42 protein-coding genes, 2 tRNA genes and 3 rRNA genes (2 of these 47 cut by a window edge) are annotated in these 57,671 nt (G+C 62.5%); 24 read left to right on the plus strand and 23 right to left on the minus strand.

What is annotated here, in order from left to right:
- Nucleotides 1–1,171: the 3' portion of an MFS transporter gene (locus tag AAGT95_RS18075; RefSeq protein WP_110599113.1), read on the plus strand. Its footprint begins 200 nt before the window's first position; 1,171 of the gene's 1,371 nt are visible here — the last part of the coding sequence; its start codon lies off the left edge, out of view; the stop codon is at nt 1,169–1,171.
- A gap of 24 nt (nt 1,172–1,195) precedes the next feature.
- Here the strand turns inward: AAGT95_RS18075 and AAGT95_RS18080 are convergent, their stop codons facing one another.
- The gene (locus AAGT95_RS18080) at nt 1,196–2,560 is read right to left on the minus strand and encodes a hypothetical protein (protein ID WP_342594698.1); all 1,365 of its coding nucleotides are present in this window, start codon (nt 2,558–2,560) and stop codon (nt 1,196–1,198) included.
- A gap of 111 nt (nt 2,561–2,671) precedes the next feature.
- Nucleotides 2,672–3,223, minus strand: coding sequence for a zinc ribbon-containing protein (locus AAGT95_RS18085; RefSeq protein ID WP_110599108.1), 552 nt, complete (start codon nt 3,221–3,223; stop codon nt 2,672–2,674).
- A gap of 238 nt (nt 3,224–3,461) precedes the next feature.
- On the opposite strand from AAGT95_RS18085, the gene leuS reads away from it, so the two are divergent.
- From leuS to holA, 3 genes are all read left to right on the plus strand, one after another.
- Complete coding sequence (leuS, locus tag AAGT95_RS18090; protein ID WP_342594699.1) at nt 3,462–6,032, plus strand: leucine--tRNA ligase; 2,571 nt, start codon at nt 3,462–3,464, stop codon at nt 6,030–6,032.
- Between the two features lie 105 nt (nt 6,033–6,137).
- Entirely contained in the window at nt 6,138–6,626 is a 489-nt protein-coding gene (gene lptE, locus AAGT95_RS18095; protein WP_342594700.1) for an LPS assembly lipoprotein LptE, read from the plus strand.
- The gene (gene holA, locus AAGT95_RS18100; RefSeq protein WP_342594701.1) at nt 6,623–7,681 is read left to right on the plus strand and encodes a DNA polymerase III subunit delta; all 1,059 of its coding nucleotides are present in this window, start codon (nt 6,623–6,625) and stop codon (nt 7,679–7,681) included. Before lptE ends, holA begins: the two co-directional genes overlap by 4 nt.
- Before the next feature lie 51 nt (nt 7,682–7,732).
- Here holA and AAGT95_RS18105 read toward each other — a convergent pair whose 3' ends face one another.
- Nucleotides 7,733–15,199 carry a carbohydrate-binding protein gene (locus AAGT95_RS18105; protein ID WP_342594702.1) on the minus strand — a complete coding sequence of 2,489 codons (7,467 nt, stop codon included), beginning with the start codon at nt 15,197–15,199 and terminating at the stop codon, nt 7,733–7,735.
- A 243-nt stretch (nt 15,200–15,442) separates the two neighbouring features.
- Here AAGT95_RS18105 and AAGT95_RS18110 point away from each other — a divergent pair, with 243 nt between their 5' ends.
- The 7 genes from AAGT95_RS18110 (at nt 15,443) to AAGT95_RS18140 (ending at nt 23,452) form a co-directional block, all read left to right on the plus strand.
- A complete protein-coding gene (locus AAGT95_RS18110; protein ID WP_342594703.1) occupies nt 15,443–15,694 on the plus strand; it encodes a hypothetical protein in 252 nt (83 codons plus the stop codon).
- 161 nt (nt 15,695–15,855) lie between these two features.
- Nucleotides 15,856–17,640, plus strand: coding sequence for a type I secretion system permease/ATPase (locus AAGT95_RS18115; protein ID WP_342594704.1), 1,785 nt, complete (start codon nt 15,856–15,858; stop codon nt 17,638–17,640).
- Nucleotides 17,637–18,974 carry an HlyD family type I secretion periplasmic adaptor subunit gene (locus AAGT95_RS18120; protein WP_342594705.1) on the plus strand — a complete coding sequence of 446 codons (1,338 nt, stop codon included), beginning with the start codon at nt 17,637–17,639 and terminating at the stop codon, nt 18,972–18,974. Before AAGT95_RS18115 ends, AAGT95_RS18120 begins: the two co-directional genes overlap by 4 nt.
- Nucleotides 18,974–20,422 carry a TolC family protein gene (locus AAGT95_RS18125; protein ID WP_342594706.1) on the plus strand — a complete coding sequence of 483 codons (1,449 nt, stop codon included), beginning with the start codon at nt 18,974–18,976 and terminating at the stop codon, nt 20,420–20,422. Before AAGT95_RS18120 ends, AAGT95_RS18125 begins: the two co-directional genes overlap by 1 nt.
- Before the next feature lies 1 nt (nt 20,423).
- Nucleotides 20,424–20,681: a hypothetical protein gene (locus AAGT95_RS18130; protein WP_342594707.1), complete on the plus strand. Its 258-nt coding sequence runs from the start codon at nt 20,424–20,426 to the stop codon at nt 20,679–20,681.
- Nucleotides 20,682–20,773: 92 nt separating this feature from the next.
- Nucleotides 20,774–21,163 (plus strand): MAPEG family protein, encoded by a 390-nt coding sequence (locus tag AAGT95_RS18135; protein ID WP_342594708.1) that lies wholly within the window; start codon nt 20,774–20,776, stop codon nt 21,161–21,163.
- Between the two features lie 252 nt (nt 21,164–21,415).
- Nucleotides 21,416–23,452: a putative bifunctional diguanylate cyclase/phosphodiesterase gene (locus tag AAGT95_RS18140; protein ID WP_342594709.1), complete on the plus strand. Its 2,037-nt coding sequence runs from the start codon at nt 21,416–21,418 to the stop codon at nt 23,450–23,452.
- 40 nt (nt 23,453–23,492) lie between these two features.
- Here the strand turns inward: AAGT95_RS18140 and AAGT95_RS18145 are convergent, their stop codons facing one another.
- Nucleotides 23,493–23,948 carry a hypothetical protein gene (locus AAGT95_RS18145; protein ID WP_342594710.1) on the minus strand — a complete coding sequence of 152 codons (456 nt, stop codon included), beginning with the start codon at nt 23,946–23,948 and terminating at the stop codon, nt 23,493–23,495.
- Between the two features lie 128 nt (nt 23,949–24,076).
- Here AAGT95_RS18145 and AAGT95_RS18150 point away from each other — a divergent pair, with 128 nt between their 5' ends.
- Complete coding sequence (locus AAGT95_RS18150) at nt 24,077–24,961, plus strand: LD-carboxypeptidase (RefSeq protein WP_342594711.1); 885 nt, start codon at nt 24,077–24,079, stop codon at nt 24,959–24,961.
- Between the two features lie 84 nt (nt 24,962–25,045).
- Here the strand turns inward: AAGT95_RS18150 and fadA are convergent, their stop codons facing one another.
- Nucleotides 25,046–26,221 carry an acetyl-CoA C-acyltransferase FadA gene (gene fadA, locus AAGT95_RS18155; protein ID WP_110599064.1) on the minus strand — a complete coding sequence of 392 codons (1,176 nt, stop codon included), beginning with the start codon at nt 26,219–26,221 and terminating at the stop codon, nt 25,046–25,048.
- Between the two features lie 26 nt (nt 26,222–26,247).
- The gene (gene fadB, locus AAGT95_RS18160; RefSeq protein WP_342594712.1) at nt 26,248–28,413 is read right to left on the minus strand and encodes a fatty acid oxidation complex subunit alpha FadB; all 2,166 of its coding nucleotides are present in this window, start codon (nt 28,411–28,413) and stop codon (nt 26,248–26,250) included.
- 309 nt (nt 28,414–28,722) lie between these two features.
- Here fadB and AAGT95_RS18165 point away from each other — a divergent pair, with 309 nt between their 5' ends.
- Together AAGT95_RS18165 and slyA are read left to right on the plus strand one after the other, a co-directional pair.
- Nucleotides 28,723–29,859, plus strand: a complete 1,137-nt coding sequence (locus AAGT95_RS18165; RefSeq protein ID WP_342588715.1) for a DUF5924 family protein — start codon at nt 28,723–28,725, stop codon at nt 29,857–29,859.
- Between the two features lie 77 nt (nt 29,860–29,936).
- Nucleotides 29,937–30,389, plus strand: a complete 453-nt coding sequence (gene slyA, locus AAGT95_RS18170) for a transcriptional regulator SlyA (protein WP_110599060.1) — start codon at nt 29,937–29,939, stop codon at nt 30,387–30,389.
- Nucleotides 30,390–30,463: 74 nt separating this feature from the next.
- Here the strand turns inward: slyA and AAGT95_RS18175 are convergent, their stop codons facing one another.
- Nucleotides 30,464–30,985, minus strand: a complete 522-nt coding sequence (locus AAGT95_RS18175) for a preprotein translocase subunit YajC (RefSeq protein WP_110599058.1) — start codon at nt 30,983–30,985, stop codon at nt 30,464–30,466.
- 225 nt (nt 30,986–31,210) lie between these two features.
- Here AAGT95_RS18175 and AAGT95_RS18180 point away from each other — a divergent pair, with 225 nt between their 5' ends.
- A complete protein-coding gene (locus AAGT95_RS18180; RefSeq protein ID WP_110599056.1) occupies nt 31,211–31,666 on the plus strand; it encodes a universal stress protein in 456 nt (151 codons plus the stop codon).
- A 63-nt stretch (nt 31,667–31,729) separates the two neighbouring features.
- On the opposite strand, the gene AAGT95_RS18185 is transcribed toward AAGT95_RS18180, so the two are convergent.
- On the minus strand, nt 31,730–33,658 hold the full coding sequence (locus AAGT95_RS18185; protein ID WP_342594713.1) for an ATP-binding cassette domain-containing protein: 1,929 nt from the start codon (nt 33,656–33,658) through the stop codon (nt 31,730–31,732).
- A gap of 199 nt (nt 33,659–33,857) precedes the next feature.
- Here AAGT95_RS18185 and AAGT95_RS18190 point away from each other — a divergent pair, with 199 nt between their 5' ends.
- Nucleotides 33,858–34,733 (plus strand): TatD family hydrolase, encoded by an 876-nt coding sequence (locus AAGT95_RS18190; protein WP_342594714.1) that lies wholly within the window; start codon nt 33,858–33,860, stop codon nt 34,731–34,733.
- A complete protein-coding gene (locus AAGT95_RS18195) occupies nt 34,730–35,212 on the plus strand; it encodes a hypothetical protein (RefSeq protein ID WP_110599050.1) in 483 nt (160 codons plus the stop codon). Before AAGT95_RS18190 ends, AAGT95_RS18195 begins: the two co-directional genes overlap by 4 nt.
- Here the strand turns inward: AAGT95_RS18195 and AAGT95_RS18200 are convergent.
- Complete coding sequence (locus tag AAGT95_RS18200; RefSeq protein ID WP_342594715.1) at nt 35,169–35,762, minus strand: elongation factor P hydroxylase; 594 nt, start codon at nt 35,760–35,762, stop codon at nt 35,169–35,171. The genes AAGT95_RS18195 and AAGT95_RS18200 overlap by 44 nt on opposite strands.
- A 112-nt stretch (nt 35,763–35,874) precedes the next feature.
- Between AAGT95_RS18200 and AAGT95_RS18205 the strand changes: the two genes are divergently transcribed.
- Together AAGT95_RS18205 and AAGT95_RS18210 are read left to right on the plus strand one after the other, a co-directional pair.
- A complete protein-coding gene (locus AAGT95_RS18205) occupies nt 35,875–37,299 on the plus strand; it encodes an MATE family efflux transporter (protein ID WP_342594716.1) in 1,425 nt (474 codons plus the stop codon).
- Nucleotides 37,300–37,404: 105 nt separating this feature from the next.
- The gene (locus AAGT95_RS18210; RefSeq protein WP_342594717.1) at nt 37,405–38,100 is read left to right on the plus strand and encodes a hypothetical protein; all 696 of its coding nucleotides are present in this window, start codon (nt 37,405–37,407) and stop codon (nt 38,098–38,100) included.
- Nucleotides 38,101–38,144: 44 nt separating this feature from the next.
- On the opposite strand, the gene tusA is transcribed toward AAGT95_RS18210, so the two are convergent.
- The 11 genes from tusA to AAGT95_RS18265 all read right to left on the minus strand — a co-directional run bounded on the left by tusA (nt 38,145) and on the right by AAGT95_RS18265 (nt 49,726).
- Entirely contained in the window at nt 38,145–38,387 is a 243-nt protein-coding gene (gene tusA / locus AAGT95_RS18215) for a sulfurtransferase TusA (protein ID WP_110600366.1), read from the minus strand.
- Between the two features lie 26 nt (nt 38,388–38,413).
- On the minus strand, nt 38,414–39,493 hold the full coding sequence (rlmM, locus tag AAGT95_RS18220) for a 23S rRNA (cytidine(2498)-2'-O)-methyltransferase RlmM (protein ID WP_425356033.1): 1,080 nt from the start codon (nt 39,491–39,493) through the stop codon (nt 38,414–38,416).
- Between the two features lie 79 nt (nt 39,494–39,572).
- A 5S ribosomal RNA gene (gene rrf, locus AAGT95_RS18225) occupies nt 39,573–39,687 on the minus strand.
- Nucleotides 39,688–39,871: 184 nt separating this feature from the next.
- Nucleotides 39,872–42,763 (minus strand): 23S ribosomal RNA (locus AAGT95_RS18230).
- A gap of 231 nt (nt 42,764–42,994) precedes the next feature.
- Nucleotides 42,995–43,070: transfer RNA gene (locus AAGT95_RS18235), tRNA-Ala, on the minus strand.
- 91 nt (nt 43,071–43,161) lie between these two features.
- Nucleotides 43,162–43,238, minus strand: a tRNA-Ile gene (locus tag AAGT95_RS18240).
- 93 nt (nt 43,239–43,331) lie between these two features.
- Nucleotides 43,332–44,871, minus strand: a 16S ribosomal RNA gene (locus tag AAGT95_RS18245).
- The 16S, 23S and 5S rRNA genes sit together here with 2 tRNA genes alongside, the layout of an rRNA operon.
- Before the next feature lie 540 nt (nt 44,872–45,411).
- Nucleotides 45,412–46,896 carry a 2-methylcitrate dehydratase gene (gene prpD / locus AAGT95_RS18250; RefSeq protein ID WP_342594719.1) on the minus strand — a complete coding sequence of 495 codons (1,485 nt, stop codon included), beginning with the start codon at nt 46,894–46,896 and terminating at the stop codon, nt 45,412–45,414.
- Nucleotides 46,897–46,947: 51 nt separating this feature from the next.
- Entirely contained in the window at nt 46,948–48,072 is a 1,125-nt protein-coding gene (prpC, locus tag AAGT95_RS18255) for a bifunctional 2-methylcitrate synthase/citrate synthase (RefSeq protein WP_342594720.1), read from the minus strand.
- Nucleotides 48,073–48,089: 17 nt separating this feature from the next.
- Nucleotides 48,090–48,983, minus strand: a complete 894-nt coding sequence (gene prpB, locus AAGT95_RS18260) for a methylisocitrate lyase (RefSeq protein WP_342594721.1) — start codon at nt 48,981–48,983, stop codon at nt 48,090–48,092.
- Nucleotides 48,980–49,726 (minus strand): GntR family transcriptional regulator, encoded by a 747-nt coding sequence (locus AAGT95_RS18265; RefSeq protein ID WP_342594722.1) that lies wholly within the window; start codon nt 49,724–49,726, stop codon nt 48,980–48,982. Before AAGT95_RS18265 ends, prpB begins: the two co-directional genes overlap by 4 nt.
- A gap of 337 nt (nt 49,727–50,063) precedes the next feature.
- On the opposite strand from AAGT95_RS18265, the gene pabB reads away from it, so the two are divergent.
- The 4 genes from pabB to AAGT95_RS18285 all read left to right on the plus strand — a co-directional run bounded on the left by pabB (nt 50,064) and on the right by AAGT95_RS18285 (nt 54,189).
- Nucleotides 50,064–51,491 (plus strand): aminodeoxychorismate synthase component I, encoded by a 1,428-nt coding sequence (gene pabB / locus AAGT95_RS18270; protein ID WP_342594723.1) that lies wholly within the window; start codon nt 50,064–50,066, stop codon nt 51,489–51,491.
- Between the two features lie 51 nt (nt 51,492–51,542).
- Nucleotides 51,543–52,622, plus strand: coding sequence for an iron ABC transporter permease (locus AAGT95_RS18275; protein WP_342594724.1), 1,080 nt, complete (start codon nt 51,543–51,545; stop codon nt 52,620–52,622).
- Nucleotides 52,619–53,401 (plus strand): ABC transporter ATP-binding protein, encoded by a 783-nt coding sequence (locus AAGT95_RS18280; RefSeq protein WP_342594725.1) that lies wholly within the window; start codon nt 52,619–52,621, stop codon nt 53,399–53,401. The genes AAGT95_RS18275 and AAGT95_RS18280 overlap by 4 nt, the downstream gene beginning before the upstream one ends.
- A 167-nt stretch (nt 53,402–53,568) precedes the next feature.
- Nucleotides 53,569–54,189 (plus strand): phosphoadenosine phosphosulfate reductase family protein, encoded by a 621-nt coding sequence (locus AAGT95_RS18285; protein ID WP_110602435.1) that lies wholly within the window; start codon nt 53,569–53,571, stop codon nt 54,187–54,189.
- Nucleotides 54,190–54,272: 83 nt separating this feature from the next.
- Here AAGT95_RS18285 and cysB read toward each other — a convergent pair whose 3' ends face one another.
- On the minus strand, nt 54,273–55,241 hold the full coding sequence (gene cysB, locus AAGT95_RS18290) for an HTH-type transcriptional regulator CysB (protein WP_342594726.1): 969 nt from the start codon (nt 55,239–55,241) through the stop codon (nt 54,273–54,275).
- Nucleotides 55,242–55,483: 242 nt separating this feature from the next.
- Here cysB and trxA point away from each other — a divergent pair, with 242 nt between their 5' ends.
- A complete protein-coding gene (gene trxA / locus AAGT95_RS18295; RefSeq protein ID WP_110602432.1) occupies nt 55,484–55,807 on the plus strand; it encodes a thioredoxin in 324 nt (107 codons plus the stop codon).
- Nucleotides 55,808–55,901: 94 nt separating this feature from the next.
- Here trxA and AAGT95_RS18300 read toward each other — a convergent pair whose 3' ends face one another.
- Nucleotides 55,902–57,008 (minus strand): AI-2E family transporter, encoded by a 1,107-nt coding sequence (locus tag AAGT95_RS18300; RefSeq protein ID WP_110602431.1) that lies wholly within the window; start codon nt 57,006–57,008, stop codon nt 55,902–55,904.
- A 186-nt stretch (nt 57,009–57,194) separates the two neighbouring features.
- A protein-coding gene (gene pstB / locus AAGT95_RS18305; RefSeq protein WP_110602429.1) for a phosphate ABC transporter ATP-binding protein PstB crosses the window boundary here: on the minus strand, nt 57,195–57,671 show its 3' portion. Its footprint extends 348 nt past the window's final position; 477 of the gene's 825 nt are visible here — the last part of the coding sequence; the start codon falls outside the window, past its right edge; the stop codon is at nt 57,195–57,197.

Consider the following 57,671-nt stretch of genomic DNA (forward strand, 5'->3'; position numbering starts at 1 on the left):
ATTCGCGGTATTCGCGGTATCCTTTGCGCTCCGTCCGCTGGGCGGCATCTTCTTCGGCATGCTCGGCGACAGGATCGGACGCAAGCGTATCCTCTCCGTCACCGTGCTGCTGATGGCCGGCGCCACCACCCTGATCGGGGTGTTGCCGACCTACGCCAGCGTCGGGCTGTTCGCTCCGCTGGCGCTGGCGCTGGCCCGCTGCGTTCAGGGCTTCTCCGCCGGCGGCGAATATGCCGGCGCCTGCGCCTTCGTGATGGAGCACGCGCCGCGCACCCGCAAGGCCCGCTACGGCAGCTTCGTGCCGGTCTCGACCTTTCTCGCTTTCGCTACCGCGGCGGCGCTCACCTACGCCATCAGTGCCCTGCTGTCCGAGCAGGCCCTCAACGCCTGGGGCTGGCGCGTCCCCTTTCTGATCGCGGCGCCGCTGGGGCTGGTGGGACTCTACATGCGCCTGCGCCTGGATGAATCCCCCGCCTTCCAGGCCCTGAAAGCCCATCATGCCGTGCCGCAGGCACCGCTGAAGGAGACCGTCCGCACCCACGGCGCCACCATCGTCAGCCTCAGCGCCTTCATCTCGGTGACGGCGCTGTCGTTCTACATGTTCACGACCTACTTCACGACCTACATGCAGGTGGTCGGTGACGCCTCCCGCACCGTCGCACTGCTGGCCAGCCTCGTCGCGCTGCTGTTTGCCGCGGCGCTGTGTCCGTTCGTCGGGCGCTACGCCGATCGGGTCGGACGCCGCAGGACGATCCTGACCGCCGGGGCGTGCCTTATTGGCGCGGTCTTCCCCGCCTACACCCTGGCCGGCAGTGGCGAATGGTGGGCGTCGCTGATCGGGGCGATGCTGATGGCGGTGGGCGCGGTGATCTGCGGCGTGGTCACGGCGGTGCTGCTGTCGGAGCAGTTCCCGACGCGCGTTCGATATACCGCCTCGGCGCTCTGCTACAACGTCTCCTACACGATCTTCGGCGGTACCGCGCCGCTGGTGGCAACCTGGTTGATCGAGCGCACCGGCAACAACCTGTCGCCCGCGTTCTATCTCATCGCGATTACGCTACTGGCGATGTGGGGCGGGCTGCGCCTGCCGGAATCCTCGCACCGGGCGCTGGACGCCGACGAGGCCGAGTGGCAGCGAACCTCCAAGCCGGACGCGCAACCCGCCCTCTAGACCTCTCGCTCGCAAAGCGCGCGCTCACGGCTGGCGGGCATAGACTCTTGCCCGCCAGTCGGCCACTTCGTAATCCGTGTCGAAGTGGCAGCCTCCATCGTAGACACTGGCTTCCCGCGTCTCGCAATAGCGGGCGATCGCCTCCGGGGTGGGCTTGCGGTCGCGCTCTACCCAGCGGTCCAGCGCCTCTAGTGCGGCGGCGTACTGCGGCGTCGAGAGCTTGCTATGCACCGCTTCGTCGGTGTAGATCTGGACCAGGCTGTCGGCGGTCCCGCTAGCCTCGCGTGCCCGCCGATAGAGCCACTCGTTCTCCACGAAGATGATCGGATCGTCGATCGCGTGCATGGTCACCGTGGGAATATCGGTCATCCCGGTGAGCCCGGCATCCTCGCCCAGCTTCTCGACCGCCCGGGCATCCTCGTCGAACCGTGAGATTCCCGCGTTGAGCGCATCGTCGTTGCTGGAGCCGCGGTAGCGCACGCCGCGGTTCGAAAACGGGCTTGCCCCGTCGAGCCGCTGCTCGACCATGTCCTGGAACAGGAACGTCGACCAGCGCATGTGCGCCTTCAGCGTGCTCGGCGGGATCCGCACGACATCGACGATATTGTTCAGCGTCTGCTGCTGGACGAGGGTACGCTGCTCGGCCGGCAACCCGGCGCCGGTGCATGCGTCGACTCGGGCATTGAGCGCCTCCGGGGTCATGTCGCTGCCTTCCGGCAACCCCTCCCACAGGGGATATTGGCGTTCTCCGGGATAGGGATGATTGGCGCAGTAGTACTGGTAGACCGCCCGCAGGTCGGCGCGGAACTGGTAGGCCTGGGTGCCGCCGCCCAGCACGCCGCTGGTCAGCAACGCCCCATCGTAACGGTGCCGGCCCGTCTCATCCGTACCGTAGAGCTCCATCGCCTTGGCGGCGACGTTGCCTCCCCAGGACTGCCCATGGAGGTAGATGCGATCGGGCTGACCGAAGCGCTCGACGAAAAGCTGGCGCAGGTAATCGGTATCCTCGGCCGCCATTCGAACGCCGTAGCCACCCCGCCGGTAGCTGGAGCCGGCCCAGGCGTAACCCTCCCTGACCATCACGTCGTACTGGCGTAGATCGATATCGAGCGGATCGTCGGGTCGAGGCGCGTTGGGTCGCGGACCGCCGTGGCTATGGAGCACCAGCTTGTGGTTCCAGCGGTCGGGGATCGCGATCCAGTAATAGGCGCCATGGGTATCCTGGCCGGTAAAGCAGCGCGTCGCCTCGGGCAGCCAGCCAGGACAGCCGGCGCTCGCCATGGACTCGGCGTCCCGGGCCAGCACATCGGCCTGCAAGGGGCCGCAAGACCCGGCCAGCAGGCCTGCGGTCAGCAGGCCCCGCTGCCACTTGAGTAGTGACTTCGGCACGATCCGGCCTCTCGTCGATTTCAGCGTGGAATGCCGTTACGACTCATGCCGATGCCGAATGTTCCCCGGCCCCTCCGGTTTCGCGCCAGCCGTGCGGCAATGCCCCTTCCCTTACGGCTGCCCCTGATCGGGACCGGGCTGGACGGCCACCGAATCACGCTGGAAGTAGCGGTGGCCACAGGCGTGACAGGCATCCAGCCGTGACACCTGGTCGAGCAGGACCACCGCGCCACAGTGGACGCAGCTCATGCGCCCCGGCAGCGCCACCTCGCCGGCCGTGTAGTCGGCCCGGGCCGCCTCGAGGTCGTCGTCGAAGCGCTCCCGGTCGATGGTGGTGCGATCGGCGATCGAGAACAGCGCCTCGCTGACCCGGCGCGACAACACGTCGAGATCGATGCCCAGCCAGGTGGCGACACCTTCGCCGCCCTTGGCGAGGAACTGGCGGAAGTCGCGCATGTCGCGCTCGACCCAGGCCCGAAGCAGCGCCATCTCGTCCTTGGTGAACTCCTCGAATTCGGACTCGAACGCCACCGCCTCGTCGAGCTCGTGCTGGAAGCTCTCCCAGGAGAGCTCCCCTCCACCATCCTTGAGGCGAGTCAGAATACGTTCGTAGGCCTCACTGAGACGCGAACGCGACTCGGGTCTTGGCTGTTGCTCATCCATGGCTATCCCCTTCTCTGGCGTTGGCGGAATTCGATGTCGGTCGAACGCCGTGCTGCGTACTGTAGAACCTCGTTGCAAGCGCCTCGCCCCCAGACCCTACCTGCAACAGCGGGTCTGGGGTATGCTTGTGGGCCTGAAAAATCAAGCCGGCCCCGCGCTTTTCGTCTGCGATGAGTATAGCTTTTCGCGGGGACTCTGGCGCTCCCACACGCCGAACGCAAGGTGCCTGACCGAACCGATGGACGCACAGTACAACCCGCAAGCGATCGAAAACGCCGCCCAGCAATACTGGAACCAGCATCAGAGCTTCAAGGCCGTCGAGGATTCGGCGCGTGAGAAGTTCTACTGCCTGTCGATGTTCCCTTATCCCAGCGGCAAGCTACACATGGGCCATGTGCGCAACTACACCATCGGCGACGTGGTGACCCGCTTCCAGCGCATGCAGGGCAAGAACGTGCTGCAGCCGATGGGCTGGGACGCTTTCGGCATGCCCGCCGAGAATGCGGCGATCAAGAACCGCGTCGCGCCGGGCAAGTGGACCTACGAGAACATCGACTACATGCGCGGCCAGCTCAAGGCGCTCGGCTTCGCCTACGACTGGAACCGCGAGTTCGCCACCTGCGACGTCGACTACTACCGCTGGGAGCAGTGGTTCTTCGCCAAGCTGGTGGAGAAAGGCGTGGTCTACAAGAAGATGTCCACGGTCAACTGGGATCCGGTCGACCAGACCGTGCTCGCCAACGAGCAGGTGATCGACGGCCGCGGCTGGCGCTCCGGCGCTCGGGTCGAGCGCAAGGAGATCCCGCTGTGGTTCTTGAAGATCACCGACTACGCCGATGAACTGCTGGCCGATCTCGACGAGGTCGAGTGGCCCGAGCAGGTCAAGACCATGCAGCGCAACTGGATCGGCAGATCCCGCGGCGTCGAGCTCTCCTTCGACGTCGCCGGCCTCGATCAGCACCTCGATGTCTACACCACACGCCCCGACACCCTGTTTGGTGTGACCTACGTCGCCGTCGCCGCCGGCCACCCGCTGGCCAAGCTGGCCGCCGAGGGCGATCCGGCCATGGCCGAGTTCCTGCTCGAGTGCCAGCAGGGCGGCAACTCCGAAGCCGAGCTGGCGACCATGGAGAAACGTGGTCGCGACACCGGTTTCCAGGCCATCCATCCGCTGACCGGGCGCCGAGTGCCGATCTTCGTCGCCAACTTCGTGCTGATGGAGTACGGCACCGGCGCCGTCATGGCCGTGCCCGCCCACGACCAGCGCGACTGGGAGTTCGCTACCAAGTACACGCTGCCGATCGAGCCCGTCATCGCCGACGCCGAAGGACAGGCACCGGATCTTTCCGCCGCCGCCTTCGTCGAGCACGGCAACCTGATCAACTCCGGCGAGTTCGATGGGCTCGACTTCGAAGCCGCGTTCGATGCCATCGCGGCCAGGCTGGAATCGCTGGGCCGTGGCAAGACCAAGATCAACTACCGCCTGCGCGACTGGGGCGTCGCCCGTCAGCGCTACTGGGGCGCGCCGATTCCGGTCAAGTATGGCCCCGAGGGGCAGACCGTGCCGCTGACCGACGACGAATTGCCGGTGGCACTGCCGCTGGAAGTCGAAGTCGACGCCTCCGGCTCGCCGCTGAAGAAGATGCCGGCATTCTACGACCTCGGGGACGGCTGGACGCGGGAAACCGATACCTTCGACACCTTCATGGAGTCGTCCTGGTACTACGCCCGCTTCTGCTGCGCCGACAACCCGGAAGCGATGCTCGACAAGCGTGCCGACTACTGGCTGCCGGTGGATCTCTACATCGGCGGTATCGAACACGCGATCCTGCACCTGCTCTACGCCCGCTTCTTCCACAAGCTGATGCGCGACGAGGGGCTGGTCCACAGCGACGAGCCGTTCCAGCGTCTGCTGACCCAGGGGATGGTGATCGCCGAGACCTTCTATCGCGACACTGCGAATGGCGGCAAGGAGTGGTTCAACCCGGCCGACGTCGAGGTCGAGCGTGACGACAAGGGCCGGCCGCTGCGCGCTCGCCTCGGCAGTGACGGCGAGCCGGTGGAGATGGGCGGCATCGAGAAGATGTCCAAGTCGAAGAACAACGGGGTCGATCCGCAGGCGATGATCGACCGTTTCGGCGCCGACACCGTGCGCCTGTTCATGATGTTCGCCGCCCCACCGGAACAATCCCTGGAGTGGTCGGATTCCGGCGTCGAGGGGGCGCATCGTTTCCTCAAGCGGCTGTGGAAACTGGTCGCCGATCACGTCGCGACCGGCACGCCGGAGCCGCTGGAAACCGCCAAGCTGAACGACACCCAGAAGGACCTGCGTCGCAAGACCCACGAGACCATCGCCAAGGCCGGGGATGACATCGGCCGCCGGACCACCTTCAATACCGCCATCGCCGCGGTGATGGAGCTGACCAACGCGCTGGGGCGTTTCGACGACACCTCGCCGCAGGGTCTCGCCGTCACCCGCGAAGCCGTCGAAGCCTGCGTATTGCTGCTGGCGCCGATCGCACCGCATGCCTGTCATGCCTTGTGGCTGTCACTGGGGCACCAGGAGCCGGTCATCGACGCGGCCTGGCCGGCGGTGGACGCGGACGCCCTGGTCAAGGCCAGCGTGGAGCTGGTGGTGCAGGTCAACGGCAAGCTCCGGGCGCGTCTCGAGGTGCCTGCCGACGCCGACAAGGATAGCGTGGAGTCCATGGCCCTGGCCGAGGAGAACGTCCAGCGTCATATCGAAGGCAAGACCGTACGCAAGGTGATCGTCGTCCCCGGTAAACTGGTCAATATCGTTGCCAACTGAAGTGTCGCCGGCCGCTATCCCGATAGCGTCGGCTGCCCCTCGGGGCGGCACTGGACCCTACCCGGCACTGCGAAGGCAGTGCCGCCATGTAAACAGGAGCTTTTCATGATGCGTCGCACCGCTCTGGCCGGCCTGATGGCCGTATCGCTGACCGTACTGGCCGGCTGCGGCTTCCAGCTCCGAGGACTGCATCAGCCGGCCCTGGACATCCCGGAGCTGAGCCTCAGCGCCAACATCTCCCCGTTCAGCGAGGAAGTTCGCCGCTCGCTCGAGAGCGCTGGCACGCGGGTTGTCGAGAATGCCGACCTGCGCCTCAACCTCGGCGACGAGCGGATCGGCGAGAATCGACTGACGCGATCCGATTCCGGCAGCCGGGAGACCTCGATCACCCTGACCGCCCCGTTCTCGGTACAGCGCGTCTCGGACAGCGCCTATCTGCTCAATCAGCAGCAGCTCGAAGTGTCGACGACGGTACTGCTCTCCACCGATGACATCTATTCAGGGGAGGAGGCGCGCACCGACGCCATCGAACGGTTGCGACGCGATGCGGCCACTCAGTTGATCGATCGGCTGGACGCACTCGAGACACCATGAAGGTCTTTCCCGACAAGCTGGAAGAGTCGCTCAACAAGCGCCTGCCGCCGGTGGTGGTGATCGCCGGAGACGAACCGCTGATACACCTCGAGGCGTGCGATACCGTCCGCCGGGTCGCCCGCGAGCGAGGCGTCGAGGAGCGGGAAGTCATGCACGTCGAGTCCGGCTTTCAGTGGACGCAGTTGCTGGAGTCCGCATCCAGTCTCTCGCTGTTCGCCTCGAGCAAGCTGATCGAACTTCGACTCGGAGGACAGTCCCCCGGTCAGGAGGGCGGCAAGGCGCTCGAGGCCTACGCCGAGCAGGCCGGCGACAGCGACAACGTGCTGCTGCTCTCCAGTCAGCGACTCGATCGCAAGGCGCAGTCGAGCAAGTGGTTCAAGACGCTCGACAAGCTGGGGCTTTTCGTTCCGGTGTGGCCGGTGGATCATCAGCGCCTGGGGTTCTGGATGCGCGACCGGGCCAACCGCTACGGTTTCAGCATGGACATGGAGGCGGCCCGCCTGCTCGGCGAGCGCACCGAAGGCAACCTGCTCGCCGCCGACCAGGAGCTGCAGAAACTGGCACTGCTGCTGCCCCCCAATGCCCGTCTCGATGCCGCCGCCATCGCCAACGGGGTGGAGAGTAGCGCGCGTTACGACGTCTTCACGCTTTCCGACGCCTGTCTGAAGGGTGATCGCGACCGAGTCGTGCGGATCGTCCGCGGCCTGCGTCAGGAAGGGGTCGAGGCGCCCGTCATACTATGGGCGTTGACACGAGAGCTGAGAATTCTGCTGTCGATCTTCCAGCACCTGGACCAGGGCCAGAGCCTGGAGCACGCCTGCAAGGCTCAACGACCGATGATTCCCGAGAAGCGCCGTCCCGGCTATCAGCAGGCACTCAAACGGCTGCCGCAACGACGCCTGCACAAACTGCTGCTGTTCTCCCAGCGTATCGACCTGGCCATCAAGGGTGCCATTGCGCTCCCCATCTGGGACTGTCTCCAGGATCTAGCCCTCACCCTGTCCGGCGGTCGCGGCATTCTGGCCGAGATGCCCCACGCCTATCGGTCCGGCTAGCCACCGACAGGCCGGGCGAGTGCCCGGCCTGTCGGTGTCCCGGGGAGCGCGTCAGGCAACACCCACCGTATCCGGGTGGTCGACACCGGCCACGGCGACGTCGTCGCTGAAGACAGACCCTTCGAACTCCATGGTCTGCATCAGGCTCGAATCGTCCCCGCTCGCCATCCTCGTTGCCATGGGAGAAGCGGTCGCCACCGTGTTCTCCGGGGTCAGCGTGAATGACTGCAGGTTCATCGCGCCTCCGTTGAACGTCAGCCGGAGCGTCTGCTCGCCGGCGGCAAGATCCAGTTCGATGCCGTTGTTGGCCTGATAGTTGCTCCATCCTCCGGTATTGGTCACGGCATGGGGGGCGGCACTGGTATAGGTGGCGCCGTCCTGCTCGACGCTGGCCGTGACGGTGCGGCCGTTGGACATCGTGGCAGCCGCGAACGAGAGCTGATAAGTCCCCGCAGCGGCGACGTCGATGGTGTACTCCACCCACTCGCCGTCGGCGATCCAGCCGATCGAATTGCCGTTGTCGCGCAGGTCGACGCCCTCGTTCCTGGCGTTGACACCCAACTGCTCCTCGCTGCTGTCGTGGTAGGCAACCTCGGCGCCGCCATCATCGTAGAGCCCGGCGTTCAAGGTCAGCCCATCCTCGACGGCCCACGGCGTTCCCGACGCGTTGAAGGCAGACTGGGCGGCGGGCGCGAGGCTGAACGACTCCAGGTTCTGTGAGCCACCGTTGAACGTCAGTCGCAGCGTCTGGGTACCGGCTTCCAGCGCCACTTGCTGACTATCGGTCGGGACGAAGGTGTTCCATCCCCCCGTGAAGTCGACGCCGATGGTAGCGACCTCGTAGACGCCGGCGCCGTTGTCGAAGGTGGCCGTGATCGATCGTGCCGCGCCGGTCTGCGCACCCAGTGCCGAGAGGAAAGAGAGGTCGTAGACGCCGGCCTGGTCCACTTCCAGCGTGTATTCGACCCACTCCCCATTCTCGATCCAGCCGATGGCATCGCCATTGCCGCGAATGTCCACCCCGCCTTCGCGGAAATTGGTCCCCATCTGGACCTCGCTGGAATCTTCGTAGGTCAGATGAGGCGCACCCTCGTCGAACAGCGCCGCATCCAGCGTGAGCCCGTCCTGATCGACGGCCCATGGGGTACCGGTCTCGTTGAAGGGGGTTCGGGTTGCCGGCTGAATGCCCTCGATCAGGAAGACGTTGTCGTTATAGTCATAGTTGATCCCGGTGTAATCCATGGCCACGAAATAGGTGTTGGCGATGGCGTTACCGGCGGTGTCGTAGGCCTGGAACACCCGCACGGTGTAGCCACGCTCGATGTCGGCATCCTCCGCCGGCGGCGTGCCGCCACCGGATGGATTGAGCGACGGATCGGTCGAGAGGTTGGCGACCGAGATACCGAAGATGTCGTCGCCGGCCCAGCCATCGGGGATCCGGCCCCGATTGAAAGTCGCCGTCGCGTAGTCGCCATTGGCAACTTGCGGCAGGAACGACTGGCTGTAGAGGCTGTCGTGATTGCTCAGCGCGGTCCGGGCCGACTTGTCGCCAGGCGCGTGCAGCGCCAGCAGCGCCCCGCTGTACCCGTGCAATGCCGCCAGTTGGGTGACCGTTGCCGACTCGACACCGTCGGCGATCTGCCAGTAGCGAGAGAGCACTTCCTGGTCGTTGACGGCCTGGTAGAGATCGAAGTTCTGCAACACCGACTGACCGCCGCCATCCAGCGTCGAGAGTCCATCGATGTGATTGCCGAAACCGAACACTCTCCAGATCTCGTTGAGGTTGGGCTCCCAGCCACCTTCGTCCCGTGCCGCCCAGAAACCGGCCAGCTGTATCTCGGTCACCGGCTGGTCGACGTCGTCCGAGGCAATGGTCATCACGCCTTCGAACACGCCATCGGCAGCATTGCTGGCCGGTGGCGTGTAGGCGGCGCGATTGAAGAGCACGCCCACTTCGACGGATTGTCCCGGTGCCAGTCGGAGATCGTCCAGCGCATCCGCGTCCGCCAGCATGAAGGGACCACTCAGCGTCACGCTGCCGATCGACAGCTCGCCGGTACCGTTGTTGGTGATGATGACCGAGCCACTGTCCTTGTACTCGCGGGGTACCGGGGAAGAACTGGTGGCATCGTTGTCCTCGAGATAGTTGAAGGCGATGCGGTCGCTGAAGAAGGCGGGGTCGGTGCTGACCACACTGATCTCGCCAGCGCCGGCATTGGCCAGCGGCGCGTCGGGCACCTCCAGCGAATCGATGTCGGGCCCGACGCCGTTGGGGGCGATCACCGTGATCGCGTTGCTGCCTTTCGTCAGGCTCATCTCGACGGTCTGATAGACCCAGTCGCTCACCGTCTGGCTCTCCGCGGGGAAGTTGACGGTCGGATAGTTGACGCCATTGACCGTCAATCCCAAGGGACGGTCGGCTTTACCCGTGGTCAGCGAGTATCGGAAAGCCACCTCGTAGATACCGCTCTGGTCGACATCCACGTTCCAGGTGATGCTCTGGTTACCGCTGCCGACGAAGTCCACGAAACCGGAGCCGGATGCATCGCGGTCCGTCTGGGTCTCGGGCACGACGATGGCGCCGCCCTGCAGCACTGCCGTCTCGGCCTCGTAGACCGCGTAACCGGGGGTCGTGTCCTCGATCAGGACTTCCAGTTGATCGATGTTGGGGCCGGTATTGGTGATCGCCTGCAAGCGGACCGAGTTGGCGCCAGCCAGCAGTTCGGCCGGAATGTCCAGCGTCTGCCAGGTATTCCAGGCCGCGTTGCCGCTGACGCCGACCGGCGGTGCGAAGGCGAAGATCCCCACGCTCTCGTCATTGACGAAGACTTCCAGTGGCCGGTTTCCCGTTCCGCCGTTGGCGTAGCGCACCCTGAGCACCGCATCGCCAGCGTCGGCGGCGCTCACATCGACGTCGAAGGTGATGAAATCGGCCGTGGTCGAACCGAAATCGGCGTAGCCGCCCACGGTGCCGTCGCTATAGTCGGTATTGCCGTCCATCCCGAAGGCGCCTGGCCGGATGCCGTAGGGTGGGTTGGTGGGAGTGGGTTCCGGTGTGTCTCCATCACGAATCACGATCTGGGCACCGGCGCCGGAGGCGATGACGGCCAGGGATTCGTCCTCGGCCTGGATGGTGGCAATAGTAGTCAATTCGACATCTCCTTCACCGGGATCAATGATATCGCCAGGCACTGGATCCAGGCGTACGACCTGGCTCTCACCCGTGCTGCGATTGAGGGTCATGAGGTAGAGCTGGCCGGTCAGCGGGTTCTCGATGATATCCAGCGGATCGACATACTTGATGACATTGCCGTTCACGTCCCGTAGCACGTTGTCGCTCGACACGTTGCCGTTCTCATCCAGCGAGATCCATCGAATGTCGTCGCCCCCGGAGTACTCGACGAAGAGCAGACTGCCATCGAGCGTTGCGCCGAACACGTTGCTGGTGTACTCGATCGCCCCGTTGGGCGAGCGATTGGTACCCAAGGAGTAGGCGTCGTCGAGTCGGTAGTTGCTGTCGGGGTTCGTGCCGACGACGTACTCGTCCGTCTCGTTGGGATCGGTGCCAGTGGTCGGGTTACCGCCGTTGAGGATGTACTCATCGTGCAGCGGGTTGGGGTGCCCGTAGTATCCGCCCTGCTCCACGCGGAACAGCCAGTCATCCTCGATACCGACGTTGATCAGCCCCTCGTTGTAGGCGGTCGAGGGATCGTCCGGCGTGGTGCCACCGGCGGCGGAGCCGTTGGTCGGCGCATACAGGTTGCCGTTCGAGTGCCAGACCAGATCGTAGGCATTGCGGATGCCGGTCGCATAGATCTTGAGCACGGCGTCCGAGGCGAACGGATCGTAATAGTCGATCAGTACGTTGCCGTTGGCGTCCTGCATCGTCGCGGTACCGTTCTCGGCAAAGACCAGGAACTGGCCGCCCCCCATATCGATGGGGCCGTTCTTGAGGTCGCCGTCGTCGTCCTCGTAGCGGGTGTTGGAGCCGTCCGTCGGCAGCGGCTCGGTCGACACGTCGAAGCCCCCCGCCGGTGCATCACGATAGGGATCGATCTCGAGTATGCCCGCGTTCAGGAGCCGCTCCGGACGATTTCCCCAAGCGCTGTCATCGCCTCCCATGGCGGTATTGGCCCCTTGCGAGACATACATCAGATAAGGCGGCACGTCGGGGTTGGTCACGGCATCGAACGCCGGATTGGCGTGGAACACCAAGCTGTTGGTGACATGATCCCCGTTGGAGCGCGGCAGTCCGGTGATATAGGTTTCCGCCGAACCGGAGAACGTCGCGTCGGTGTCGTCGATGGTGATCTTGCTGACTCGCCCGCTGAAGTCCGGCACGCCGTTGTCGCGCCCGGTCAGCGGGATGGGATAGTTGTCGGTCACCCACAGCACGTTGGGATCGGTGGGATCGAAGCTCAGGCCGACGATGCCGCGGGCGCCGGCGTCGGTCTGGAAATAGTCCAGCGCCAGGGTCTGTTCGTTGGAGAGCCCGCCGGTGATGGGGTCGACGTCGAATCGCTTGACCTCGCCGCCCAGCGTCGAGACGTAGATCTTGGTGTAGTCGGGAGACATGGTAATGGAGCTGAACAGATAGGCGCCGTCTTCGGCACCGTTCAGTTCGACGTTCGTATCGAAGCCCACTTCGCTGTCCTGGACGACAGGTTCGGCGCCGGTGACGAAGGTCGTGGTGAACTTCTGGAACTCCCTTGTCGGGGCGCTGGGATCCTCGTTGTCGCCGCGATCCTGGAAGCCGTCGATCACCAGCGTGTAGCTGGTGTACTCGTCCAGCGCCTCCACCGGCGAGATGGTCAGCGAGTCGAAGCCGCCAGTCGTGTTGATGTTGAAGGCCACCGCCTCACCGGTCACGGTGTTGAAGAGCTTCACCGAACCGTCATTGAGACTCTCCAGCAGTGCACCGCCGCGCCCTTCCACGACCGAGATACCGATGAAGAAGTCGGAGGTGGGGTCGATACCGACCGGCAGGGTGCCGTCGTCGGCCTGGAGATGAACCTCCACCTGCTGCTGCCCGACTCCAGCCACCGCTCTGGGATCGGTGAAGAAGGCATAGTCCGCCGGGGCTTCACGATCGTCGCCGGGCGTCAGATCCGGCAGGGACTGAATCTCGATGTACTGGATCTCGGTGTTGTCGCTGCCGACGCCGATCGAATCCAGGGTCAGACGGCCATCGGTCACCTGAACGATCCGCGTGACCAGGCTGGAGCGATAACCGTCGCTGTCGTTGGTCGGATCTCCGTCCGCCGGGAAACCGTCCGGTCGCATCGAGGCGAAGGGCGTGTTGAACGCTTCGCCCTCGGCGTTGATGAGGTTGACGCTGTCGTAGGCGCCACCACTGTCGCCGATGGAGATCGTGACCTCGTAGTAACCGTCTTCCAGTTCGATCTCCCAGCCGGCGGCCTGGCTGTATCCGGGTTTGTCGAAGCCGGCATAGGTCGCCTGCAGCGGGTCGACCCCGGGCAGCGTGCCGGCGCGATTGCCGAGGGCATCGGCATCCTGCCCGGCGATCGCCATCGGCGTCGTGCCGTTGGCGGTCCCGTCGGCGATCGATGCCGCGGTTACCCAACCGTACTGAAACGTCTGTCCGTTGACCTGCAAGGCCTGCTGCCCGAAGGCCTGCCCGGTATCGGCGATGTAGCCATCCGGTGTTGCCGCCCCGCTGGGCTGGAAGTTGATCTTGACCTCGAACCGGTCTCCCGGCTCCGGACCCGGATCGCCGCTGTCGGGCAGCGTATGAATCGACAGGTTGTCGATGTTGGGCCCAAGATTGCCGATGTTGGCGAGTCGAACCAGATTGTCGCCCGCACCGAGCTCGATCTGGACCGTGGTCTCCGTCCAGTTCTCCCAGCCCGCGCTACTGAGTCCCGTTGACGGAAAAGCAATGGTGCCCTGCAAATCGCCATCGACCGATAGCGCCATCGGCCTGTCGTTCGCACCGCTTGCCGCGTAGCGAATCGTCAGCAGGTAGGACCCCGCGCTGGCGACATTGACTGTGAAAGATCCTGCATCGCCGGCCTGGCCGCCCATGTCCAGATAACCGGTTCCGGTAAAATCCCCCCAGAGCCGGTCGGCTCCGCCACCAGTCGGCTCGGGGTTGCCGGCATCGCGTACCACGGTATCGGCGGCCGATGAACCGTCGTCGATCGTCAATGCCTCACCTTCGATCGAGAACACCAGTGTGGGATCCGCCGGGAGCGCTTCGACATAGTCGAAGCTGACCTGATCGATATTGGGGCCATTGGCCACGCCACCCTGCGCCACCGACGGCAGCGTCAAGGTCAGCGTGTTCTCTGACTGCGAGAGAGGTACCGATACGCTGACCTCGCTCCAGTTGGACCAGGAACCGGTCGGCGGAAACGACACCAGGGTCGGCTCCGCACCATTGATCGATACCAGCAGCGGCCGATCCCCCGTGCCGCCGTTGACGTAACGAATGGTGGCGTTATAGACGCCGACCTCATCCGGCTCGACATGAAAGGTGACCGCGTCCCCGGCGTCGGTGCCGAAATCGACATAGCCCCCACCCAAGGCCCCCGCTCCCACATTGCCGAGCGCATCGGGGTGCTCGCTATCCACCACTCGTGTCAGGGAGCTGCTGCTGGTGGAGCCACTGTCGACGATGGAAACCCGTTCCGTATCTTCAGCCTGGATGATCAGTGACGCCGGTGCATCGTCCCCGGCTATCGCCGTGAGCGTCAGGCTATCGATATTGGGCCCACCCCCCACCAGGTTCTGCAGGCGGATGACATTGGCCCCGCTCTCCAGACTCAGGGTCAGCGTGGCGTGCTGCCAGTTTTCCCACCCCGCGACGCCCGAGCCGGTGGAGGGAAACGTCAAGTTCCCCTGCGCGACGCCATCGACGAGCACCGACATCGGACGCGAGGCGCCGCTGGCACTGCTGCCGGCATACCGGACATCCAGCTCGTAGGTGCCGGCCGTCTCGACCTGCACCTCGAACTGGGCGGCATCCCCTATCTGTCCCCCCATGTCGAGATAGCCCGGGCCGCTCGACCCGTTCCATAATCCATCGGACCCGGCGGCGGCCGTGGTTTCGGGGTTGGCTGGGTCACGAATCACGGTATCGGCGACCGAAGTGCCATCGTCGGGTATCAGCGACTCACCCTGCAAGGTAAAGACGTTGCCCGACCACCCCTGCTCGTTGACGATCTCGATATCCGTCGACTGCTCGCTACCGGCCAGCAACTGACCGTCGATGTCCTGGGCATCCAGCATCAGATTGGTCAGCCCCCGCTCCAGGTCCGAGGGCAGGAGGAACCGGTAGGGGCTCTCGGTGGCCATCAATTCCAGTGGAGTGCCCGTGGAGTCGGTTATCGTCAGCGAGACGGCCGCGACGTCGCTGGCATCGAAGCTGCTGCTGCCGATGGGCGTCGCCTCGAGCCAGTGGTCCTCGCCAAGGAGAGCGCGAGTCACGGCCGCACCCTGCCCCAACGACTCGACGATAGCTCCGGTCTGGGCATCGATGATGGATAACGTGAACATGTATAGAGCCCCTACGCGTTGTGATGGTGGTTATGTGACGAGCCTCGGATGACCGGAGCTCGCCAGGCGCGTGCAGACACGATGCCGGCGTCCCGTCAATTGACTGACGGGAAGTTCCTGTCGTGGTTGATATGAATAACGAGACTCAGGACCAAAGTCTTATCGGTCGCAAGCTATCGTTTCTCGCTGTCCGCGCAAAGTTGAAACTTCTCAAACTCCGGAAACGAGTTTGACGAGAAAGACGTGGCATTTTCACTGGCGACGGTCTATTTCCAGCGCACTTTCATCGACTTGCCAATTTCTCGCCTGCCGCCCTATAACAATGGAAATTACAAAAATTTTCAACAACCAGAAATATCAGAAAAAGGTATTAAATCCAGACGCCAGCCTGTCATGAAAAATGCGCAGCCCCCGCCGGTTAACATTTCCATTTTTATTGATCCATATTTTAAAGAATACGTGAAAAAGCCAGACAGGAAACCAATAACTAACTGAAACAAATACATAAAACTAGACACAAACGGACCAGAAACCAAATTTAACCGGGAGACGCCGGCCGAGACCGCGCTTGTAAACTTGTTCACAATTTCCGCATGCTAAACGTGACAGGACCTTTCGATGCCACTTTCCAAATTGACGTTACAAGAGACAACACCGTGGCCCAACCCGACGACAAGACCGATCTTCAAAAGGCACTCTCCAATAGTCGCCGTGCCTTTCTTTACATCTTATTGTTCAGCATGTTCATCAACTTGCTGATGCTCGCCCCGTCGATTTATATGCTGCAGGTCTATGATCGAGTCATCACGACGCGTAGTCCCGAAACCCTGCTGATGTTGACGCTGGTCGTGGTGTTTCTGTTCGTCGTGATGGGCTCGCTGGACCTGGTGCGCTCGCGCATCCTGGTACGCGTTGGCAACCGGCTCGACATGCAGATCAATGAACGTCTTTATCAGGCTACGTTCAAGAGAGCCCTGCTGGTGTCGGGCAAGCCCTCGGCCCAGCCGTTCAACGACCTGACGACGCTACGCCAGTTCCTGAGCGGGAACGGGTTGTTCGCGTTCTTCGACGCGCCCTGGATACCGGTCTATATCGCCATTCTGACACTCTTCCATCCGTGGTTCGGCATCTTTGCCGCCGTCGCCGCCGGCATCTTGCTGGCCCTGGCCTGGATCAACGAGAAGAGCACCCAGTCACTGTTGAACGAAGCCAATCGCGAACACGTGCAGTCCCAGGATCTGGCCCAAAGCAACCTGCGCAACGCCGAGGTGCTCCAAGCCATGGGAATGCTCCCCCACCTCCTCGCCCGCTGGCGGGAGAAGCACCACGACTATCTCGTCAACCAATCACGCGCCAGTGATCGGGCCGGTGTCCTCAGCAACGTGTCGAAGACGCTGCGGGTCCTGTTCCAATCGCTGATTCTGGGGCTGGGCGCCTTGCTGGTGATCGAGGGCAGCCTGACCGGCGGCATGATGATCGCCGGCTCCATCCTGATGGGCCGGGCCCTGGCGCCCATCGACCAGATGATCGGCGGCTGGAAAGGCTTCGTCGCGGCACGCACGGCACACGCCAGACTCCAGGCGCTACTCGTCGCGGTGCCAAGCGACCCCCAGCGCATGCCGCTGCCGCCTCCTGTCGGGCGGCTCGCGCTCGAAGCGGTGACAGCCGCCCCGCCCGGCGACACGCTACCGACGCTGTGGGAGCTCAGCCTGACCGTCAACCCTGGCGAGCACATCGCCATCGTCGGGCCCAGCGCCGCCGGGAAATCGACGCTGGCCCGCGTCATGCTGGGCGTCTGGCCGGTTCAGAGCGGCTGCGTCAGGATCGGGGGGACCGACATCGGTCAATGGCCGCGAGAACGGCTGGGGCCATTCGTCGGTTATCTGCCGCAGGACGTGGAGCTGTTCGACGGCAGCATCAGCGAGAATATCGCGCGCTTCGGTGACATCGACCCGACACGCGTCATCGAGGCAGCGCAGAAGGCCGGCGTGCACGACATGATCCTTCGCCAGTCGGCGGGATACGACACCCAGATCAGCGGCAGCGGCGGTGTGCTCTCCGGTGGGCAGCGCCAGCGCCTTGGTCTGGCCCGCGCCCTGTACGGCAACCCGGTTATGGTCGTGCTCGACGAGCCCGATGCCAATCTCGACGCCAGTGGCGAGCGTGCGCTGCTGCACTGTCTGCGGCAGCTGAAGTCCCAGGGCACCACGCTATTCATCATCAGCCACGCGCCGGCCATTCTCGATCATGTCGATCGTGTGCTCGTCCTCCAGGAGGGCCGCATGGTCTCCTGCGCCCCATCGCGAAAACCGGTGGCGAAAGCCCCGGACGCCCAGCAGGCGGGCAGCGCCGCCGTCCACTCGATCCGGATGCGCGCCCGCGGCAACGCCGGCGACGCCCCTTCTCTCCCGCCCCTGTCACCGGAGCCGCCGACGCCATGACGCCAGCCTCTTCCACACCGATCTCGCTCGGCGCCCCCAAGGCCCAGTTGCCGACCCGTGACGATGCCAGCCGCCGATGGGGTCTGGGAATCCTGGTGTTCGCGCTTGGCGGATTTGTGCTCTGGTCGCTGACCGCCGACCTTGCGGTTGCCGTTGTCGCACCAGGGTCGGTTGCCGTCGAGACCTCGACCAAGAAGGTGCAGCACTTCGAGGGCGGCATCGTCAAGCGCATCCTGGTCGCGGATGGCGATCACGTCAGCGCCGGCGATCCCTTGATCGTGCTCGACGATACCCAGCCGCTGGCCAAACTCTCCATCGCCGAATCGGAGTACCGCATTGCCCTGGCCAGCGAGGTCCGACTGCTGGCCGAGCAGAGCGATCGCGACACCATGACGTTCCCCGACGCCCTGCTGGGCGACGTCTCTCCTCGCGTCCAGGCGGTGGTCGATGTCCAGAAACGACTGTTCCAGGTTCGTCGCCAGTCGCTGAAGGATGCGCTCTCCGCGCTCGACGAAAAGGCCCATCAGATGCAGGAGCAGATTGCCGGCCTCGAGCGGCTGCGGCAGGTAAACCAATCCAAGATCAACTCGCTGTCCGGGGAAGCCGCCGACTACCGGACACTGTTCAAGGAGGGGCTGGGGGACAATCAGCGCCTGCGCGAACTCGAGCGTCAGGTGCTCCAGTACCAGGGGGAAAACGCGCAGCACAGTGCCGAGGTGGCGCAGCTGCGCTCGCAGATCAGCGAGAACGGCTTCCAGAAGGAGATTCGCCTGCAGGACTACCACCAGGGCGTGGGCGAGGATCTCAAGGACGTACAGTCCCAGGTCACGGATGCCGAGGAGCGGGTAACCGCCCTGCGCGACCAGGTGCAGCGGACCGCCATCGTGGCCCCTGTCTCGGGCACCGTCGTCGGCCTGCAGGTTCACACCCAGGGTGCGGTCATTCGCTCCGGCGATACGATCCTGGAGGTGGTCCCGGCCAACGAAGCGTTCGTCGTCGAAGCGAGAATTCCCGATCGCGACATCGACAATGTCCACGCCGGCCAGCCCGCCGAGATTCGATTCAGCGCCTTCAACCAGCGTCTCTCGAACGTCATCGAGGGCGAAGTGAGCCATGTCTCGGCGGATAGCTTCGAAGACGAGGCAACGCGGACGCACTACTACAAGGCACGCATCAGAGTGACCGACGTGGGGCATGCCAAGATGACCTCTTCGATGCAGCTGCTGGCCGGTATGCCGGCGGAAGTGATGCTGAAGACAGGGGATCGCACCTTTGCCAGCTACATGTTCAAACCGTTCAGCGACATGCTGGCAAGAGCGATGCGAGAAGAGTGATGTCATCCATACGACCCTGGATCCTGGCCGGATGCCTCGTCGCTCTGGCCACGCCGACACATGCCCAGCCACTGGAGACCACGCCGTCGACCGGCGCATCGGCCACCACCGTCCCGGCGCCGCTACCGTCGCTGCCGCGACTCGTCGCCCTGGCGCTGAGCTACGACAGCGGCCTGCAGAGCCAGCGTCTGGACAGCCAGTCGGTGGCGCAGGAGGTGCCGATGGCGGAGGCCGGGCTGCGCCCGCGACTCGACGCCACGGCCGCCTATCGCTACACGGATGCCGACAACATCTATACCGAAAACCCTGACGACTATCCGGACGAAGTCTACGACGACCGCGTGGCCGGCAAGACCCGGGATACCAGTTGGGAACTGCGCATGACACAGCCGCTGTTCAGTCTCGAGCGCTGGCGCCGGGTCGGCAAGGCCCGCGCGCAGATGGACGCCGCGACGCTGCAGGTAGCCGTCGCCGAGAGGGACCTGGCGGTCAAGGTCATCGAGACCTACCTCGAGGCCTACCAGGCATCGCGCAAGCTGGGGCTGCTGATCGCGCAGCGGGAATCGCTGGTGCTTCAGCAGCGTCAGGCGCAGCGTGCCTACGACCTGGGTATCGGCGACCGTATCAACCTGCTGGAGTCCCAGTCGCGCCTGGATCAGGCCGTTGCCGACCAGACCTCCGCGGAGAACGACCTGGCCAATGCGTCGAGCGATCTCGAACGCCTGACGGGCACGCCACTGCTATTCGATCCGGTGCTGATCGAGACGCCGGAGAACCTCTCCATCGCTCCGGAGTCGATGCCCCTGGAGGGCTGGCTGGCGCTGACCAGCGACAACCCCCAGGTCCAGCTGGCCGCCGAGCGTCAGCGCGTCGCCAGAATCGACACTGACGTGCGTCGCGCCTCTCGCTATCCCGAGCTCAACCTGGTGGTCGGCTACAGCGATGTCGACAGTAACGATGCGCTGCGAACCAGCAGCGACTTGACCGCCAGCGTGGAGATGAACCTGGCGCTCTACCAGGGCGGATATACGACCGCCAGCATTCGCCAGGGGGAACTGACGGCGCTTGCCGGCACGGCATCGATGGAGAACGAGAGCCGCCTGGCCAAGCAGGAAGTCCGCAAACGCCTGAGAAGCATGCAAGGCGACCTGCGCCAGATCGAGGCCCTGCAGCGCTCGGTGGAATCGGGCAGCCTGTTCCTGCAGGCGGCGATCCGAGGCGAGTCGCTGGGCCTGAGGGACCTGGTCGACGTACTCGATGCGCGCTCCTCGCTCTACGATCTGCGCATCCGCCTGGTCGAGACGCTATGTCTCTATCTCAAGGATCGTACCTATCTCGATGCAGCCGTCGGCCGACTCGATACATCGACCTTGACGGATGTCGCCGGCATCCTCGGCCGCGTCGAGGAGGGCAACCCTCCCGCCACCACAGCGCCGGCCAGTGGCTGACGTGCGCCATCGACGTCATTTGGCCCTGGCTCGCCGCGTTCACGTCCATCGTCATGACGACTACGATGCGAAATTCTCGGCAGAGTGCTGGGCGCATGGCACTGTCACGCTCGACGATGGCCGGGTGCTGGCCAACGAGCCCGGCGGGGCTCGTGGCAATCCCACCAATCCCCTCAGCGACACCGAAATCGGGACCAGGTATCGCCAGTTGATAGAACCGGTGCTCGGCAAGCAGTGGATCCGCTTCTCGATATCGTGATGACACTGGAGCAACGGCCGGCAAGCGATCTGCTACCTTGGTTAGGAGCGACGGAGTAGCGTCGCATATGAGATCCGGTCGAGAGGATGGTGATGAATCTGCCGCTATGGTGCCTGCTGATAACCGCCCTGCTGCCGTTCTGGCTGGCCTTCTGGGGCAGCGCTGTCAGACGGCGTGAATTTGGGCAGATCGACAACCACCACCCGCGCCAGCAGTACGCGCGGATCGAAGGCAAAGGCGCCCGTCTGTGGGCCGCACAGCAGAATGCCTGGGAAGCCCTGGCCCTGTTCACCGCCGCCATCGTGGCCGCCACGACGGTGGGGGGTGGCGGCTGGTTGGTGGACGTCGCCTGCATCGTTTTCGTATTGGCCCGGATCGGCCACGGCCTGTGCTACGCACTGGATCTTTCCACCCTGCGTTCGGCAATCTTCGTGGTGGGTTTTCTCGCGGTTCTGGGCCTGTTCGCCATTGCACTGTTCTAGGGTCCGCCCCCGACAAGGGAGCACTCGCGATCATGAGTGGAGGCAAAAGCGCATGAGCTACACCCAGGCTTCAAGTTCTCGCTGAATGCGCCGATACGGTCTCCATTACGCCGCGGGATTGCATTTCGCCATTCAGCGCGATCGAGATCTCAATTCATGCCCATCGATGACGATCCACAGAGTGACCAACTCCCCGATGCCGGAAAAACGATCGGAGAGACACCGAAGACCTCGGTAACGACGGAACGCGCGATGACCGGGAACGAGACTCATCGTCGCTGGCTGCTGGAGGCGATGACAGCCGCCCGGACCTCCTACTGGCGCTGGTCCTCTCCCGATCGTGGCTTCCTGTGTGGCACGGCCGTGGGCGATACCGTCGAAGCGCACGAGCAGATGCGGATCGACTGGTGGTCGCTGTTGAAGACAATGCCATCGACCGAACGTCGCCGTGTGGTCACGCTCTGGCGGCGCATCAACGGCGGAGAGCAGGATGAGATCGACCTGCTGATACGCCCCGACACCCGCCAGCCCAAGACCTGGTGGCATGTCCGCGGCGCGGTGGTCGCCAGAAACGAAGAGGCCGCGCCACTCATCGCCACCGGCACCTGGGAAATCATCGACGACACTCACGACCACCGGGCACGAAGCAGTGTGAGAGCTCACGCCTTCGCAGCGTCACGTGATCCGATGCTGGTGGTGGACGAGCGCTGGCGCATCCTGGAAACCAACGACGCCTTCATCGAGCTAGGCGGTCGACCGACAGGCGAGATACAAGGCCAGGCGCTGCAGCGCTACATCGAGGCCGAGGTCCTGCGAGCCGATCCAGCGGCAATCGCGGGAAGCGACCGGGCCCAGCATCACGAAGGGCTCTTTCATGTCGATGGAGAGCCCCCTGTCCCCGTCGAGCTGACACTCAGCCATTTCACGCTGGATGATACCGGGCAGACCCACTACATCGCCGCCCTGCGCGATATTTCGGCCCGCAAGCGATCCGAGCGAGAGCTGGAGCATCTCGCCAGAATCGACACGCTGACCCAGCTCCCCAATCGGGCGACGCTTCAGCAGACCCTGAATCGGCGCCTGCTCCAGCTCACCCCGGGGCATAGCCTGGCCTTGCTCTTCGTCGATCTCGACGGTTTCAAGCACATCAATGATTCGCTGGGCCACCAGTCGGGTGACACCCTGCTGAAGATCATGGTCAAGCGCCTGCGTGCCACGCTACGGAGCAAGGATCTGGTCGCACGCTGGGGCGGCGATGAATTCGTGGTGGTGATCGATGTGGGCAGCGATGGGCAACTGGCCGACAAGATCGCCAGGCGACTGCTCGAGGCGCTGGCTCATCCCATGGTCATCAGCGGCCATCAGATCAGCGTCACCGCCAGCATCGGCATCGTCCATGCCCCCGATAACGGTCGCGACGGCGAGACTCTTCTCAAGCATGCGGACGTCGCCATGTACGCTGCCAAGGACAGGGGCAAGAACGCCATCGTCGCCTACCATCATGAGCTGAAACATCACAATCTGGAGCAGATATCGATGCTCTCGCGGCTGCGCGAGGCGATCGCCAAGGAAGCGCTCGACTTCGTCGTCCAGCCCAAGTTCGACAGTGGCAATTGTGTGATCGGCGCGGAGCTGCTGGCACGCTGGACCACCGATGAGTATGGCCAGGTGCCACCCAGCGTATTCGTGCCATTGGCGGAACACAACGGCATGGCATCATCGCTGGGGAATCTGGCGATCGAGAGAGCCGCCCAATACGCTGCGCTTCTCGCCGCCACCGGCAGGCCCTTGCCAGTCGCGGTCAACATTTCTGCGCTGCATGTCATGGATGACGACTTGGCGGCCACCCTGCGGCGTGCCTGCCAACGCCACCGGATCACCACCGATCAGATCGAGTTGGAGGTGACGGAGTCCGTCTTCCTGGAGAACACGCGGGCACCGGAAGCCAGGATCGAGCACCTCAGGCGGCAGGGTTTTCGAGTGGCGATGGATGACTTCGGGGCCGGCTACTCTTCGCTGGGCTATCTCAGGCGACTTCCCTTCGACACCATCAAGATCGACCGCAGTTTCATGCATGACCTGGAGACGGACCAGCGTTCACGCCATCTATTGGCGGGCATCGTCGGCCTGTGCAACCTGCTCGGAATGGAAACCGTCGCCGAGGGTGTGGAGACCGAGCAGCAGTGGCAACTGCTGCAAACGCTGGGGGTCAAGCAGTACCAGGGCTACTTCCTGGGACGCCCGATGGAGATGGATCAACTGATCGCGCGTCTGGCGGAGCGGCCGTGACACGAGACACCGCCGCACCGTTCCGATCCGGCCCAGGTTGTCACCCGGCCAACAGCGTGTCGCTGCAGGGATAGCGCGACAATTTCGCGATACCGGTATCGGTGATCAGCACCTCTTCCTCGAGCTTGACCCCGTCAGCTGCTCCCACTCCCCTGATGTCGCTCTCCACCGACGTCATGATGCCTGGCTCGGGGGTACCGTCCTTAGAGAATCGGTCGAAATTCATGTGGTGGGCGACCAGCGGGGTCTCGCCGTGCATGCCCACGCCATGAATGATCGACGGATAGCGGCGATCCAGAAAGCGTGCCCGGATCGTCCATGACCGTTCGGCGTTGTCGCTAGCACTCAGTCCCGGTTCGGCAACGCCCTTGTTGTGATGGACCCGGTCGTCATGGGATGGATCTTGTCGCGAGCCATGCGATAGAGGCTGCGCTGATAGGCCGAGGGTTTCCCGGGGCCGACGTGGAAGGTGCGCGAGCTCGGAGAAGCGTTCCACCCTGCCCTGATCGGCATCGTGACCCAGGCGGACTCGGTTCAGGAGGTCGAGCCGGTAGCCTCACGAGCAGCAGTGACGTAACGTATCGGGCTCCATTTGCCTTCGACGAACCTGCGACGACGCTCCCCATGTCAATGACGTTCAGCCTGATAGCCCCGGCATCGTTCACCCGTCCCGAGATACTAGACCAGGCCGAGGAAGCCTTGCGGCAGTTCGGTATCGAGGTGCGTTTTCCCGCCCAATTGCAGAAGCGACACCGCTACCTGGCCGGGGACGTCTACCACCGCCTCGAGACGCTCTACGCGGCCTACGCCGATCCCGACACCGACGCCATATGGGCCGTTCGCGGCGGCTACGGCTGCGCGCATCTGGCCACCGAGATCGACTGGCGCCGGCTGGCGCCCAAGCCGTTGATCGGTTACTCCGACCTCAGTGTGCTGCTGGATCAGTGCCACCGCCATGGATTGCCGGCGATCCACGGCCCGGTCATGAAGGAGGGCGTGAAGCTCACATCCGATGACCCCGCCCTGCGTGCCGCGAGCCAGCGCGATTTCAGCGCGCTGCTCGCGCTGCTCGAGGGCCGACCTGCCGACGGCGTGGCGTTGACGCCCATCACGGCCACCACCTCCGCCATCATCGAGGGGCCGCTGGTGGGTGGTAATCTCTCGACGCTGGCCAGCGTTGCCGGCACCCCCTTGGCGTTCCGGGCACCGCCTGGCGCCATCGTGGTGCTGGAAGACGTCGGCGAGCCCTTCTACCGGCTCGAGCGCGACCTTTGGCAACTGGTTTACGCCGGCGCGCTGGATGAGGCGGCTGCCGTCTGTATCGGCACCTTCGAAGAGTGCGTCCCTTATGGGGACCTGAGAATAGAGACACTGTTCGACACCTGGCTGACTCCCCGTGGCCTGCCGCTCTACGCCGGCCTTCCCATCGGCCACGGCCGCGACAACCTGCCCTGGCGCTATGGGGCCACGGCCCGAATCGCCGATGGCCAACTGCAGTTTGGCGCCTGAACGGCGGGTAGCGGCCAACGAAAAAAGCCGCCTCGCATAGGCGAGGCGGCCGTGGTCGATGAACCCCCTACCTGGATTCGAACCCTATACGCGCTCGAAGACCGTGGCGACCCCCTGCCCCATGCCGATGCACATGGTGGCCAGCCCCAGCGTGGTGTCCTGCTGGCGCATCACGTTGAGCAAGGTGGTGCAGATCCGCGCCCCGGAACAGCCCAGCGGATGGCCCAGGGCGATGGCGCCACCGTGCAGGTTGACGGCGTCGTCGAGCCGGTCGAGCAGTTCGAGATCCTTGAGCACCGGGATCGACTGGGCGGCGAAGGCCTCGTTGAGTTCGACCGTCTGAATATCGCCGATCTGGAGCCCGGCGGCCTTCAGCGCCTTCTGCGACGCCGGCACCGGGCCGTAACCCATGATCGAGGCATCGCATCCGGCGACGCCGGTCGATACCACCTTGGCAAGAGGCTTCAGCCCCAGCGACTTGGCCCGCTCGTAGCTCATCACCATCAGCGCCGAAGCGCCGACCGAGAGTGCGGACGACGTGCCCGCGGTGACGGTGCCGTTCCTCGGATCGAACGCCGGCTTGAGCGAAGCCATCTGCTCCAGCGTGGCGTCTTCTCGCACCACTTCGTCGTGCTTGATCAAGCTGCGGAAACCCTGCGCATCGTGGCCTTCGATCGGCACGATCTCGTTGTCGAAATAGCCCAGGCGATTGGCCTCGCTGGCACGCTGGTGGGAGCGCAACCCGAACTGATCCTGCTGCTCGCGGGTAACGCCGTGCATCTTGCCCAGCAGTTCGGCGGTCAACCCCATCATCATAGCCGCCTTGGCGGTCGTCTTGCTGGCCGCCGGATTGACGTCGACGCCGTGGGTCATCGGCACGTGTTCCATGTGCTCGACGCCACCGATCAGATAGCAATCGCCCATGTCGGCACGGATATTGGCTACCGCGATATGCAGCGCGCTCATCGACGAGCCGCATAGACGGTTGATGGTCTGCGCCGGCACCGAGCGGGGAATGCCGGTCAGGATGGCGGCATTGCGTGCAATGTTCATCGACTGCTCGAGGGTCTGATTGACACACCCCCAGAGAATGTCGTCGACGCCCGCGGGGTCGAGCTTGTCGTTGCGAGTGAACAGCGCCTGCATCACCGCGGCGGAGAGATTCTCGGCCCGCACGTGACGGAAGGCGCCGTTCCTGGCTTTGGCCATGGGCGAGCGCACGGCATCGACCACCACGGCATCTCTAGCGTTCAAACTCATGACTGTGACTCCGATTGGTGGTGGATTCAGCGATCGCTGGCGTCAGGGTAGAAACGCTCGCCGCTGGCGGCCATCTCCCTGAGCCGGACCGTCGGCGCATACAGCGCACCCAGCTCGTCGGCGAGCCGTTCGGCCACCGCCACGAACTCGGCCACGCCCATCGCGTCGATGTAGCGCAGCGCGCCGCCGCGAAACGGCGGGAAGCCGATGCCGTAGATCAATGCCATGTCCGCCTCGGCCGGCGAGCCGACGATACCATCCTCGAGACAGCGCACCGTCTCCATGCAGAGCGGCACCATCATTCGTGCGATGACCTCGTCGTCGGATAGCTCACGCGTCTCCCGAACGACCTCGGCCACCAGCCGGTGCGCCTCGTCGTCGTGGACTTTCTTCGGCTTGCCCTTCTTGTCTTCCTCGTAGGCGTAGAACCCCTTGCCGTTCTTCTGGCCGAGGCGCTGATTGTCGAGCATGATCTGGATCGCCGACTTGCCCTCGTGGGCCATGCGATCCGGGAAGCCCTCGGCCATCACTTCGCTGGCGTGAACGGCCGTATCGATGCCGACGACATCGAGCAGGTAGGCGGGGCCCATCGGCCAGCCGAAGCGCTCCATGATCTTGTCGGCGCGTTCGAAGTCAACGCCGTGCTCGACCAGGCCGCTGAAGCCACCGAAGTAGGGAAACAGCACACGGTTGACCAGAAAGCCCGGGCAGTCGTTGACCACGATCGGCGTCTTGCCCATCTGGCGAGCGTAGGCGACCGTCGCGGCAACGGCGGCATCGGAGGTTCTGGCACCGCGGATGACCTCGACCAGCGGCATCCGGTGCACCGGATTGAAGAAGTGCATGCCGCAGAAATTTTCCGGCCGCTTGAGATCGGCTGCCAGTCGATCGATGGAGATCGTCGAAGTGTTCGACGCCAGGATGGTCTCTTCCGAGACGTTGGCTTCGACCTCGGCCAGTACCGCGGACTTGATCTTGGGGTTCTCGACCACCGCCTCGACCACCAGGTCGACGTGATCGAAATCGCCGTAGGAGAGCGTCGGGCGGATGTTGCTTAGCACCTCCGCCAGCTTGGTCTGGCTGAGCTTGCCGCGCTCGAGCTGTTTGGTCAGCAGCTTGCGAGCCTCCTTCAGACCCAGCTCGATCGCCTCCGGCTTGATGTCCTTCATCAGGATGGGCGTGCCCTTGTAGGCGCTCTGGTAGGCGATCCCGCCCCCCATGATGCCGGCGCCGAGCACGGCGGCCTGGGCCACCGTTCCGGCACTCTTCTCGTACTGCTTGGCCTTCTTCTTGACCGCCTGATCGTTCATGAACAGGCCGACGAGGTTGTAGCAGACATCGGTCTTGGCAAGCTTTGCAAACGCCTGGGCTTCGATCGCCTGGGCTCGTTCGCGGCCCTCGCCCGCCCCTTTCTGGATGACCCGGATCGCCTCGATCGGTGCAGGATAGTGCGGCCCCGCCTTGCCCGCGACGTAGCCCTTGGCGGTCTCGAACGCCATCATCTGCTCGACCGCGTTGAGCTTGAGTGGCGACCCCTTCTCGGTACGACGAGCGCGGTAGTCGAAATCACCGGCATTGGCCTTGTCGAGAATGTCCCGGGCCGCAGCCATCAGTTTTTCCTGGGGCACGACATCGTCGACGGCGCCCACCTTGAAGGCCGTTTCGGCATCGTTCTGCGAGCCACCCGCGATCCACTCGATCGCATTGTCGGCACCGATCAGACGCGGCAGGCGAACGCAGCCTCCCCAACCTGGCACGATGCCCAGCTTGGTCTCGGGCAGCCCGATCTGCGCGGTTTCCGCCATGACACGGAAATCGGTCGTCAGGCTAAGTTCGCACCCGCCACCCAACGCCAGCCCGTTGAGTGCGGTGACGGTGGGAAAAGGCAGGTCTTCGATGCGGTTGAACAGTGCGTGGATTCGCGTGTTCATGTCGACCAGGAACGCCTCGTCCTTGGCGAACATGGCATGAAATTCGGTGATATCGGCACCGACGATGAACACGTCCTTGGCGCTGGCGACGATCAACCCCTTCAAGCCAGATTCGGCTTCCAGAGCATCGACGGCCAACGACAGCTCGCCAATGACCGAAGACGACAGCTTGTTGATCGCTTCATCCTTGAGGTCGAGCGTCAGAAGCGCTATACCGCCGTCCTGGACCTCGACCCGGATGGCATCGCCTTGATAGAGCATGGGAAACCTCCGTGCCATGACTGCGAAAATGTCCCTCGCCATCGGCGACAGGACAAATCATACGACTGTTTGAATATCGAGAGCTTGAGGTGCGCGTCGGGGCTCGTCAAGCTCAACCAAAGTCTCGCTCCACCCTCTTCAGCCCCAGATTGGCGCCGCCAATGCCGGGGTCGAGAAGTCCGTGTTGGGCGCCGTCGCGCAAAATCGATTCCCAACCGCTAGAATGTGTCGCCCGTCGGCGGTCCAGGGACTTCTTCTCAGGATCCTCACCCGACGGCCCCCGTGAATCGATTCGAAGGAGCCTGGACCGTGGCCGTGAAAGAGACCGTGACGCCCTCGATACTGGCCCGGCTGGAACCGCTTGTCACTCGTTTACGCCGTTATCACTGGGCCTGGCCGCCCATCGCGTTCGTGCTGGGGCTGCTCGGCTTCTTCCTGGTCAATCGACAACAGTGGCTGGGAGGGCTGCTGGCACTGGGACTGGTGCTGACCTGGGCCCTGTTGATCATCGAAAGCATTGCCAGCAAATGGCTATCGCGGCGGGGGCGAAACGCGGCCCTGCCTCGCGCGGCGGCGACTTTCATCGCCCAGATGGTGCATCAGGAAACCCTGTTCTTCTGCCTGCCGTTCTTCCTCGCCACCACCATCTGGACCAGCGGTCAGGCGGTGTTCACCGGGCTGCTGATCGTCTGTTCGATCCTCGCCATTCTCGATCCGCTGTACTTCGGACTCTCCAATCGACATCGATGGCTTTACTTCCTGCTCCACTCATTGTGCGTATTCGTGGTGATGCTGGTGACGCTGCCGATCATGCTGAGCCTGACCACCGGCGAGAGCCTGATACTGGCGATCCTGGCGATGATGTTCTTCAGTCTGCCCAGCGTCCTCGGGCTCATCAGACCCGGCGGCATCACTCGCTGGCTCGCCATGGCGGGCTTGCTGATCATTCTGGGCGGCATCGCCTGGACCGGGCGCACCTGGATACCGCCGGCGACGCTGTGGTTATCCGGCAGCGCGCTCTCCCCCGGCTTCGATACGGCGGCCCGGACGCCCACCGGCAGCATGACGCTGACCCCCCAGGCGCTTCGCTCGCGGGGACTTTACGTCTATACGGCGATCCGGGCCCCGCGCGGGCTGCGCGAGAAGATCTATCACGTCTGGCGTCATGACGGTCAGGTCGTCGAGCGCATCGCACTGGTCATCCATGGCGGACGTGATCAGGGCTACCGGGCCTGGACCCACAAGCAGAATTTCTCCGGCGAACCGGAAGGACGCTGGCAGGTGGACGTCATCACGCAGACCGGACAGCGTATCGGCAGCGTGCGATTCACGGTGGCGGCGAACGACGGCGCGACGATCGCGGATGGCAGGATTCAGCGTCCACCGGGTATCCCCGGGTGGAATATTCGCCATGTATTAGGAAATGACGGTAAACAGGACGACTAATCGCCAATCATTGTGGCTTGCATTATCCTGCGGTGCTTTGGAGAATGTTAGGACGTTCACGATTCAGGTAATCCGCTATGGCACAGCATATCGGCTTTAAATTGGCACGTTTGCCGCGACTCTGGCGCGCCGTCATCGATGAACGCCTGGCACCACTGGGCTTGACTCAGACACGCTGGGTGACACTCTGGAATCTGCGCAACATGGGTGGAGGCCAGGCCCAGTGCGATCTGGCGCGTGCCATCGGCGTGGAAGCCCCCTCACTGGTGCGGACGCTGGACCAACTCGCGGAGCAGAACCTGATCGAGCGTCGTCCATGCGCCGAGGACCGCCGCACCAAACGACTGCATCTGACCCACGAGGCGACACCGCTGCTGGAAGAGATCGAGAAGATCGTCAACGAAGTGCGCGACGAGATGCTGGGTGGCTTCACGCCGGACGAGATCGACCTCTTCGAAGGCATGCTGGACCGCATCGAGAAGAATGGTCTGGAGCTGCAACGCCAGTCCGAGCAGGCCAAGGCCAGTTGATGACTCGATAACGGCGCCGAGATGGCTCGCGCGCCGCTGTATCGCGATGCCACCCGGGAGGGTGGCGCTATCCGTCATAGAGGCCTGGTGGGCACTTCGGCCCTCTTCCCGCTCCCGGCCAACCTGTCGCGCATGGCCAACCAGTTTGCCCAATCCTGCTGAAAACTCTCCAGACTCATCCCCTCCTGCCACCAGACGCACATCGTGTACTGACCGGATTCGACGATCAGCGCATCCTTCGGCAAGGCATCCAGCCACTGCTCGAGCGACCGCAACCGTTCGGCGTCCAGTGGCGGCAACGGTGCCTGACGCCACCGCCACTGGGCGGTTGCCGCCTCCAGCGCGTCACTGGCAACGTCATTGCGTATCAGCGTGAAGTCACTACCCGACGCCGTGCCCGGGTAACGCAGTCGATAGCCCGTCAGAGCGACGTTTGGCAGTGCCAGCGGTGCCTTGGTGAAGTTCAACTCCCCACCATTGGCCTTGACGTATCGGCGCAGCTGCCCCCGCAGTGTCTCGCCGCGGCTTGGCCGCAACCACACCATTGGCGAAAGCATCAGCAGGATCGCGACCAACAGAAACCCCAGTACCGCCATAAATTCTCCTATTCTTTCGCGCTCGGCTTCTTGGAGATCGCTATAAACCCGAACATCAAACGATACATCGTACCCTCACGGTGACATCGTGTTGCACCACGCCAACGCATGTCTGATGATCGGCTGCGGCGCCTGACCGCAAGGCGTTGCCGAAAATAGCGTTGTGCCGTTCATGAGGCACGCTTACAGTTATCCATGTTCATTCGCCGGACGGGGGATTACCCGATGAGCAACGAATACCATCACGTGCTGGTTGCCGTGGATCTGACCAAGGATTCGCACAAGGTCCTGGAGCGAGCGATTCCCATCGCACGCCGCAACCAGGCCAAGCTCTCGATCATCCATACGCTGGAGCCTCTGGGGTTCGCCTATGGTGGCGACATCCCCATGGACCTGACGAGCATTCAGGACCAGCTCGACGAACATGCGACACAGCGTCTGGCCGATATCTCGGACCCTTACGACATCCCACGGGAGGATCAGCATATCGTGGTCGGGATGCCGGACACCGAGATCCAGCGCTTCGCCAAGGACCACGACGTGGACCTGATCGTCGTGGGTTCCCACGGCCGCCACGGCTTCGCCCTGCTGCTGGGATCGACGTCCACCGGCGTGCTGCACGGCGCCGAGTGCGACGTGCTGGCGGTCCGCGTCGGCAAGGATGGTGAAACCGAAGAGTAAGGCCGATGCCTCCGGCTCACCGCCCGCCCACGGCGGGCGGTGAGCCGACGCTCTGCCAAGCCGTCAATCGCTGCCTTCCGCCATCGCTTCCAGCTCCATCCACCGCTCCATGGCCCGATCCAGCTCCGCCTGGGTCTCCGACAGCGCTTCGATGGCCTGACTCACTGTCTCACTATCCTGCTGATAGAAGTCCGGCGCTCCCATCCTGGACTCGAAGTCGGCAATCCTTGCCTCCAGCGTCTCGATCGTGGCGGGCAGCGTATCCAGCTCGCGCTGCAGCTTGTAGGAAAGTTTCTGGCGACGCTTGTCGCCGTCGGCCTTCTCCGCCGACTGGTTCGGGGTAGCCTGGCGCTCGGCCAGTTTCTGCTGGGCCTTGCGGGCCTCGGCCAGCTCCCAGGGCGCCGGCGGGAGCCGGCCACCCTGGCGCACCCAATCGCTATAACCGCCCACGTAGCTGCGCACGACGCCGTCGCCCTCGAAAGCCAGTACGTCGGTGACGACATTGTCCATGAAGGCGCGGTCGTGGGAGACGAGCAGTAGCGTTCCCTCGAAATCGAGCAGCAACTCCTCCAGCAGCTCGAGCGTCTCCACATCGAGGTCGTTGGTCGGCTCGTCGAGGACCAGCACGTTGGCCGGCTGGGTGAAGAGCTTGGCCAGCAGCAGACGATTGGACTCTCCGCCGGACAATGCCTTGACCGGCTGCCTTGCGCGCTCGGGCGTGAACAGGAAATCCTGCAGGTAGCTGATGACGTGCTTGTCCTTGCCCGCGACCGTCACCTTGTCGCTGCCCTGGGCGACGTTGTCATAGACACTCTTGTTCGGCTCGAGCCCGGCCCGCAACTGGTCGAAATAGGCAACCGCAAGGTTGGTGCCCATTCTCACGCCGCCCTCGCTCGGTTCGAGCTCGCCCAGCAGGATCTTGAGCAGCGTCGTCTTGCCGGCGCCATTGCGACCGATCAGCCCGATACGGTCGCCGCGCTGAATCTCCAGCGAGAGATCGCGAATAATGCAGGCATCGGCGTAATACTGCGTCACATGCTGCAGCTCGACGACACGCTTGCCGCTACGCTCGCCGCTGTCCACCTGAAACGATGCCTTGCCTTGGCGTTCACGACGCTGGGAACGCTCGTTGCGCATCTTCTCGAGCGCTCGCACACGCCCCTCGTTACGGGTGCGGCGCGCCTTGATCCCTTGGCGAATCCAGGTCTCTTCCTGGGCCAGCTTCTTGTCGAACTCCGCCCGCTCGCGCGCCTCGACCTCCAGCTCGTGCGCCTTCTGGGCCTGATAGGTGGCGTAGTCACCGGGATAACGCCCCAGCCGGCCGCGATCGAGCTCCAGAATGGTGGTCGCCAGCTTCGACAGGAAGGCGCGGTCGTGGGTAATGAACAGCACCGCCCCATCGAATGCCAGCAGCTGCTCCTCGAGCCAAGTGATGGTATCGATGTCGAGATGGTTGGTGGGCTCGTCGAGCAACAGCAGGTCGGGCCCCGAGACCATCGCCCGTGCCAGCGCCACGCGGCGGCGCCAGCCACCCGAGAGACCGCTCATCATGGCGTCGGCAGGCAGGCCAAGACGTGTCAGGACGGTATCGATGCGCTGGTGAAAGGACCAGCCATCCTGCGCTTCCAGCCGTGTCTGCAACGTCTCCAGGCGTCGCATGTCCGGTTCGGCCATCGCTACCAGCCGATGATACTCGGCCAGCAGTTCCCCGGTTTCGGGCAGCCCCTGGGCGACGACTTCGAAGATCGTCGCCTCGTCGGCATCCGGCAGGGTCTGCTCGAGCACCCCGATCTTGAGCCCCGGGGCACGCCAGATATGGCCATCATCGGCCTGATTGTCGCCCGAGATCAGTTTCAGGAGGGTGGACTTGCCGGTACCGTTTCGACCCACCAGTGCCAGGCGCTCTCCTTTCTCGATCTCCAGGTCCGCGCCATCGAGAAGCGTATGGTGGCCGTAGGCCAGTTGCAGTTGTTCAAGGCGTAGCAGAGCCACGTGGAACCTCGCGATCGTGAGTCTTCGAAATGACGGAAGTGGGTAGCCCGGTGGCTATTCTGGCTGAACCTGTCGTCGGCCCGTATTGTACCTTGCCAGCCCGCGCTCGCCGAAATGGATTGGCGCACGCTTCGCCCTTGGCCCCGGGCGCTTTACAATGTGTGCCGATAATCTTCCCCTCGACTGAAAGGAGTGCCGCGTGAGCGACACGCCACAGCAGCAAACCGCCGGCGTCGAATCCCCTCTGCCGGAAGCGCTACGCATCACCTCGCCGTCACCGCTGGTCGATATCGGTGCCAACCTGACCCACGAGAGCTTCGAACAGGACCTCGAGGCGACGCTGGCGCGGGCGGCCCACGCCAATGTCACGACCCTGGTGATCACCGGTGCGGACCTCGACGGCGCCACCAGGGCGTCTCGGCTGGCGACCCGGTTCCCCGGCCTTCATTCGACGGCCGGCCTGCACCCTCATCATGCCTCCGATTGGTGTCCCGAGCTGGAGCAAGCCATGCGCCATCTCCATCGCCACGAATCAGTCGTCGCCGTGGGAGAGTGCGGTCTCGATTTCCACCGCAACTTTTCCTCGCCGGCGGACCAGGAGCGCGCCCTGGAAGCGCAACTCGCACTGGCGGCGGAGTCGGGCCTGCCGGTCTTTCTTCACGAGCGCGACGCCGGCCGGCGCATGCTGGAGATCCTGAGTGACTGGCGAGACCGCCTCAGCGATGCCGTGGTCCACTGTTTCACTGGAGATAGAGAGACGCTCCACGGCTATCTCGACCTGGACCTGCACATCGGCCAGACCGGCTGGCTCAGCGACGAACGCCGTGGTCATCATCTCCGTGAGTTCGTTGCCGACATCCCCGCCGAGCGGCTGATGGTGGAGACCGACTGCCCCTATCTGCTGCCGCGCAATCTGCCGGCAAAGATAAAGGGGCGCCGCCACGAGCCGGCTCTGCTACCTTGGATAGTCAGAGAACTGGCTCACTGGCGCGGCGAGAGTGAAGCCGATTTGGCACACCGAACCACGCTGACGGCCAAGCGCTTCTTTCGGCTGAACGAGGACGCTGGCAAATGACCGACTACCCAGGATTCATCGCCGTCGAGACCGGCGACGACAATTCGCTGCCATTGGCCATCGCCTGGGCGCTACCCAACGGTCAGATCAAGCACACCCTGATTCAGCCGGACGATGAATGGCTGAACGACGAACTGTTGTCCCTCGGTGGCTACGATCTGGACGAACTTCGACATCTTGGCATCAGCCCGCTGGACGTGCTCAGGGAGCTGGAGAACGACCATTTCAGCGAGACGCTCTACACGGCGGGCGTTCAGGACGATGAAGCCGCGCTGTCGCTGATGTTCGACGATTTCGGTGTCGATCCCTTCGTCGAGCTTGCCCCGGCGGCGAATCTTTACCCGGAGCTCGATGCGGGTGACTGGTCACGGGCTCGCAGCGAACTGTTCGGGGAGATGGGACTGGAGCCCCTGCGCCCGGAGCACGAAGTCCAGGTCATGCTCTATCTTCATCAGCGTCTGGTCCAACGCGACGCATAGCGCCTCCCGCCTCCAGCCGTCGCCGTCCCGCGGCGATGGCTGTCTGAAGTCCACCCTCCTCGCGGTAGAAGATGGCGAGCGCATCGATGAGTGCCTGCGCTCGCCGGGGGATCCCCTCGCTTCGATACCGTGCCACCCTCGCCGCCACCTTCGCACTGAACGCCTCCCGGTCCACTTCGACCCCATCGAGATTGTCGACACTGACCTCGAACGGCTTGCCACACGCGGCGCTGAGTAGTGACTCGAGTGCCTGGGGCGCGGTCTCGACACGCTCGAAGTCGGCCTGTCGCTCGGCATCCCGTCCGTCGGGCTCGTACCAGTAGCCGTAATCCTCGAGCTGTCGTCGTGCCTCACCGGCGATGCACCAGTGGCTGATTTCATGCAGTGCGCTGGCGAAAAAGCCGTGGGCGAAGACGATCCGATGATATTCGTGACAGGCATCGGCCGGCAGATAGATGGGTTCGTCTTCGCCACGCACCAGTCGAGTATGGTGGCTATCGGCAAAGATGCCGTCGAACAGCGCGATCAGGTCTTCGATGTCATGTGTCATCAGGGCCTCCGGAACTGCGCCGGAGTATACGTAAGTTCACACCTGCCGCCGAGCGCTCCCCCGCGACTCCTGCTAGAATCGCCGCCCTGTCCGTTCGGTCAAGGAGCACCCCGTGTCGTCGACCGTCAGCCGTTTTCACCGCTGCCGCCGAGAAACCGGAAGCCTCGTGCGTCTGAGCCTGCCGATCTGCGGCGCGCAACTGGCTCAGGCAGGCATGAGCGCCTCGGATGTCATCATGTCGGGCCGAGCCAGCGCCATCGATCTGGCGGCGGTCTCCGTCGGCGCCAGCTTGTGGGTGCCGCTGATGCTGCTGATGACCGGAACCTTGATGGGGCTCACTCCCATCGTGGCTCATCGAATGGGCGCCGGAAGCCACGATCAGGTCCGTGGCAAGGTCCACCAGGCGCTCTGGGTGGCGCTATTTTTGGGAGTTCTCAGCGCTCTGGCCATGACGCTGGGCGCCAGCGTCATTTTTCGCCTGATGCAGATTCCCGCCGATGTCGCCAGCCTGGCTACCGCCTACCTGAATGCCGCGGCCTTCGGCATCCCTGCCATCGCGATATACCAGGCGCTGCGAGCGTTCTCCGACGGCATGCATCACACCCGGCCGGCGCTGTGGATCAGCCTCGTCGGCCTGGCGGTCAATATCCCCGGCAATTTTCTGTTGATCTATGGTGGCCCGGGGCTGGTCGGGCTATTCGGCAACGAGATCCCTCTTTTCCTGCAGCGGCTACCCGCATTGGGCGCATTCGGCTGTGGTATCGCGACCGCCATATCGATGTGGGCCATGTGCCTGGGAATGATCTGGTACACCACTCGCAGCCGTGCCTATGCCCCGGTGGTTCTATGGGCCTCCCCGACCCCGCCGCGTCGACAGGATATCGCGGAGCTTTTGTATATCGGCCTTCCGATCGGCCTGGCCATCTTCTTCGAGGTCACACTATTTACCGTGATCACGCTGCTGGTCGCCTACCTCGGCGAGATCACCGTGGCGGCGCACCAGATCGCCCTCAACGTCACGTCGATACTGTTCATGCTACCGCTGTCGTTGAGCATGGCCCTGACCGTCAGGGTCAGCAACCGGCTCGGGGCGGGCGATGCCGCCGAGGCACGCTTCGTGGCCTGGAACGGTGTCGGCGTCGGCCTGGCGCTGGCGCTGCTCAACAGTGCGCTGATCTGGCTACTGGCGGCGCCGGCGGTGTCGCTCTACACCAGCAACGCCGACGTGCGCACCCTGGCCATGTCACTGATTCTGCTGGCCATGCTGTTTCAGATCTCGGATTCGCTCCAGGTCAACCTGGCTGGCGCCCTGCGTGGCTACAAGGACACCCGAGTGGTGATGGGCATCACGCTGTTCTCCTACTGGCTCGTCGGCCTGGGGTGCGGCCATCTGCTGGGGCGCGGCATGGAGGGTGTGTTCGACGCACTGGGAATCTATGGCTACTGGATCGGACTCAACGCGGGCTTGACGACAGCAGCGGGACTCCTTGCCTGGCGGCTACGGCGTGTCGGCAGCCGCCGATTGGCGAAAAGCTGAAATTATCGTCATTGAGTCTATCGCGGGGCTTAACATGTCCTTCATGGCTATGCTAATACTGGCGTCATGCCTCAAGCCGAGACATTGCCGACCAGGAGGGTAGCCATGGGTGTCCCACTTTCCCCTCGATCCGCGCAGATCATCGATCTGGAAACCATGAGGCATCGGCTGAGAGCCAGGAAGCGGTTGGTCCGGCTATCGCCCGAACTCGACGGTCTGGAGATGCTCTACTTCCTCGCCTCCGACCCGGATACGCTATACGGCCTGCCGCTGCTGGCGTGGGGCCTGCGTGAAGACGACGAAGTCGTCGGCCTGGTGCCCTGGATGGAATCGCTGGCGCCTTGCCACGAGCTGGACGATCCCGAATATGGTCATTTCGTCGGCTATCGCGACCCCGAGACCCACGAGATATTCCACGATGCGCCCGAGCACAAAGTTGCCGAGCTGGAGCATGCGGCGGCCTATTTCGATTATGAGGAAACCCAGGACGTCTCGCTGACTCAGCAACTGCCGGAAACCCAGGGCACCCACGCACTGTGCATGGACGAGGATGGCAAGCCCTGGCAGCTCAAGCAGATCTTCGGGTGGCATCTCTACAGCAATGGGGCAGTCGATGCGATGCTGGCCGACGACACACGGGCCACGTCATTTCCCGTTCTGCTGGGGGACGACTGCCTCTATCCCGGTCGAAGCCGCCACCGCACGCTCTACTTCTTCCAGCGCAATATCGCCAACCGTATCCGAAACGAAGACCCGGATACACTGGAGGCGCTGGCACTGATGGTGATGCCGGGGAACTGACTCGATCAGGGGAAAGCGGCTGACCGGCCTGCCCTACCGCTATCTCATCCCAGTTGGATGCGATAGCGGTATTCGTCGCCATCCTGACTCTGGTCGACGAGTCGATGCCCCAAAAAGCTGCAGAACTTGGGGATGTCGCGGGTCGTCGCGGGATCGGTGGCAAGCACTTCCAGAATGTCACCGGTAGCCATGTCACGCACCTTGTTGTGCATCAGCATGATCGGCTCCGGACAGTAGAGCCCCCGTGTATCCAGTATTTCCCCTTGCTGGAGCCTAGCGTCGTTCATGATTGCCTCGCGCAAGCTATCGTCGTTCATCCATCCAGTCTCACATGGACGGTGACCTCTTCACGGTCATGATACAGGTGGCGACAGGCGATGCTAGCGCTCACGCCCGCCGCCTTCAACGCATTCTCGAGTCGTATCAGACAGCGCCGAACCTCGTCCCACCTTTTCTTCATCGGCAGCTTGAGGTTGAAGATCGCCTCGCGACACCAGCGCTTGATCAGCCAGCGTTCGACCATGTCGATCACTCGCATCGGCTTGTCGACGATATCGCATACCAGCCAGTCGAGCCGGTACGGCGGCTCCCAGACAAAGCCGTCTTCGCGCAGATGCTCGACCTGCCCCGTCGCCATCAATCCTGGCGCCATGGGGCCGTTGTCGATGGCATACACGAACATTCCGCGCCGCACCAGTTGGTAGGTCCAGCCACCCGGCGCTGCGCCCAGGTCCACGGCCTGCATGCCGTCGTGCAGACGCGCTTCCCAGGCCTCTTTCGGCACGAAGGTATGCCAGGCTTCCTCGAGCTTGAGCGTCGAGCGGCTCGGCGCATCGGCCGGATGGCGGAGGCGCAGGATCCCGCCCGGATGATCACTCCGATTGCCCGGAAAGCTGATCCCCACCTGGATCGAATTGCCGGCCAGCCAGAACAGATGCAGCCTTCGTCCGCCGGCCTTGCGGCGCAGGCCGCCGCCCCGCTTCAGCGCACTCTCCAGCGGCCGACTGAGTGACTTCGCCAAGCGCCCGAGCGCCTTGCCGTCGTTGGTATCCGGGGTCTCGTGCCAGATCGACTCGAAATTCCAGCCGCTCTCCTTGACCAGGTTCGCAATGGGCGAGATTCGGTCCTCGCGAGAGAGGGCGAGCGGCTCGAACGCGACGAGTGACTGTCGCGCGAACACCAGTGACCTCAGCGGCAGCTCGCGATGGATATTATTCGCGGGCTGAAAGTCATGGCTTTGCCAGCGGATGAAACCGCTATTGGTCTCTGCCATGACCACCTGCCCGAACTCGCCGATTTCGGAAGCGCGCTGCGTGACCTCGGCCGCGAGATCCGGCTCGAAACCGGCTCGGCAATACAGCAGCCACTCATTGGGCACTCGATTCACAACCACCTCGCTCCTGATACTTGCTCGACATCAATCCAGCATAAAAAAACCCCAGCCTCTTTCGAAGCTGGGGTTGGGTATAGAAGCCTGACGATGACCTACTCTCACATGGGGAGACCCCACACTACCATCGGCGCTAAGCGGTTTCACTTCTGAGTTCGGCATGGATCAGGTGGTTCCCACTCGCTATGGTCGTCAGGCAAAACTGACGCTGAAGCGATCTTTTCCTCGCATCGCTTCAACTGATTCGGATCATGCTGACGGCTACGTCTCGTTTGGCCGGCTCTTTCTCGGCCCGCGTATCCAGTCATTGTCGTACTAATCGCTCGACTTCGCGTCCCGGCTTTCGCCACAACGCCTCTTTCCAAAACCCCTTGGGGTTATATGGTCAAGCCTCACGGGGCATTAGTACACGTTAGCTCAACGCCTTGCAGCGCTTCCACACCGTGCCTATCAACCAGCTAGTCTTGCTGGACCCTTTAGGAGACTCGAAGTCTCAGGGAGATCTCATCTTGAAGGAGGCTTCCCGCTTAGATGCCTTCAGCGGTTATCCCGTCCGCACATAGCTACCCGGCGATGCCACTGGCGTGACAACCGGAACACCAGAGGTGCGTCCACTCCGGTCCTCTCGTACTAGGAGCAGCACTTCTCAAATCTCCAACGCCCACGGCAGATAGGGACCGAACTGTCTCACGACGTTCTAAACCCAGCTCGCGTACCACTTTAAATGGCGAACAGCCATACCCTTGGGACCGACTTCAGCCCCAGGATGTGATGAGCCGACATCGAGGTGCCAAACACCGCCGTCGATGTGAACTCTTGGGCGGTATCAGCCTGTTATCCCCGGAGTACCTTTTATCCGTTGAGCGATGGCCCTTCCATACAGAACCACCGGATCACTAGAACCTACTTTCGTACCTGCTCGACGTGTCTGTCTCGCAGTTAAGCACCCTTATGCTCTTGCACTCAATGCACGATTTCCAACCGTGCTGAGGGTACCTTCGTGCTCCTCCGTTACGCTTTCGGAGGAGACCGCCCCAGTCAAACTACCCACCACACACTGTCCTCACACCGGATCACGGTGCCAAGTTAGAACGCCAATGATGCCAGGCTGGTATTTCAAGGTTGGCTCCACCCGAACTGGCGTCCGGGTTTCCAAGCCTCCCAGCTATCCTACACAAGCAACATCAGCGTCCAGTGTGAAGCTATAGTAAAGGTTCACGGGGTCTTTCCGTCTAGCCGCGGGTACACAGCATCTTCACTGCGATTTCAATTTCACTGAGTCTCGGGTGGAGACAGCGTGGCCATCATTACGCCATTCGTGCAGGTCGGAACTTACCCGACAAGGAATTTCGCTACCTTAGGACCGTTATAGTTACGGCCGCCGTTTACCGGGGCTTCGATCAAGAGCTTCGCCTTACGGCTAACACCATCAATTAACCTTCCGGCACCGGGCAGGCGTCACACCCTATACGTCCGCTTACGCGTTAGCAGAGTGCTGTGTTTTTAATAAACAGTTGCAGCCACCTGGTATCTTCGACCGGTTCGAGCTCGGGACGCGAAGTCCTTCACCCTAAGCCGGCGCACCTTCTCCCGAAGTTACGGTGCCATTTTGCCTAGTTCCTTCACCCGAGTTCTCTCAAGCGCCTTGGGATTCTCACCCTGACCACCTGTGTCGGTTTGGGGTACGGTCGCATGTGATCTGAAGCTTAGAGGCTTTTCCTGGAAGCGTGGCATCGATGACTTCCGGACCGTAGTCCGTTCGTCTCGTCTCTCGGCCTTAAGGACCCGGATTTGCCTAAGTCCTCAGCCTACTGACTTTCACCAGGACAACCAACGCCTGGCTCACCTAGCCTTCTTCGTCCCCCCATCGCAACCACATCCGGTACGGGAATATTGACCCGTTTCCCATCGACTACGCTTTTCAGCCTCGCCTTAGGGGCCGACTCACTCTGCTCTGATTAACATAGAACAGAAAACCTTGGTCTTCCGGCGGGGGAGTTTTTCACTCCCCTTGTCGTTACTCATGTCAGCATTCGCACTCGTGATATCTCCAGCATGCTTCTCAACACACCTTCACAGACTTACACGACGCTCCTCTACCGCTCATCCAGAGGATGAACCCGTAGCTTCGGCATCTGGTTTGAGCCCCGTTACATCTTCCGCGCAGGCCGACTCGACTAGTGAGCTATTACGCTTTCTTTAAAGGATGGCTGCTTCTAAGCCAACCTCCTAGCTGTCTATGCCTTCCCACATCGTTTCCCACTTAACCAGAATTTGGGGGCCTTAGCTGACGGTCTGGGTTGTTTCCCTTTTCACGACGGACGTTAGCACCCGCCGTGTGTCTCCCACGCTCTACTCACCGGTATTCGGAGTTTGCCTCGGGTTGGTAACCCGGGATGGGCCCCTAGCCGAAACAGTGCTCTACCCCCGGCGGTAATACGTGAGGCGCTACCTAAATAGCTTTCGAGGAGAACCAGCTATCTCCGAGCTTGATTAGCCTTTCACTCCGATCCACAGCTCATCCCAGCATTTTTCAACATACTTGGGTTCGGGCCTCCAATTGATGTTACTCAATCTTCACCCTGGCCATGGATAGATCGCCCGGTTTCGGGTCTATATCCAGCGACTGGTCGCCCAGTTAAGACTCGATTTCTCTACGCCTCCCCTATACGGTTAAGCTCGCCACTGAATATAAGTCGCTGACCCATTATACAAAAGGTACGCGGTCACCGAACAAGTCGGCTCCCACTGCTTGTACGCACACGGTTTCAGGATCTATTTCACTCCCCTCTCCGGGGTTCTTTTCGCCTTTCCCTCACGGTACTGGTTCACTATCGGTCAGCCAGGAGTATTTAGCCTTGGAGGATGGTCCCCCCATGTTCAGTCAGGGTTTCACGTGCCCCGACCTACTCGATTTCACACATTCAGGTTTTCGACTACGGGGCTATCACCCACTATGGCCGGCCTTTCCAGGCGCGTTCGTCTAACCAGTCACATGCTTAAGGGCTACTCCCCGTTCGCTCGCCGCTACTGGGGGAATCTCGGTTGATTTCTTTTCCTCGGGGTACTTAGATGTTTCAGTTCTCCCGGTTCGCTTCCCAACACCTATGGATTCAGTGTGGGATACCCAGCTTGTGCTGGGTGGGTTTCCCCATTCGGACATGTCCGGGTCGCAGGTTGTTTGCCACCTCACCGAACCTTTTCGCAGGCTACAACGTCCTTCATCGCCTCTGGCTGCCAAGGCATCCACCGTGTGCGCTTAATCGCTTGACCATATAACCCGAAGGAGTCTGGTCGTGCGATTAGTCTAACGACAATTGCCGGATACGCTTGAGACGTATCACTTTCGTTCTTCTCTTGCGAGAAGAACTGTCAGCATGATCCAAATTGTTAAAGAGCGTTTAGAGCAGAAGCTCTAAGCGATCGACTTTGCCGGCGTATGACGCGACGAAGCGGATGGCTTAGAACTCAATGACTGTGTGGTGCGATTTCTCAGGAAAGACATGGTGGAGCCAAGCGGGATCGAACCGCTGACCTCCTGCGTGCAAGGCAGGCGCTCTCCCAGCTGAGCTATGGCCCCGACAAATGCAATTTTGTCGAAGACAAGGCGCTTTTTGCCGACGTGTAGCCTGCTACACGAGGGAAAAAGCAACGCCGTATTCGGCAAAATTTGGTGGGTCTGGGCAGACTCGAACTGCCGACCTCACCCTTATCAGGGGTGCGCTCTAACCAACTGAGCTACAGACCCGGCTTACCACTGGGTCCGTGACCCAAACAGTCATTGCTCTTGGCCGATCAGGTAATTGATTGTGGACGCTTGAACCACGTGAAGCTGGTCGTTTAAGGAGGTGATCCAGCCGCAGGTTCCCCTACGGCTACCTTGTTACGACTTCACCCCAGTCATGAACCACACCGTGGTGATCGCTCTCCCGAAGGTTAAGCTAACCACTTCTGGTGCAGTCCACTCCCATGGTGTGACGGGCGGTGTGTACAAGGCCCGGGAACGTATTCACCGTGACATTCTGATTCACGATTACTAGCGATTCCGACTTCACGGAGTCGAGTTGCAGACTCCGATCCGGACTGAGGCCGGCTTTCTGGGATTCGCTCCACCTCGCGGTCTCGCAACCCTTTGTACCGGCCATTGTAGCACGTGTGTAGCCCTACCCGTAAGGGCCATGATGACTTGACGTCGTCCCCACCTTCCTCCGGTTTGTCACCGGCAGTCTCCTTAGAGTTCCCGACCGAATCGCTGGCAAATAAGGACAAGGGTTGCGCTCGTTACGGGACTTAACCCAACATTTCACAACACGAGCTGACGACAGCCATGCAGCACCTGTCTCAGAGTTCCCGAAGGCACCAATCCATCTCTGGAAAGTTCTCTGGATGTCAAGGGTAGGTAAGGTTCTTCGCGTTGCATCGAATTAAACCACATGCTCCACCGCTTGTGCGGGCCCCCGTCAATTCATTTGAGTTTTAACCTTGCGGCCGTACTCCCCAGGCGGTCGACTTATCGCGTTAACTGCGCCACTAAGTCCTTAAAGGTCCCAACGGCTAGTCGACATCGTTTACGGCGTGGACTACCAGGGTATCTAATCCTGTTTGCTACCCACGCTTTCGCACCTCAGTGTCAGTGTCAGGCCAGAAGGCCGCCTTCGCCACTGGTATTCCTCCCGATCTCTACGCATTTCACCGCTACACCGGGAATTCTACCTTCCTCTCCTGCACTCTAGCCTGGCCGTTCCGGATGCCGTTCCCAGGTTGAGCCCGGGGCTTTCACAACCGGCGTGCCAAGCCACCTACGCGCGCTTTACGCCCAGTAATTCCGATTAACGCTCGCACCCTCCGTATTACCGCGGCTGCTGGCACGGAGTTAGCCGGTGCTTCTTCTGCGAGTGATGTCCTTCCTCTGGGGTATTAACCCAGAGGCTTTCTTCCTCGCTGAAAGTGCTTTACAACCCGAAAGCCTTCTTCACACACGCGGCATGGCTGGATCAGGCTTTCGCCCATTGTCCAATATTCCCCACTGCTGCCTCCCGTAGGAGTCTGGGCCGTGTCTCAGTCCCAGTGTGGCTGATCATCCTCTCAGACCAGCTACGGATCGTCGCCTTGGTAAGCCGTTACCTTACCAACTAGCTAATCCGACATAGGCTCATCCGATAGCGCGAAGTCCGAAGATCCTCCGCTTTCTCCCGTAGGACGTATGCGGTATTAGCGTGGGTTTCCCCACGTTATCCCCCACTACCGGGCAGATTCCTATGCATTACTCACCCGTCCGCCGCTCGCCACCAGGGAGCAAGCTCCCCGTGCTGCCGCTCGACTTGCATGTGTTAGGCCTGCCGCCAGCGTTCAATCTGAGCCATGATCAAACTCTTCAGTTTAAAGTCTGATAGTCCTTACTTCTCCCGAAGGAAAAAAGCGGACCAAACTTGGTTCAAGGTCAAACGAATCTTGACGAGTCGCTTGCCTCGATATGTCGTGACTGGCTGTCACGCGAGAACAAGCGCCCACATCAATTACCTGATCGATTGTTAAAGAGCGCCTTACTTTGCCGTTTCGAATCCAAGTGCTTGTCAGCGCTTGTTTTCTGGGCCGCCGTAAGGAGTGGCGTATTTTAAGGATCGAGGCGAGGATGTCAACGTCTTTTTTGTCGAATCCTGCTTGGCGTCGCGTGTTGCTGTCGGCGCCGATCCTTGCCAAGAAGCGGGAGCATTCTGCCTGTCTCCCCTGCCTCGCGTCAACCGATTATTTCAATCAAATCAACTGCTTGGCTTTCTTCTTCACCGCCTCCGAAAACCTCTCTCGGCGGCAGCGGATGCGTACTTTACGATTCTCCGCGGCACTTGGCAAGCGTCGGGAAACAAAAATCCCAAAATTTCGACTGCGCGTCATCAAACCGTCACCCACCCGTGCATCTGTCTCTAGATCACCCAGAGATCCAGGAACGCATCCACCGGCGTCGAGTCGAACCTTTCTCCGTCTTCGTACAGCTCGAAGATCTGCTCACAGCGCTGCACCGGAAAACGGGTTGCCAGATTGTGGCGGAGCTTTTCCTTGAGCTGCGGGATTCCCTCTTCCCGACGTCGCCGATGTCCCAGGGGATACTCCACCTCCACAAGCTCGGTGCAGGTTCCATCGTTGAAGAAGACCTGGACCGCGTTGGCAATGGAGCGCTTGTCCGCTTGATGATACTCGCGGCTATACCGCTCGTCTTCGACGACCTCCATCTTGTCGCGCAGGAGATCGATGATCGGATGCGCAAGATGAAAATCGTCCTCGTAGTGCTCGGCAGTCAGATTACCGAACGCCAGCGGCACCGCGATCATGTACTGCAGACAGTGGTCACGATCGGCCGGATTGGCGAGCTCGCCTACCTTGGAGATGATCCGTATGGCCGACTCATGGGTGGTGACGACGATACGCTCGATCTCATCGAGACGATCACGCACCTGCGGGTGCAGCATCACCGCAGCCTCAGCCGCTGTCTGCGCGTGGAACTCCGCCGGAAAGCTGATCTTGAACAGCACGTTCTCCATGACGTAGCTGCCATAAGCCTGCGACACGCGGAATCTCCGCTCCGCCTCCGGCTTGATCCGTTGATCCTTGTTGGTCTTGCTGAAAGCGACGTCGTAGAAGCCCCATTGCGGCGCAGTGAGCACGCCAGGGATGCCCATCTCACCCCGCATGGCGATGTCGGCCAGCCTTACCGCTCGGGAGGTCGCGTCTCCTGCCGCCCAGCTCTTGCGCGATCCGGCGTTGGGGGCATGACGGTAGGTGCGGAGGCTCTGTCCGTCGACGAACGCATGCGACAGTGCCGAAAGCAGCTGCTCACGATTGGCGCCCATCAACTTGGCTACGACGGCGGTCGATGCCACCTTCACCAGGATGACGTGATCGAGCCCTACTCGGTTGAACGAGTTCTCCAGTGCCAGGACACCCTGTATCTCATGGGCCATGATCATCGCTTCGAGCACGTGGCGCAGGGTCAGCGGCGTCTCGCCCTTCGCCACGCGCTGCTGAGAGAGATGGTCGGCAACCGCCAGGATGCCGCCCAGATTGTCCGACGGATGGCCCCATTCCGCTGCCAGCCAGGTATCGTTGTAGTCCAGCCACCGAATGATGCAGCCGATATCCCAGGCCGCTTTCACCGGATCGAGCCGAAGCTGGGTCCCGGGCACACGAGCCCCGTTGGGAACGACGGTCCCCTCCACCAACGGCCCAAGATGCTTGGTGCACTCCGGGAAGCGCAATGCCAGCAATCCGCAACCGAGCGTATCCAATAGGCAATGCCGGGCCGTCTCCAGCGCCTCCCGACTGTCGACTCGATAATCGAGCACATAGTCCGCGATGGCCTGAAGCTCCGGATCGTAGTCAGGGCGCTGGTTGAAATCGACGTTGGCGCTCATGAGGTTTCCTTGGATTGTCGTTGATCAATGGCGCATGGCTCGAAGCCGCGGTTACCGGCGCTGCTCGATCGGCACCCAATCGCGTCTTTCCGGGCCGACGTAATCGGCACTGGGCCGGATGATGCGGTTATTGGCGCGCTGTTCGAAGATGTGCCCGCACCACCCGGTCAACCGCGAACAGACGAAGATAGGCGTGAACAGCTTCGTCGGAATGCCCATGAAGTGGTAAGCGCTGGCATGATAGAAGTCAGCGTTGGGGAACAGCTTCTTCTCCCTTTTCATGACTGCCTCGACACGCTCGGATACGGCATAGAGATGCGTATCGCCCACGTCGTCCGCCAACCGTTTCGCCCACTGCTGGATGATCGCGCTGCGCGGGTCGGACTCGCGATAGATGGCATGACCGAAACCCATGACCTTTTCCTTGCGCTCCAGCATCTCGAGCAGGCGCCGCTCCGCTTCGTCCGGCGTCGACCAGCGGCTGATCATCTCCATGGCCGCTTCGTTGGCCCCACCATGCAGCGGCCCGCGCAGCGAGCCAATCGCACCGGTGACGCAGCTGTGCAGATCGGAGAGCGTGGAGGCACAGACCCGTGCCGTGAACGTCGAGGCGTTGAACTCGTGCTCGGCGTAGAGAATCAGCGAGACATTCATCACCCTGGCATGCAGGTCCGAAGCCGGCTTGCCGTGCAGCAGATGCAGAAAATGACCGCCAACGGAGACGTCGTCCGTTTCGGTCTCGATGCGTTCGCCATGATGAGAGTAGCGATACCAGTAGTTGAGCATCGACGGCATGACGGCCAGCAATCGATCGGCGTGGCGCTGCTGATCCTCCATGCGCTGCTCGGTCTCCAGGTTACCCAGCATCGAAGTGCCGGTGCGCAATACATCCATCGGATGGGCATCCGACGGGATCTGCTCCAGCACTCTCTTCAAGGGCTCTGGCAGCGAGCGGGAATGCTGGAGCAGGGCGATGTAGTCGTCCAACTGCGACTGGTTGGGCAGCGTGCCCTTCAGCAGTAGATAGGCGACCTCCTCGAAACGCGCGTTTTCCGCCAGCGTCTGGATGTCGTAGCCGCGATAGGTCAGTCCCGAACCGCTTTTTCCGACCGTGCACAGTTCGGTGGTGCCCGCGCTCTGGCCCCGCAAGCCGGTACTCTTCGTCATCTCTGCCATGAAAGCCTCCTTGTCTATTACTCGCCTCGATCGCTTTCCTTCGCAAAAAGCGCATCGAGTTTGCGTTCATAGGCGTGATAGTCGAGAAACTCGTAGAGTTCGTCCCGCGTCTGCATCAGCTCCACGACGTCCCGCTGGTGTCCCTTGGCATGGATGTCCCGATACACTGTCAACGCAGCCGCATTCATCGCGCGAAACGCGGATAGCGGATAGAGCACCATCCGGCAGCCGACTTCCGCCAGCTCTTGCTGGGTGAACAGCGGCGTGGCACCGAACTCGGTGATATTGGCCAGGATGGGTGCGTCGACGCCCTCGCAGAACGCCCGGTAGTCATCCAGGGTATGGACCGCCTCGGCAAAAATGGCGTCGGCGCCCGCCTCGACACAGGCATTGGCCCGCTCCACGGCGGCGGCAAGGCCCTCTTTCTGGAAGGCATCGGTGCGCGCAACCAGGTAGAAATCCGCATCGTGTCGGGCATCGACGGCAGCCTTGACACGGTCGACCATCTCCGCCTGCGAAACGATCTCCTTGTTGGGGCGGTGCCCGCAGCGTTTCTGCGCCACCTGATCCTCGAGATGAACGGCCGCCACGCCGGCCCGCTCCATTTCTCGAATCGTGCGGGCGATATTGAGAGCCCCGCCCCAACCGGTATCGATATCCACCAGCAGAGGCAATTCGGCAGCCGCGGTGATGCGACGAGCGTCTTCGACCACGTCATTGAGCGTGGTCATGCCCAGATCCGGAAGACCGTGGGAGGCATTGGCGACACCGCCACCGGAGAGGTAGAGGGCGTGGTGACCCACCGCCTGGGCCATCATCGCACTGTAGGCATTGATGGCACCGACGATGGGTAGCGGATGATGGGCGGCCAACGCCTTCCGAAAGCGTGCACCGGGGGTGAGCGACGTCATGATTCGATCCTCGAGGTCTGGGAAGAAGAGGCCGGTTCTTCCACCAGCGTTTGCGCGTAGTGGGCGGCGACGTTTTCGCGGGAAGCGCTGACGTGGCGACGCATCAGCAGCTCGGCGAGCTCGGCGTCACCCGCCTCGATCGCATCGACGATGCGATGATGCTCGACGAAGGCGCGTTGCGGCCGGGAACCCTTGGCGCTGAACTGCGTCCGATAGAGCCGCACCAGGTAATAAAGGTCATCGCACAGCAGCGTCATCAGCATGCGATTGTGGCTGCCCTGCACGATGCGGTAATGGAAGTCGAGATCGCCTTCCCGCTGGTAGTAGGCCTCGCCACTGGCCAGGTCCTCCTGCCGCTCATGAAAGGCGAGAACGCTGCGCAGGCCCGCGATCTCCTCGGCCGTCATCGACGTCGCCGCCAGCCTCGCGGCCATGCTCTCCAGCGCCTCGCGCACGTCGAACAGCTCCAGCAACTCGTCCATCGAAAGCTTGACGACCCGCGCGCCGACGTGCGGCACGCGCTCGATCAGCCGATAGGTTTCCAGCCGCCGCATGGCTTCCCGCAAGGGCCCGCGGGAGATACCGTAGTGAGCGGAGAGCTCCGGCTCGGTGATACGGGTGCCGGGAGGCAGCTCGCCGCGGACGATCGCGCGCTGAAGCTGATGAAACACCCGCTCGGCCAGGGTGCGAACCGCTGGCAGCTCGGTGTCGATCTGATGGTTATCGGTAGGGAATCGAGACATTAAGTTGTTAACAATGAAAGGGCTTACGCCTATCATAGGTGGCACTTTTCCTCCCGGCAACGTAATAATTGCGCAATATATGGCACTTTAGTCGGACCTCAGGAAACAGAATCCCTAATATTGTCGACAATCAAGTGTTTCTACCCAGGATCTACCGACGCTGGTCGGTCCCCTTCCCCTCCTTGCCGATGTCGAATCGCAGCCGTTAGCTGGGTGCGCAAAGCCCTCGCTCATCACCGAGACTCTCGATAAACTTGCCGGCCGGCATTTGCTGCCGATAACCCGAGATGCGGCTGCCGATGCCGAGTCGCCGTTCATTCGTCAGGAAAAGGTGTTCATGGCTGGCGCGAGACCCTGGCTCGAGATAGCCGATTTCCCCTACACCCCCGACCCGGGCCCGCTCTTCGAGCACCTGCATCGTCGTCCTGGGGCCGTGCTGCTGGACAGCGGCCGTCCCGACGCTCCGGGTGGCCGCTTCGACATTCTCAGCAGTGACCCGTTGGCGACGCTGACCATCGATGACGGCCAAGTACGATGTGAGCCATCGATACGCCTGCCGGACGAGCCGTTCGCGGCTCAACGAGCCCTCCTGGATCACGCCGAAGCCGAATGGCTACCCCACCTGCCGGCCGACCTCGCCGCCAGAACTGCCCCCCTGCCCTTTCTCGGTGGGCTGATCGGTCACTGGAGTTATTCCCTGGCTTCCGCGCGCGATCCGAGTGGCCATCCGTCATTGCGCGTCGATCGTCGCCCGGGGCCAAAGCTGCCTTCGGCAAGGCTCGGACTCTACGACTGGGCGCTGATCCAGGATCATGAAGCGCAGCGTAGCTGGCTGGTCGCGACCGCCGAACGCCGCCAGCAGGTAATGCGTTGGCTGCACGAGGTCGCGACGCCGAGCCGGCCGGACTTCGCCCTGACCGGCCCATTCGTCGGCGATATCGATCGCGCCGGCTATGCCAGACGCTTTCAGCGCGTCATCGACTATCTGCACGCCGGCGACTGCTATCAGATCAATCTGGCGCAGCGCTTCACCGCCCGCTTCGAGGGCAGCACCTGGCAGGCGTATCGCCGCCTTCGCCGCGCCACGCCCACGCCCTACGGCGGCTACCTCGCCTGGGACGACAAGGCCATTCTCTCGCTGTCGCCCGAGCGATTCATCGGCGTCGTCGACGGTCAGGTCGAGACTCGGCCGATCAAGGGGACTCGACCCCGCGGCTCGACCCCCGACGAGGACCGGCGGCTGGCAGAGGAGCTCCAGCAGAGCGCCAAGGATCGTGCCGAGAACGTCATGATCGTCGATCTGCTGCGCAACGATCTGGGCCGCGTCTGCCGCCCCGGCAGCGTCAAGGTCCCGCAACTCTGCAGCCTGGAGAGCTACGCCAATGTCCATCATCTGGTCAGCGTGGTTTGCGGTGAACTGGCAAGCCCTGCACAACCGCTGGCTCTGCTGGCTGCCGCTTTCCCCGGCGGTTCGATCACCGGCGCCCCCAAGCGTCGCGCGATGCAGATCATCGACGAGCTCGAGCCCAGCCAGCGTAGCGTCTACTGCGGCAGCCTGGGCTATCTCGACCGACGTGGCCATCTGGATACCTCGATCGCGATACGCACCGTCGTCGCCGACGGCGATACCCTGCACATCTGGGGCGGCGGTGGACTGGTCGCGGATTCGGACGAAGAAGCCGAATACCGGGAGACCCTCGCCAAGATCGGGAGGCTGATGCAGGCGCTGACGGATCGCCACCAGGCCGAGAACGATTCCCAATAGCATCCCGTTGGTTTACGCTCCCCGACGCCATCTTCCAACAATGAAGCCACCTTGAAAGCCACGACGATCTCGCCCCGCGCCAGTGCACCGCAGACCACGGTCGATCGCTACCTCTCCCGCCGGCGTGGTCAGCACTGGCTGATCGCGCTGACCGCGATGGCCACGTTGACGTCGCTACTGATCGACATCGGCACCGGGCCAGGCGCCTACCCGCTACTCGACGTAGTGAAGACCCTGGCGATGCCGTCGGAGGCTTCCCGCGTGCTGCAGGTGGTGGTCTGGGAGATCCGACTGCCGGTCGCGACGATGGCCATCGTCGTCGGCGCCAGTCTTGCCGTCGCAGGCGCGGAAATGCAGACACTGCTCAACAATCCTCTCGCCGATCCCTTCACGCTGGGGATTTCTTCCGCGGCCAGCTTTGGCGCGGCGCTTGCCATCGTGCTGGGTTTCGGCGTCCTGCCCGTCGCCGGCACCCTGCTGCTGACCGCCAATGCCTTCGCCCTGGCCATGCTCGCGTCGCTGATGATCTGGGCGCTGAGCCGGCTGAAGGGGGTCAGCGTGCAGACGATGGTGCTGATGGGTATCGCGATCATGTTTTTCTTCAACGCCTTGCTGGGGATGCTTCAGTACGTCGCCTCCGCCGAGTCGCTGCAGCAACTCGTGTTCTGGTCGCTGGGCAGCTTGAACAAGGCAAGCTGGGGGAAAGTCGCCCTGGCCGCCCTGGCCCTGCTCGCCACCATGCCGATCTTCATTCGGGCCAGATGGCAGTTGACGGCCCTGCGCCTGGGAGAAACCCAGGCCAAGTCCATGGGGATCGACGTCGGCCGGCTGCGTTTGCGCATGTTGCTCTGCTGCGCGCTGCTGTCGGCGACGGCGGTCGCGTTCGTGGGGACCATCGGATTCGTCGGGCTGGTCGGCCCGCATATCGCCCGGCTGCTGGTGGGCGAGGATCAACGCGTCTTCCTGCCGATGTCCGCGCTGACCGGCGCACTGATCCTCTCGGTGACCTCGATCCTCTCGAAGACGCTCATTCCCGGCATCCTGCTACCGATCGGCATCCTGACTGCGCTGATCGGCTTGCCGTTCTTCGTTTCGCTGATCCTGCGCTCGCGCAAGGAGAACTGGCGATGAGCCTGCAAATCGAGCGACTCGACTGTTCGCTGGGGAAACACCGGATACTGCACGACCTCTCCGGCCTGACCGCAAGGCCGGGCGAGATAACGGCGCTGATCGGACCCAACGGCGCGGGGAAGTCGACGCTGCTCAAGGCGATCGCCGGCATCGAGAGTGCCTGCGGCCACATCCTCCTGGCCGAAGAGCGGCTCGATTCACTATCGCTCGAGCAGCGCAGCCGGCGACTCTATTACCTTCCCCAGGACACCAGCACCCAGGCGGCCCTGAGCGTCTTCGAGGCCGTCCTGCTGGCGCGTCGAACCCAGGTGGCAGAGCCTGCCGCCACGGCGCTCTCGGCCGTCGAGCGCGCGCTCAAATCACTGGAACTCGAACCGCTCGCCGAGCGCGAACTGGTCGCACTGTCGGGTGGCCAGCGTCAGCGCGTCGCCATCGCCCAGGCCATCGTGCGGCGTCCGGCACTGCTGATGCTCGATGAACCGACCAGCGCCTTGGACCTCCATCATCAACTGCAGGTGCTCGATTACCTTCAGCGGTTGGCGCGCCGGGAAGCGATGACCGTCATTCTGGCCATCCACGACCTGAACCTGGCCGCCCGCTTCGCCGATCATCTCTGGGTCATCAAGGCGGGACGGCAAGTCGCCAGCGGAACGCCGGGGGAGGTGTTGACGCCAGCTCGGCTGCGGGAGGTCTACGCCATCGACGCTCACGTCGAGTGGCCGCCGGACGCGCCGCCACGCATCACGCCTCTCTCGGCGCTGCGCTCGCTCGGCGCTTAATAATCAGAAGATCGGTTCGCATCGACATGTAGATAATTTGGTTATATATAAACCTAACCAAACGGTATTGGTCGGCGCCTCGAGGGGGTTGGTAGAGTGGCAGCCATCCCACATATCCTCGCTGCGCCTCGTCGGAAACTCAGGCGAGCCCTCCAAAGGAGTCACCCATGGCGTTCGACCTCGATGCTCTCAATCGTGAAATCGGCCACGATCCTCTGGCCCTCACCGAGTTTGCACTGGGCCTGGATCAGAAGGCGATCTGCACCACCAATTTCCGTCCGTTCGAGGCCGTGATCCTGCACCTGGTCACCCGCGTTCGTCCCGACATCCCCGTCATCTGGATGGACAGCGGCTACAACACGCCCGCGACCTACCGCTTCGCCGAGGAGCTGACCAGGCGGCTCGATCTCAACCTGACCATTTACCACCCACACCGCTCGCGGGCCCATCGGGAGTCCGTGGAGGGGCCGACCCCGGAAATCGGCGACCCACGGCATGCAGCGTTCACGGAAGAGGTCAAGCTGGAACCATTTCGACGGGCGCTGGCCGAAACGGCGCCGGATGTCTGGTTCACGGCGCTGAGGGCCGAGGACACCCCGGAGCGCTCGCGCATGCAGCCGCTGTCGCGCAATGCCGATGGCCTGCTGAAAGTGGCGCCCGTGCTGCACTGGACTGCCAAGCAGATGTACCAGTACCTGCAACAGCACGACCTGCCCAACAATTTCGACTACTTCGACCCGACCAAGGTCGAGGACAAGCGTGAATGTGGGCTGCACCTGCAGCACTGATTGACTCAGGTACATAGTGCAGAGCGCCCCGCCGATGGCGGGGCGCTCTACGTTCGGGCAGGCTGAAACAGGGGAAGCGCCCCTCAAAGTACGGGCAGTTGAATTCCCTTGAACAGCTCGGCCTCGTGCCTCGGGCCCGCTGCCAGCGCTCGCTCGACGGTCTCTCGATCCAGGTGGGGGGCCATGCGTTTGACGAAGTCGTACATGTAGGTCCGCATGAAGGTGCCGCGACGAATGCCGATCTTGGTGGTGGAGCTCTCGAACAGATGCGAGGCATCCACCGCCACGAGATCGCTGTCGGCCACCGGATCGACCGCCATGTGGGCGACAATGCCGATGCCAAGACCCAGCCGCACGTAGGTCTTGATCACGTCGGAATCGGCTGCGGTAAGGACGACGTTGGGCGTCAGATCCCGGGACTTGAAGGCGTCGTCGAGCTGGGAGCGACCGGTAAAACCGAAGACATAGGTTACCAGCGGGTGCTCGGCCACCCGTTCGAGTGTCAATTCACCGCTCGCCAGAGGGTGCCCCTCGGGTACCAGGACACAGCGATTCCAGCGATAGCACGGTAGCAGCACGAGATCGTTGAACAGCTCGAGCGACTCGGTACAGATCGCGAAATCCGCCGTCCCCTCGCTCACCATCTGGGCGATCTGCTTGGGCGTTCCCTGCTGCATGTGAAGGGCGACATCCGGGTACTTCTGACGGAATTCGCCGATCACGCTGGGCAGCACGTAACGCGCCTGCGTATGCGTCGTGGCAATCGCCAGACTGCCGCGGCGTTCGTCGCTGTGCTCCTGAGCGACGTGCTTGATGTCATCGACCGTGCGCAGTACCTTGCCGGCCAGCTCGACGATCGCCTCCCCTGCCGGCGTGACGCGTGTCAGATGCTTGCCGCTGCGCGCGAATATCTCTACCCCTAGCTCGTCTTCCAACAGTCGAATCTGCTTGGAAATTCCAGGTTGTGACGTGAACAGGCTCTGAGCGGTTGCCGAGACATTGAGCTGATGCCGTGTCACTTCCCATACGTAGCGCAACTGTTGGAGCTTCATGAGCAACCTCGTGGCTTCCAGAATCTTCAAAACGGCATAAAAAACATGATGTCGATCACTTTACGCAATAAGTCGCGGGGCGTGAAGGCGCTGGAGCTACGATTATTGGATATGAAAAAAGGACGTTTAATAACCTGGCGCTATCGTTCCGATAAAGCCAGGGATTTGCCAGCACCCTGCGCAAGGGCTAACATCGCCCCCATAAGCTCGAGAAGAGCGCAATGTCTCCAGGAGTTAACGTCATGTCCAACAATGTCGATGTCACCACCGCCAATTTCGAGCAAGAGGTGTTGAACGCGGACAAGCCGGTGCTGCTCAAGTTCTGGGCACCCTGGTGCGGCCCCTGCAAGATGATGGCGCCCGTGGTCGACGAAGTCGCCGACGAGAAAGCGGATGACATCAAGGTCGTCAGCGTCAACGTCGATGACGCCCCGGAGATCGCCTCCGAACATGGCGTTCGTGGCGTTCCCACCGTCATGCTGTTCAAGTCCGGCGCCAAAGTGGCGTCACTGGTCGGCGCTCAGTCCAAGTCCCAGCTGACGCAGTTTCTCGAACAGAACGGCTGAGCCTCGCCACCTGTCGACAAGGCCGCGCTTCCAAAAGCGCGGCTTTTTTGTGCCTGAAGACAACCGGCAGCCCCGATTCGGAGAACCCTGAGCGCTATTCGACCTCTTCCTCCAGATCGTCCAACGCTTCCTGAACCTTGCGCTGATGGCGGCGACGGCGCTCCGAGGGGCTGAGCATCTTCGCGATCCAGCGCGTCTCGGGATGGCTGTCGAGGGCAATCTTGAGGGTCATTGTCAGGGGCACCGACAGCAGCATTCCCACCGGCCCCAGGATCCAGCCCCAGACCACCAGCGACAGGAATGCGACCAATGTCGAGAGCCCCATCGTCCGCCCCATGACCCGTGGCTCGATGATATTGCCCAGCACGAAGTTGATGGTCAGGTAGGCACCCGCCAACGTCATCGCCTTCACCACCCCCCCATCCGGCATCGCCAGTGTCAGCAACACCGGGGGTATCGCAGCCAATACCGAACCGATGTTGGGGATGTAGTTGAGAATGAAGGCCAGCGCGCCCCAGAGCAGGGCGAACTCGACGCCGACGAGCCAGGCCGAGATAGTGACCAGCAGGCCGGTGATCAGGCTGATCGCCGTCTTCACGGCCATATACCGCTTGAGGTTGTAGCTGAACTCGGTGAAGCGCTCCAGGCTCGGCCCCGGATTGGTCAGCGCCCTGGCCACCTTCTGACGGAAATCCAGCGTCTCGAAGAGCATGAAATTGACCATCAGCAGGATGACCAGACTCTGGGACAGCACCAGACCGAGACCACTGATGAACCCGGATAGCCAGCTTTGGTCTCCGGAGTCGTCGACCATGTTGGACAACTGCTGCGGGGAGACCGAAAGCCCCTGATTCGCCAGCCACTCCAGCAGGTTCAGATAATGGCCCTCCAGCTGCTTCTGCATCTCGGGCCAGCTATCCATGAACATCGTGAAGCTGTTGCCCAGCAAGGTGCCGAACAGAGCCAGTAGCCCTCCCAGTATCAACAGCGTGATTAGGACCGCCGCGTAGGAGTTGACGCCACGCCGATAGAGCCAATGGACCGGCGAGGTGCAGATCACCGCCACGAACAACGACAGCAGGATCGGGATGATAAGACTTTCCGCGGCGCGTATCCCGGCGATGATGATCGTCAGCGATGCCAGCGTCAGCATCAGATTGAAGGGAACGTTACGAAAAGCGGGTTCCTGTCCGGGCGACATATGCAAGATCCTGGTGGTCACGTCCTGTGGGCCACGACATTAGCACGATCCCGCGGCGGGTACGTTGCTGCGGCGCAAAGTGAGTGAAAGATAGCGGCTTACCGCGAGCCTGACGACAAGCGCCCCCGAGTCGTCGACTCGGGGGCGCCAGCTGCCTGTCCCAGGCAAGATTACGACGGTCGGAGGTCAACCATAGCGACCGGTGATGTAATCCTCGGTCCGGGACTCTCGCGGCTGGGTGAATATCTTGGTGGTGTCGTCACACTCGATCAGGCTCCCCAGGTACATGAACGCGGTGATATCGGATATTCGCGCCGCCTGCTGCATATTGTGGGTGACGATGACGATCGTGTAGTCCTTCTTGAGCTCGTTGATCAGATCCTCGATATACCCGGTCGAGATCGGATCCAATGCCGAGGTCGGCTCGTCGAGCAGAATCACCTCGGGCTTCACCGCGATGGTGCGCGCGATGCACAAGCGTTGCTGCTGGCCGCCCGAGAGCGCCTGACCGCTCTGCTTGAGCTTGTCCTTGACCTCGTTCCACAGTGCCGCCTTGCGCAACGCCCACTCCACTCGCTCCTCGAGATCCCGAGCGGAGAGCTTCTCGTAGAGACGAATACCGAAGGCGACGTTATCGAAGACCGACATCGGGAACGGCGTCGG

Origin of the sequence: Salinicola lusitanus (genome assembly GCF_038648475.1) — a bacterium.
In the GTDB taxonomy this organism is placed as follows: Bacteria; Pseudomonadota; Gammaproteobacteria; order Pseudomonadales; family Halomonadaceae; genus Salinicola; species Salinicola lusitanus.

Coding starts and splice junctions, on each gene's coding strand:
- AAGT95_RS18085 (WP_110599108.1), bottom strand. CDS start 3,223: ATGGATGAGCAACAGCCAAGACCCGAGTCGCGTTCGCGTCTCAGTGAG.
- leuS (WP_342594699.1), top strand. CDS start 3,462: ATGGACGCACAGTACAACCCGCAAGCGATCGAAAACGCCGCCCAGCAA.
- lptE (WP_342594700.1), top strand. CDS start 6,138: ATGATGCGTCGCACCGCTCTGGCCGGCCTGATGGCCGTATCGCTGACC.
- holA (WP_342594701.1), top strand. CDS start 6,623: ATGAAGGTCTTTCCCGACAAGCTGGAAGAGTCGCTCAACAAGCGCCTG.
- AAGT95_RS18105 (WP_342594702.1), bottom strand. CDS start 15,199: ATGTTCACGTTATCCATCATCGATGCCCAGACCGGAGCTATCGTCGAG.
- AAGT95_RS18120 (WP_342594705.1), top strand. CDS start 17,637: ATGACGCCAGCCTCTTCCACACCGATCTCGCTCGGCGCCCCCAAGGCC.
- AAGT95_RS18125 (WP_342594706.1), top strand. CDS start 18,974: ATGTCATCCATACGACCCTGGATCCTGGCCGGATGCCTCGTCGCTCTG.
- AAGT95_RS18135 (WP_342594708.1), top strand. CDS start 20,774: ATGAATCTGCCGCTATGGTGCCTGCTGATAACCGCCCTGCTGCCGTTC.
- AAGT95_RS18140 (WP_342594709.1), top strand. CDS start 21,416: ATGACCGGGAACGAGACTCATCGTCGCTGGCTGCTGGAGGCGATGACA.
- AAGT95_RS18150 (WP_342594711.1), top strand. CDS start 24,077: ATGTCAATGACGTTCAGCCTGATAGCCCCGGCATCGTTCACCCGTCCC.
- fadA (WP_110599064.1), bottom strand. CDS start 26,221: ATGAGTTTGAACGCTAGAGATGCCGTGGTGGTCGATGCCGTGCGCTCG.
- fadB (WP_342594712.1), bottom strand. CDS start 28,413: ATGCTCTATCAAGGCGATGCCATCCGGGTCGAGGTCCAGGACGGCGGT.
- slyA (WP_110599060.1), top strand. CDS start 29,937: ATGGCACAGCATATCGGCTTTAAATTGGCACGTTTGCCGCGACTCTGG.
- AAGT95_RS18175 (WP_110599058.1), bottom strand. CDS start 30,985: ATGGCGGTACTGGGGTTTCTGTTGGTCGCGATCCTGCTGATGCTTTCG.
- AAGT95_RS18180 (WP_110599056.1), top strand. CDS start 31,211: ATGAGCAACGAATACCATCACGTGCTGGTTGCCGTGGATCTGACCAAG.
- AAGT95_RS18195 (WP_110599050.1), top strand. CDS start 34,730: ATGACCGACTACCCAGGATTCATCGCCGTCGAGACCGGCGACGACAAT.
- AAGT95_RS18200 (WP_342594715.1), bottom strand. CDS start 35,762: ATGACACATGACATCGAAGACCTGATCGCGCTGTTCGACGGCATCTTT.
- AAGT95_RS18210 (WP_342594717.1), top strand. CDS start 37,405: ATGGGTGTCCCACTTTCCCCTCGATCCGCGCAGATCATCGATCTGGAA.
- tusA (WP_110600366.1), bottom strand. CDS start 38,387: ATGAACGACGCTAGGCTCCAGCAAGGGGAAATACTGGATACACGGGGG.
- prpD (WP_342594719.1), bottom strand. CDS start 46,896: ATGAGCGCCAACGTCGATTTCAACCAGCGCCCTGACTACGATCCGGAG.
- prpC (WP_342594720.1), bottom strand. CDS start 48,072: ATGGCAGAGATGACGAAGAGTACCGGCTTGCGGGGCCAGAGCGCGGGC.
- prpB (WP_342594721.1), bottom strand. CDS start 48,983: ATGACGTCGCTCACCCCCGGTGCACGCTTTCGGAAGGCGTTGGCCGCC.
- AAGT95_RS18265 (WP_342594722.1), bottom strand. CDS start 49,726: ATGTCTCGATTCCCTACCGATAACCATCAGATCGACACCGAGCTGCCA.
- pabB (WP_342594723.1), top strand. CDS start 50,064: ATGGCTGGCGCGAGACCCTGGCTCGAGATAGCCGATTTCCCCTACACC.
- AAGT95_RS18280 (WP_342594725.1), top strand. CDS start 52,619: ATGAGCCTGCAAATCGAGCGACTCGACTGTTCGCTGGGGAAACACCGG.
- AAGT95_RS18285 (WP_110602435.1), top strand. CDS start 53,569: ATGGCGTTCGACCTCGATGCTCTCAATCGTGAAATCGGCCACGATCCT.
- cysB (WP_342594726.1), bottom strand. CDS start 55,241: ATGAAGCTCCAACAGTTGCGCTACGTATGGGAAGTGACACGGCATCAG.
- trxA (WP_110602432.1), top strand. CDS start 55,484: ATGTCCAACAATGTCGATGTCACCACCGCCAATTTCGAGCAAGAGGTG.
- AAGT95_RS18300 (WP_110602431.1), bottom strand. CDS start 57,008: ATGTCGCCCGGACAGGAACCCGCTTTTCGTAACGTTCCCTTCAATCTG.